We start from the raw sequence: 40,515 nt of genomic DNA on the forward strand, positions 1-40,515 counted from the left end.
GGGTACGGGAAGCGCGCGGCCCCGGGGGCGTCGCCCCGCACTCGGTCGCGCCGCGCGCTTCCCGTACCCTCGTGGTCGGTCGTACGCTGCCTTCCGGCCATGTCGGACGCGCGACACGCGCCAGGGCCAAATGCGCGACCAAACCCAAGATCTAGTGGTTGGATTGCTGCAGTCACCCAGAAGTTGTGGTCCCCGTCCATCGGGGGTGTGGTCATCGCCTATGCTTGAGACCGCTTCGAGGGCCCCTCACCGGGCCTGAAGAGGCTATTCAGTCGTGCTGTGAAGGAGGGTTGGGAGCCATGCACTGCCCCTTCTGCAGGCACCCCGACAGCCGGGTCGTCGACAGTCGCACCACCGACGACGGGACCTCGATCCGCAGGCGTCGCCAGTGCCCCGACTGCTCCCGCCGTTTCACGACGGTGGAGACGTGCTCGCTCATGGTGGTCAAGCGCAGCGGCGTCACCGAGCCCTTCAGTCGTACCAAGGTCATCTCCGGCGTGCGCAAGGCGTGCCAGGGGCGGCCGGTCACCGAGGACGCCCTCGCCAAACTCGGCCAGCGGGTCGAGGAGGCGGTGCGTGCCACCGGCAGCGCCGAGCTGACCACTCACGACGTGGGTCTGGCCATCCTCGGCCCCCTGCAGGAACTCGACCTCGTCGCGTACCTGCGGTTCGCGTCCGTCTACCGGGCGTTCGACAGCCTCGAAGACTTCGAGGCCGCCATCGTGGAACTCCGCGAGCGGCGGCCTCCCGTGCAAGGATGCGGGACCGGCGAGACCCTCGAGGTCCCCGTTCCCGCCGTCGCCGCCGACTGAGCGGCACCCGCCGGCGCCGCTGATCCGAGGATCGGCTGCGGCCCGGCACCTGGACCTGTTCCGGACGACGCATGACGTGCGCGGCGTCCGAAGCATCAGACACACACTGTGCCCGGGGAAGTTCTCGGCACTTCAGGGCGTTTTTGCCCACATATGGGAGGCGGCATGACAGAGACGGCGAGCGGCCCGGCACGAGGTTCCCGCACCAAGGGAGCCAAGTCGACTGCGACCAAGCAGGGCCTGCGTATCGAGCGCATCCACACCACTCCCGGCGTGCATCCGTACGACGAGGTGGCGTGGGAGCGCCGTGACGTCGTCATGACCAACTGGCGCGACGGCTCGATCAACTTCGAGCAGCGTGGCGTCGAGTTCCCCGACTTCTGGTCGGTGAACGCGGTCAACATCGTCACCAGCAAGTACTTCCGCGGGGCTGTCGGCACCCCCCAGCGCGAGACCGGTCTGCGACAGCTGATCGACCGGATCGTGAAGACGTACCGGAAGGCCGGCGAGGACTACAGCTACTTCGCCTCTCCCGCGGACGCCGAGATCTTCGAGCACGAGCTGGCGTACGCCCTCCTGCACCAGATCTTCAGCTTCAACTCGCCGGTCTGGTTCAACGTCGGCACACCCCAGCCGCAGCAGGTCTCCGCCTGCTTCATCCTGGCCGTCGACGACTCCATGGAGTCGATCCTCGACTGGTACAAGGAAGAGGGGATGATCTTCAAGGGCGGCTCCGGTGCCGGCCTGAACCTCTCCCGTATCCGCTCCTCCAAGGAGCTCCTCTCCTCGGGCGGCAACGCCTCCGGGCCGGTCTCCTTCATGCGCGGCGCCGACGCGTCCGCCGGAACGATCAAGTCCGGTGGCGCCACCCGCCGCGCGGCCAAGATGGTCATTCTCGACGTCGACCACCCCGACATCGAGAACTTCATCGAGACCAAGGTGAAGGAGGAGGAGAAGATCCGCGCCCTGCGTGACGCGGGCTTCGACATGGACCTGGGCGGCGACGACATCACGTCCGTCCAGTACCAGAACGCCAACAACTCGGTCCGCGTGAACGACGAGTTCATGAAGGCCGTCGAGTCCGGCGGGAAGTTCGGGCTGCGCGCCCGGATGACCGGCGACGTCATCGAAGAGGTCGAGGCCAAGTCCCTCTTCCGCAAGATGGCCGAGGCCGCCTGGGCCTGCGCCGACCCGGGCATCCAGTACGACGACACCATCAACGCCTGGCACACCTGCCCGGAGTCCGGCCGGATCAACGGCTCGAACCCGTGCAGCGAGTACATGCACCTGGACAACACCTCGTGCAACCTCGCCTCGCTGAACCTGATGAAGTTCCTCAAGGACGACGGCCTGGGCAACCAGTCCTTCGAGTCCGAGCGCTTCGCCAAGGTCGTCGAGCTGGTCATCACCGCGATGGACATCTCCATCTGCTTCGCGGACTTCCCCACCGAGAAGATCGGTGAGAACACCCGCGCCTTCCGCCAGCTGGGCATCGGCTACGCCAACCTCGGCGCGCTGCTGATGGCGACCGGCCACGCGTACGACAGCGACGGCGGCCGCGCGCTCGCCGGCGCCATCACCTCGCTGATGACCGGCACCTCGTACAAGCGCTCCGCCGAGCTGGCCGCGGTCGTCGGTCCGTACGACGGTTACGCCCGTAACGCCGAGCCGCACCAGCGCGTCATGAAGCAGCACGCCGACGCCAACGCCGTGGCCGTGCACGCCGACGACCTGGACAACCCGATCTGGGCCGCCGCGACGGAGGCCTGGCAGGACGTCATCCGTCTCGGCGCGAAGAACGGTTTCCGTAACGCGCAGGCGTCCGTCATCGCCCCCACCGGCACCATCGGTCTCGCGATGTCCTGCGACACCACCGGTCTCGAGCCCGACCTCGCCCTGGTCAAGTTCAAGAAGCTGGTCGGCGGCGGCTCGATGCAGATCGTCAACGGCACCGTCCCGCAGGCCCTGCGCCGCCTGGGTTACCAGGAGGAGCAGATCGAGGCGGTCGTCGCCCACATCGCCGAGAACGGCAACGTGATCGACGCCCCCGGCCTGAAGGCCGAGCACTACGAGGTCTTCGACTGCGCGATGGGCGAGCGTTCCATCTCCGCGATGGGCCACGTGCGCATGATGGCGGCCATCCAGCCGTGGATCTCCGGCGCACTCTCCAAGACGGTGAACCTGCCGGAGACGGCCACCGTCGAGGACGTCGAAGAGGTCTACTTCGAGGCGTGGAAGCTGGGCGTCAAGGCGCTCGCGATCTACCGCGACAACTGCAAGGTCGGCCAGCCCCTCTCCGCGAAGACCAAGGAGAAGGAGAAGGAGGCGGTCACCGCCAAGGCCGAGGACACGATCCGTACCGCGGTCGAGAAGGTCGTCGAGTACCGCCCGGTCCGCAAGCGTCTGCCCAAGGGCCGGCCCGGCATCACCACCTCCTTCACGGTGGGTGGCGCCGAGGGTTACATGACCGCCAACTCCTACCCGGACGACGGTCTCGGCGAGGTCTTCCTGAAGATGTCCAAGCAGGGTTCGACCCTCGCGGGCATGATGGACGCCTTCTCCATCGCCGTCTCGGTCGGTCTGCAGTACGGCGTTCCGCTGGAGACGTACGTCTCGAAGTTCACCAACATGCGCTTCGAGCCGGCCGGCATGACGGACGACCCGGACGTGCGGATGGCGCAGTCGATCGTCGACTACATCTTCCGCCGCCTGGCGCTGGACTTCCTGCCCTTCGAGACCCGCTCCGCCCTCGGCATCCACTCCGCCGAGGAGCGTCAGCGCCACCTGGACACCGGCTCCTACGAGCCGTCGTTCGAGGAGGAGCAGCTGGAGGCCGAGAACCTGGTCCGGTCAGCCCCGGCCGCCCGGCCGGAGCCGCTGAAGGCGGTAACCACCGTCGAGGAGGCCGGCACGCCGGCCCCGAAGACGGCGCACACCTCGGCGGAGCTCGTCGAGATGCAGCTCGGCATCAGCGCGGACGCCCCGCTCTGCTTCTCCTGCGGTACGAAGATGCAGCGCGCCGGTTCCTGCTACATCTGCGAGGGCTGCGGTTCGACCAGCGGCTGCAGCTGACCGAACCGGATGCCCCGGGAGGGGCTGCGGCACGTGCCGAAGGGGGCGGGCAGGACTCCGATCGTGGAGTTCCTGCCCGCCCCTTCGCTGTGCCACGCCCTGAACCCCCAGGTCAGGGCCCCGGTCGAACCACCAGGTCAGGCGCCGGCCGGACGGCTTCCCATCGCCGCAGCGAACGAGTCGGCGTCCCCGTCGAATCCTCGTACCGTGTCATGGAACAGCCAGACCCCCGAGGAGTCCCGCACGAACTCGGCGACGACGGCCGCCGTCGCCGTGGGGACCGTCGAGAAGTCGTCCTCGGCGAGGCTGGTGTACCCCTCACGGATCTGCACGGCGGTGTTCTCTATCGCCCCGAACGTCTTCCGGCCGTCGCGCTGCTGGATGGCGACACCGATGACGACCCGCGAGTACGCCTCCGAGAGCCGGTCCAGTTCCAGCGTCATGACCTCGTCGTACCCCAGGCCCTGACCGGTCCTGCTGTCGCGGTTCAGCGTGATCGTGCCGTCGGGCGCGCGGCTGTCGAAGTGCACGAGGTACGCGGGGTCGCCGTACGGCTCCTCGGCCGGATAGGTCGCGGCGATGATGTCGAGGTCGTTGGCGGGCTCGCCGTGGGGACTGGGATCCCACTTGACTCTGACCTCGACCTTCTCGATGTCCTTGTTGGGAGTACTCATCGGGCTTCGCTCCTTCACGCGGGGCCGTCGCTCGGGGCCGTAGCTCCGGTTCTATCACCCGATCATGTCCGTAACGGCCCCCGGAACCAACCGCCTTGGGGGCGAGGGGCGTAATCGGGCCACGGCGGGCGCACGGTGTCTCAATGCGGGATCTGCCGCGGTGGGCGTTGGAGCACCTCGTCCCGGAACGTCTCGATCGCGCTGCTGACCTGACGTATGAGGTGGGTGTGCTCGATACGGTCCAGATACAGGCAGTTGCGGGCGATCCCCTCCAGCTCGAAGGCGAAGTACAGCGACATCAGCGGATTGATGAACAGCTCGCTGTTGCCGGTGCGCGAGGTGAACCGGACGTCCCCGAACTCTCCCCGGACAGCCGCGGCGATGGATCCGTTGACGATGCTCGGATGATCGGGTGTGTGTTCCTGGGCATGGGCGACCGCGTCGACGAACAGCGCACCCTCGCGGGTCGTGCGGGGCACGGAGAACGCGCCCAGATACGCGCCGTCGCGGTCGAGCGCGGCGATGTTCTCCAGGACGAGACCGTGGCTCACACCGTGGTAGGCGTCGACGCCGAACCCGATGGAGACGACCAGGCGGTCCGGTCCTTCGATCGCGGCGAGCGCCGCGACGCTGGTCAGATCCTCCTCCGGAGTGCCCAGACCGGATTCGTCGCCCCGCATCAGGATGTCCGTACCGCCGTCGACGAGAACGACGGCGTCGATGTCGTACCGCTCGATCAGCGCGCGGTAGGCGTCGCGCAGCGGCTGGACGCCCGTACGGGACAGGGCGTGGACGCGGCCCGGGTAGCCGTGCAGGGCGAGCCACTGGGCGAGGGTCCGCTCCGGGAAGTACACCTGGTGGAGAGAGGTTTCGGGGGTGATGACGGCGAGGTCGGGGGCGAGCCAGGAGTCGAGGGGGAGCCCTTCGAGTGCGCTGAAGGACAGATTGGCCAACTGCACCCGCTTGTTCCGGTGGATCAGGGAGAGCGCGAGGGGAAGCCCGGCGTAGATGTCGAAGCCGCCGCCCGCACCGGCGACGAGGATCCGTTCCGCCGAATCGAGGCGGTCGAACAGTGGGTTGGTGTGCAGGGACGTCATGGCGATCATTGTGAGATCACCGGTGACCGGTTCTGATGTACTCCGTCGGAGCGTGACCCACGCCACGTCCATCACCCGTACGATGATGCGGTGCTGGTCAAGTGGATTCGCTGCAGTGTGGGAGACCGTCGCGGCTTTGAGCGGGGGCAGCGGAAGTGGGCGGGGCTGCTGGGTGAGCCGGGGTTCAGGGGGCAGGGCGGCGGCTGGAGCCGCAGCCGGCCGGAGGTGGCCCATGTCTTCGCGTTCTGGGAGAACAGGGTCTTCTACGACTCCTTCATGGCGCGCGGACACGACGCACTGGCCGCGGCGCAGGCCGGTACGTGCAACGACATCCAGGTCAAGCTGTTCGAGTACCGCTTCGACGTGAAGACCGGCTTCGAGCCCCACTTCGCGGACGCGGACGTGGTCAGGGTGGCGCACAGCAGGGTGCACGAGGACCGTGTCGAGCACTTCGCGCTGATGCAGCAGCGGGTGTGGAACCCGGCGATGGCCGGATCGCCCGGAATGCTGCGCGGCGTGTTCGGGGAGGCACCCGGGCACGAGTTCCTGGTCCTGTCGATGTGGCAGTCGAGCGCGGAGCGCGGCAAGTACCGGCCGGCGAGTGCCGAGCGGCTCTCGCAACGGGCACAGACCGAGGACGACGTGGTCTCGCTCGCCGGTGATGTCGTGCAGCTCGAAACGGCCTGGACCGTGTGACGGGTCGGTACGGCCACGGGTTCGTGCGCGACATGCACCGTCGGGTTCCGGACAATTGCTCGAACGGCCGTGACTCGATCTAGGGTCGGTACATGGCAAGACCGCAACGCATTGTCCTCGTCAGGCACGGCGAGTCCGAGGGCAACGCCGACGACACCGTGTACGAGCGCGAGCCCGACCACGCGCTGAGGCTCACCCCGACGGGACTGCGGCAGTCCCGCGAGACCGGGGTGCGGTTGCGCGAGCTCTTCGACGGGGAGCGGGTCAGCGTGTACGTCTCTCCCTACCGCCGGACGCACGAGACGTTCGGATCCCTTGGGCTGGATCCGGAAACGGTCCGGGTGCGCGAGGAACCCCGGCTGCGCGAGCAGGACTGGGGGAACTGGCAGGAGCGGGACGATGTGCGCCTCCAGAAGGCGTACCGGGACGCATACGGACACTTCTTCTACCGCTTCGCGCAGGGAGAGTCCGGCGCGGACGTGTACGACCGGGTGGGTGCCTTCCTGGAGAGCCTCTACCGGAGCTTCGAGGACCCCGACCACCCCCCGAACGTCCTGCTGGTCACGCACGGACTGACCATGCGGCTGTTCTGCATGCGCTGGTTCCACTGGTCCGTGGCCGAATTCGAATCGCTGTCCAATCCGGACAACGGGGAATCCCGGACGCTGGTACTCGGCAAGGACGGCCGCTACACGCTGGACAGGCCGTTCGAGCGCTGGCGCACCCCTGAGCCGTACGGCATCACCGGATAGAGTGGAAGCGATGACCGAATCCGCTTCCGACCCGCGCTTCGAACGCGCCCTTGCCAGCCTGCGTGGCCTCTCCGTGGGGGACGCCCTGGGCTCCCAGTTCTTCGTGCCCGCCAACTATCCACTCCTGAAGGACCGCGCCCTGCCCCCAGGGCCCTGGCAGTGGACCGATGACACGGAGATGGCCGCCTCGGTCCTGGCCGTGCTGCTGAAGCACGGCCGTATCGACCAGGACGCGCTCGCCCGCTCCTTCGCGGTGCATCACGACTTCGACCGGGGGTACGGCCCGGCCGTGAACCGCCTGCTCAGGCTTGTCCGGGAAGGCGGGGACTGGCGCGAACTGGCCTCCGCGCTCTTCCAGGGCCAGGGCTCGTGGGGCAACGGCTCGTCCATGCGCATCGCACCGCTCGGCGCCTGGTACGCGGACGACCCCGAGCAGGCCACGCACCAGGCCGAGATCTCCTCGTACACCACGCATCAGCACCGGGAAGCCGTGGTCGGCGCCATGGCGGTCGCGGCTGCCGCCTCGCTCGCGGCCTCGCCCAGCGGCCCGCCGACGCCCGCGGACCTCCTGGACGGCGTGATCGCGCTCGTGCCGCGCAGCGCGGTCGGCGCCGGGCTGCGCAGGGCCCGCGACATGCTGGACTACAAGGACGCGGGCACGGTCGCCGCGGTCCTCGGCAACGGGCGCCGCACGAGCGCGCACGACACGGTTCCCTTCGCTCTCTGGTCCGCGGCACGCAGTCTCGGCGATTTCGAGCAGGCGTTCTGGGTGACCGCCCAGGCCGGCGGAGACGTCGACACGACGTGCGCGATCGTCGGCGGAGTAGTGGCGTCGGGCGCGGCGGGTGCCCCACCGGCCGAGTGGACGGCCCGGACGGAAGAGCTGCCCGACTGGATGACGCGGTAGGCCGCTTTCCGCGGCGGGGTGGTTGGTGCGGTGGGTCGCTTTGCGCGGCGGGCTGGATGACGCGGTAGGCCGCTTTCCGCGGCGGGGTGGCTGATGTGGTTGGGCCGCTTCCCGCGGCGGACTGGATGGTGGGGCGGGCCGCCTTCCGCACCCGACCGGATGGCGCGGACAGGTTGCCTTTCGCGCCCGACTGTCACGGAACTGCCACAGCGTTGCCCCGTACGGCTGACGGCCGTCACGGGGGGTTACTCTTTCGGCCACGCCGCCCGCGGTGATCATCACGACGGGTGTGCACCGAATGAGACGCCGGGGGGCCGCGCTGCCCAGGGCTCGCGCGAGCGGATCCCGGTGGGGAGGGGGCCCGTGTCAGATCACACGCCAGAATCACCCCGGCCGGAGCCTGCGCCCCGGACACCGGAGGCAGCCGGGCCGGAGCCGGTACCTGCGGAGGCTCCGGCATCCGGGGAGGCCGGGCCGGCGGGTATACCGGCCGAGCCGGCCGGTGCCACCCGGTCCGAGAACGTCGCCGGGTCGCCTCCGGCCGGTACGTCCCCGTCCGAGAACGTCGCCGGGTCGCCGGCGGGAGGCGCGGCAGGCGGGCCCGCCGGAGACCCGCGGCCGCCCGCGGGAGCCGCGGTTCCGCAGCCCCGCGACACCGGACCGCAGCCTCCGAAGGTCCCGGCCTACGCGCAGCAGGCGCGGCCGCCGCAGCCCAACCCGTGGGGGCAGCCCAAGCAGGCGCCCTCGGAGCTCTCGCGGCTCCGCCCGGTCAAGCCGGGAGCCATCCCGGGCGCCACGCTCTTGGCCGTACTCGCCACCGGACTGCTCAGCGCCCTGCTGCTCGGCGAGGGCATCGGCCTGAATCTGCTCGTCGTGGCGGTCCCCGCAGCGCTCGCGGCGTACTTCGCCGCCCGGGCGGCGGCCCGCCGACTGCGCCCCTGGACCGCCGTCTGGGCGGTCGGCGGGCTGGCCCTGCTCGTCGTTCCGGCACTCCGCGACGCCGGCTGGCCGAGCTTCCTCGCCATCGTGTCCGCTTTCGCACTCGGTTCCCTCGCGCTGCACGGCAGCCGCAGCTGGCTCGGGATGTTCCTCGGATCGCTGGGGCTGCTCACATCCGTCGCCGAGTCGCTGGGCTGGGGCGCCCGCGGTGTCCGTGACCGGATGGCAGGCTCGCGGGGGCGCTGGGGTGTGGTCTTCCGGTCCACGGTCGTGGCGGTCGTCCTGCTCATCGTGTTCGGGGCGCTGTTCGCGAGTGCGGACGCGGCGTTCGCCGATGTACTCGGCAGCCTGATGCCCGATGTGTCCGTCGGTGACAGTCCGTGGCGGTTCTTCCTCGGCGTGCTCGGTCTCGTCGGCGCGCTCGCCGCCGCGTACACCGCAGCCGCCCCCGTGCGCTGGGACGGTCTGACGGTCCGCCCGGGCAAGGCGCGCGGGCGGCTGGAATGGGCTCTGCCGCTGGTGGTTCTGAACCTGCTCTTCGCCGCCTTCCTCGCCATTCAGCTCACGGTGCTGCTCGGCGGGTACGACAAGGTGATGGCCGAGACCGATCTCAGCTACGCGCAGTACGCCCGCGAGGGGTTCTGGCAGCTGCTCTGGGCCACGCTCCTCACCCTGCTGGTCATCGCGCTCGCGCTGCGCTGGGCGCCGCGCGGCGGAGCACGCGACCGTACGCTCGTCCGCGGAGTGCTCGGCACACTGTGCCTGCTCACGCTCGTCGTCGTGGCCTCCGCGCTGCGGCGCATGGACCTCTATGTCGACGCGTACGGGCTGACCAGGCTGCGGATCTCCGTGGCGGCGGTCGAGCTGTGGCTCGGTGTGGTCCTCGTGCTGATCATGGCGGCCGGGGCCTTCGGCGCGAAGATGCTGCCGCGGGCCGTCGCGGCCAGCGCGGCCGTCGGCGTCCTGGCGTTCGGGCTCATCTCGCCCGACGGCCTGATCGCGGAGCAGAACGTCGCGCGCTACGACCGCCATCACTCGATCGACGTCGAGTACCTCCGCGGCCTCTCGGCCGATGCCGTGCCGGCCCTCGACGCCCTTCCGGAGCCCCTGCGGTCCTGCGCGCTGGAGGAGATCCAGCGGTCGCTGCGGAGCTCGGACGAACCCTGGTACGCCACGAGCTGGGGCGAGGCGAGGGCCCGTGACATCCTCGGGGACTGGGACCCCGGCTACCGCACGAGGGACTGCAGCGGTCTCGGCTCGGGGGACAACGGGAGCGAACGCGGCGACGCGGACGATCAGTACGACCCCTACGACCCGTACTGATCGCCGTAACGCACCGCACCGGAAGCAGGCCGCCCCGTGGGGAGCGGTCCGCTTCCGGTCGTACGTACGGCTTCCAACGGCGCTGTTCCCGGGCACGCAGGGGCTCGTCCGCACCCGCGAGCCTCTGCGGGGCGGCCGTCCGCACGCTAGGCCGCCGGTCCTCCTGCCGCCGCCTTTCCGCTCAGCGCCTCCAGATCGCTCTTCCGCACCCGGATCACCACCAGCGCGGTCAGCAGCGCGAGTCCTGCCATGGCCACCGCGGCGAGGAACGCGGTCGAGATGCCCTGGGAGAGCACCGCGTGACCCCAGCTCCCGGGCAGCTCCTGCGTCTTGGCGAACTCCGCCTTCTGCTCCGGAGACGCCTGCGCCAGGAACTGCGGAACCTGCTTCTCCGCCTCGTTGCGGCTCGCCGTACCGAAGACCGTGACCAGAATGGAGAGCCCCAGAGAACCTCCCACCTGCTGACTCGCGTTGAGCAGGCTGGAGGCGGCCCCGGCCTCGTGCTGGGCGACTCCGGAGACCGCCGTCAGCGTGAGGGTCACGAAGTTCAGCCCCATGCCGAAGCCGAAGATGAGCATCGGGCCCAGGACGCCGGACAGGTAGCTGCTGTCGGGGGAGATGAACGTGAGCCAGAGCAGGCCCACGCCGGTGAACGCCGAGCCCGTGACCATGAACGGCTTGGGCCCGAGCACCGGAAGGAACCGTTGCGAGAGCCCCGCTCCCACGATGATCGCGACGGTCACCGGCAGGAACGCCAGGCCCGACTCGATGGGGCTGTACGCCAGCACGTTCTGCACGAACAGCACGATGAAGAAGAACATGCCGAACATGGCCGCAGCCAGACTGAGCATGATCACGTACGTGCCGGAACGGTTGCGGTCGGCGAACATCCGCAGCGGAGTGATCGGTTCCTTGGCGCGCATCTCGATGAGGACGAACGAGGCGAGCAGGATCACCGCGGCACCGAACGAAGCCAGGGTCACGGAGTCCCGCCAGCCCTCCTCGGAGGCCCGGATGAATCCGTACACGAGCGAGGCCATGCCGAGGGTCGAGGTCAGGGCCCCCGATATGTCGAAGCGGCCCGGATGCTTCTCGGACTCGTTGATGTACAGCGGCGCCAGGACGGCGATCAGTATGCCGATCGGCACGTTGACGAAGAAGACCCAGCGCCAGTCGAGCCATTCGGTGAGCAGCCCGCCCGCCAGCAGACCGATCGCCCCGCCACCTGCGGACACCGCGGCGAATACGCCGAACGCGCGGTTGCGCTCGGGCCCTTCCGGGAACGTGGTGGTGATCAGGGCCAGTGACGTCGGTGACGCGATCGCGCCACCGATGCCCTGAAGCGCACGCGCCGCGAGCAACTGCCAGGGTTCCTGCGCGAATCCGCCCAGCAGCGAGGCCAGCGTGAAGACCAGGATGCCCGTCATGAAGACGCGGCGGCGGCCGAGGATGTCCCCGGCCCGCCCGCCGAGCAGCAGCAGACCGCCGAAGGTGAGCGTGTAGGCGCTGAGGACCCAGGAGAGATCGGTGGTCGAGAAGCTGAGCGCATCCTGGATGTGCGGGAGGGCGATGTTGACGATCGTGGAATCGAGCACAACCATCAACTGGCAGGCGGCGATGACGGCCAGGGCGATCCCCGGGCGGCCCTGCCTTCGAGCCGCGCCCGGTGCGTTCTGTGCTTCTAACTGAGAGGTTGTCACTATGGGTCCCCCACAAGTGAATTAGTGAACGGATCCGTTCACTGTCGCGTCAACGTTAGTGAGTCCCCTTGAGTGAACGCAAGCGTTCACTGAATCCTTCGTTGGTGTGCCGTGTCCGCATCCGCTGTCCCGGCCGGGACCTGCTCAGTCCCGCGCCGATCCGTTGCGACGCCCGCTCCGCCACTGACCGCCCGGTCCAGAGCACCGGCCGGCCGGCGTGGGCGTACCGACCTGTTCCGATGGAGAGAAGCTCATGGTTACTTCGCGATCGGCAGCCGCCGCCCGGCAGCCGGTGGTGTCCCTGAGGCGCCGTGGACCCGTGCTGGAACGCGCGATCCTCGATGCCGCGCTGGAGCGGCTGAGTACGGTCGGCTGGAGCGGCCTGACGATGGAGGGCGTCGCGGCCGGCGCCCAGACCGGCAAGGCCGCGATCTACCGGCGATGGTCCTCCAAGGAGGACCTGGTCGCGGAAGCGCTGCGCAGCGCGCTCCCGGCGATCGGTGACGCGCCGGACTACGGGAACATCCGCGAGGACCTCTACCAGCTGTGCTGCGGACTCCGTGACGCCATGCTCTCCAAGTCGGGCTCCGCGCTGCGCGCCGTCCTTCACGAATGTGACGCGGACACGGCGGAACGGTTTCAGTCGGTGATCCTGAGCGGCGTGATCGGGCCGACGACCGCTCTCATAAGAGAAGTCGTGAGCAGGGGGGTGGACCGCGGTGAAGTGCGCGCCGATGCGCTGCGCGGGCTGGCCTTCGACGTCATTCCCGCCATGATGATGTATCGCAGCAAGGTGTGCGGAAGCGAATGGACCGACGGGGACATCGCCGACCTGATCGATCAGGTCGCGGTCCCGTTCTTCTGCGCCGGCCCCCGTTGAGCGTTCGCCGCCGAGCCCTGCGGCCGACCTCGTGCGGGCGCTTCCCGTCTCCGTCCGGCGGCCCGGAGCCGGACTGAGACGGCCCAGGTACGCCCCGGGGTGTTCTCGGCGCTCCCATCGGCGTACGCTGGCTGGCGCCATGCCGTACGAACCACCCACGCACACCGTCGAGCGCTCACTGCGCGCCACCACCGGTGCCAAGACCGTCGCCGGTGTCGACGAGGTCGGACGCGGAGCGTGGGCGGGACCGGTCACCGTGTGTGCCGCAGTCACCGGCCTCCGTAAGCCTCCCCCCGGACTCACCGACTCTAAGCTGATCAGCCCGAAGCGCCGCGCGGAGCTCGCGCCGCTGCTGGAGCGCTGGGTCACCGCGTACGCCCTCGGCGACGCCACCCCGCAGGAGATCGACGAGCTCGGAATGACCGCAGCGCTCCGGCTCGCCGCCGTGCGTGCCCTGGAAGCGCTGCCGGTGCGGCCCGACGCGGTGATCCTGGACGGCAAACACGACTACCTGGGCCTGCCCTGGCAGGTGCGCACGGTGATCAAGGGCGACCAGTCCTGCGTCGCGGTCGCCGCGGCCTCCGTGATCGCGAAGGTCCGCAGGGACGCCGTGATGGCCGAACTGGGCGCGGAATCCGGTGAGTACAAGGACTTCGCCTTCGACGCCAACGCCGGCTACCCGTCCCCTGTGCACAGGGCCGCGCTGGAGGAGCGGGGCCCCACGGCCCATCACCGCCTCTCGTGGTCCTACCTCGACGCGCTGCCCAGGTGGCAGCACCTCAAGAAGGTCCGCTTCTCCGCCGAGGCGGCCGCACTGGAAAGCGGGGGCCAGCTCGGCTTCGACTTCTGATCGCGCACATGTGCCCACCCGCCGATGCTTCGTGCGTCGGCGTTTGATAGACAACCACCCATGCCTCTCATCCCCGAGGAGCCTCAGATTCACGAGAGCGTCCAGGGTCCCCGCGCCACCACGGCCACCGGCCGTACCGCGTCGACCCCTCGTCCCGTACCCGGTCCGCGTTCCGCGGCCATGCCGCGCCCCGGTCGTCCGGGTCCCGGCCCCGCGAGGCCCGCGCCCCCGGCGCCGCGCCCGCACTCCACCTCCGGCCAGCCCCAGGCGGCCCGTCCGGAGAATCGTTCCGCACCCCAGCTCCAGGTGGTCCCCGCCGCAGCCGACGGTGCGCTGGATGCCGCCGACGAGGCGGTGGACCTGCTGCTCGACTCCGGTCGCGCACCTGGAGACATCCTGGTGCTCACCACCGGTGAGCAGCACCCGTGGGCGACGCACGAGCTTTCCTTCGGCGAGGCCGCCTACTGGGCCCAGCACGAAGCGGGCGAGGACGTGTTCTTCGCCGGTGCCGCAGCGGTGGACCGGCTGAAGCCGCGGCCGGTTGTGATCATCGCGGTCAACGGTGCCGCAGACGACACCGCCGAGCGTGCACTGACGACGGCACAGGGTCGTGCCGGAGCCCTGCTGATCGTCTGCGGAGATCCGCAGCGGATCAACGCCGTGCTCGGCGCGGGTGTCTGAGCCGGAGCGGATGTGACGTAGCACCGGGCACGAACGCCCGGGCCGCAACGGATCGATGATGTGACGCGCTTCGGCCCGGGCAGGTGCGATGCGGTTCGGTCTGGACGGGGGCGATGCACTCCGGTCCGGACGCCGGAGCCGCAGTGCTGCCGGCCCGTGGTGACCCGGCTGCCCGTGAGGGTGGCCGGGCCCGCGGCCCGGGTCAGCGAGCCGCGGTGCGGCGAGTCGCGTGCGGCCCGGGTCAGCGAGCCGTGGGTCAGCGAGTTGCGTGCGGCCCGGGTCAGCGAGCCGCGGTGCGGTGCAGCGCCTGGACCGCACCGCCGCCGGTGCGCACCGGGCCGGGATCCTGGTCCAGCGCGGCGTCGGCCAGGGAAGTCGGCTGCGACGTGGAGTTGGGGCGACGGCCGCCGCGGCCCTCCCCCAGCACCTGCCAGCCGCCGCGGGTCAGCGTGATGTACGCGCCGCACCGCAGCCCGTGCAGGGTGCAGGCATCCCGCAACCCCCACATCCAGGCCCCGTCCTCCTCCGTCCAACGCTCGTCCCCCTCACGGCAGTAGAGCAGTACCGCGGTCCGCACGGGGGTACGGCGGCGAAGATCGTGCGGAATCACCCGGCGCAGGTGTGCCAGCAGGGCGTTACGGAATTCCCAGCCGTCCGCCGTCACCGAACGACGTGCGAACGAGGCGCTGGCCGTCAGACGTTCCTCGTGATCGAGCACAGCGACGACCGCTGTCTGCGGGATCGGCCGATGCCTGGAGTGCAGGCCGCTGACCACCTCGCGCGGGCTGCGCAGCAGCGGTATGCCCGCTGCCGCCCACTCGGCCGGTTCGAGCATTCTGGCAAGGCGGTTGGCGGAGTCTGTGGCCGGCGACATCGAAGTGGCTGCGGACGGAGCGAATCCGAAGGTCACGGTCCTCCCTTCGCATACGCGCCCACGATGCGGGCAGAGTCGGGTGAGGGCGCGCCGCGGCACAGCCCTTCCGGGCCCGCGAAAAGACCGTGCGGGGAGCGAGTCCAATTCTCCCTGGCGTATCGGCAGGCGGCAACGAGCAATTGGCACAGCTGACGGTAATCAGTTGGAATGACACGGATATCCCTGCCCAGTCCGGCACCGGATGACGCCACCCGTCACGCCTGAACAGCGAGGACCAGCGGAAACACGGCGCCCGCCCCGGCCCGCCGCAGAAGCCGGGCCGCCACGGCGAGGGTCCAGCCGGTGTCCGAGCGATCGTCCACGAGCAGGACGGGGCCTTCCACCGCTGCCAGTGCCTCGGCAAGCTCGGGTCCCACGACGAGCCGCTCGTGCAGTGCCCGGACCCGCTGGGCGCTGTTGGTCTGCGAGATCCGGGCACCTTCGGCTCCCGGGGCATGGCCGACACTGCCCAGCAGAGGCATCCGTCCGACCTCGGCGATGCGGTTGCCGAGCGACTCGATGAGCCGGGGCCTGCTGTGGGAGGCGACGGTGACGACGCCGACCGGCCGGGGGACGGCGTTCACCGCGCCGGGTGCCCAGCCGCCCGGGCCCCGCGCCCAGTCGGCCAGCACGGTCACCACGGCTTCGGCCACGTCGTCCGGCACCGGAGCATCGGGCGACTGAGCGGCCAGCAGGGGGCGGAGCCTGTTGCCCCAGCCGATGTCGGAGAGGCGGCCCAGCGCCCGGCCGGTGCCGGACAACTCGCCGGCCGGGATCCGTCCCTTGAGGTCCACCCCCACCGCGGCGAGACCCGTCGGCCACATCTTGCGGGGCTCCACCTCGACGCCGGGCCGGCCGAGCTCACCCCGAGCGGTGTCCAGGGCGGTCGTGGAGACGGCCTCGTCGAAGCGGGCTCCGGCGCAGTTGTCACAACGTCCGCAGGCCGTGGCCTCCTCGTCGTCCAGCTGGCGGCGCAGGAACTCCATCCGGCAGCCGTCCGTCGTCGCGTAATCGCGCATCGCCTGCTGCTCGGCCGCCCGTTGGCGCGCCACCCAGGCATAGCGCTCGGCGTCGTAGACCCAGGGCTCGCCCGTGGCGATCCAGCCGCCCTTGACACGGCGGACCGCTCCGTCGACGTCGAGCACCTTGAGCATGGTCTCCAGGCGAGTGCGCCGCAGGTCGACCAGGGGTTCCAGAGCAGGCAGCGAGAGCGGGCGCCCAGCCTGGGCGAGCGCGTCGATCGTGCGCCGGACCTGCTCCTCCGGGGGGAAGGCGACCGACGCGAAGTACTGCCAGATCGCCTCGTCCTCCTTGCCCGGAAGCAACAGCACCTCGGCGTGTTCGACGCCGCGGCCCGCACGGCCGACCTGCTGGTAGTACGCGATGGGGGAGGAGGGCGAGCCCAGGTGGACGACGAAGCCCAGGTCGGGCTTGTCGAACCCCATGCCCAGCGCGGAGGTCGCCACCAGGGCCTTGACGCGGTTGGCCAGCAGATCGTCCTCGGCCTGCTGCCGGTCGGCGTTCTCGGTACGGCCGGTGTACGAGGCGACTGTGTGCCCGCACTGCCGGAGATACGCGGTGATCTCCTCGGCCGCCGCGACCGTCAGGGTGTAGATGATCCCCGAACCGGGGAGCTCCTTGAGGTGGTCGCCGAGCCATGCCAGCCGGTGCGCGGCATTGGGCAGTTGCAGCACACCGAGGCTCAGGCTCTCCCGGTCCAGCGGGCCGCGCAGGACGAGGGCGTCCGTCCCCGCGCCGGTGCCCAGCTGTTCCGCGACGTCCGCGGTCACACGGGCGTTCGCGGTGGCTGTGGTCGCGAGGACGGGCACGCCTGCGGGCAGATCGGCGAGCATGGTCCGAAGCCGCCGGTAGTCGGGACGGAAGTCGTGGCCCCAGTCGGAGATGCAGTGCGCCTCGTCGACCACGAGCAGTCCGGTCGCGGCGGCCAGCCTGGGCAGGACCTGATCCCGGAAGTCCGGATTGTTGAGCCGCTCGGGGCTGACGAGCAGCACATCCACTTCACCGGCGGCCACCTCGGCCTGCACGGTGTCCCACTCCTCGGTGTTGGACGAATTGATCGTCCGCGCGCTGATCCCGGCCCGGGCAGCGGCCGCCACCTGGTTGCGCATCAGCGCCAGCAACGGGGAGACGATCACGGTGGGCCCGCTGCCCTGCGCGCGCAGCAGCGAGGTCGCGACGAAGTACACGGCCGACTTGCCCCAGCCGGTCCGCTGGACGACCAGTGCTCTGCGCTTGTCGGCGACGAGCGCTTCGATGGCCCGCCACTGGTCCTCACGCAGCCGGGCAGTGCCGGAGGCGTCCCCGACGAGTCGTGCCAGTACGGAATCGGCCGAAGCCCTGAGCTCTGCACGGTCTGCGTTGGTCATACCCCCATGCAACCCGATGGGTACGACAAACCGCGAACGACCGCGCGGTCCCTGTGGATAAGTTATCCACAGGGGGTCGCGGAAATTGTCCGGCCGGGAGACGGTCATCCCATGAACAAGCACCACGAATCCACCGGACCGTCCAACGAGCAGCAGATCACCTTGCGTGGGCCCGCCGAGCTGGCCGACGCCCTCCCGTATCTCATGGGGTTCCATCCGAACGACAGCGTGGTCATGGTCGCGCTGCACGGCGGTCGTGGCCGTTTCGGCGGGCGTCTGAGGCTCGGGATCCCGCAGTCCGCGCACGAGTGGCCTTCGGTTGCCGAGCAGCTCGCCGAGTGCCTGATCAAGGGGAGCGAGCGGCGCGGAGGGCGACCCGACGCGATCGTGCTGTTCCTGTGCCAGGATCCGGCCGAAGGAGAAACGGGCAGTCAGACCATGGAGCGGCTCCGGCCCTTTGCCCAGCGGTTGCGAACCGCCTGCGGGGCGCTGGACGTGCCGGTGCTCGAAGCACTCTGCATCTCCGGCGACAGGTTCTGGTCCTATGTCTGCCCCGACGCCCGCTGCTGCCCGGCCGAGGGGAATCGCCTGGCCATGCAGGGCACCTCGGTGATGGCCGCGGCGGCGGCGTACGCCGGCATCCAGGTGCGGGGATCGCTGCGCGAGATGGAATCCAGGCTCGCGCCCCAGCCGGGTGGGGCAGGCAGGGAGCAGCAACGGGCGCTGGATTCGGCCGGGTCCGCTCTGGTGCCGAAACTCCTCGACGAGGAGAGCCGCAAGGAGGTCGGCGGCGCGACCCTGGACCTTGCCCGGCGGCTCATGGAGCGCCTCGGACAGGCCCCGGCATCGACGCCTTCGCTGTCCGACCTCAACGACGACCGGCTGATCAGCCATGAGGAGGCGGCGGCGGTCATCCTCGGGCTTCAGGACCGGGAGACCCGGGACAGGGCCGCGGAATGGATGGAAGGCCCGGAGGCGCAGTCCGCGTTGAGGCTGTGGCGGGCACTCGCGCGCCGGTGTGTCGCGCCGTACGAGGAGCACGCGGCGGCGCCGCTCACCCTGGCGGGCTGGGTCTCGTGGTCGACCGGTGACGAGCCGGCGGCGCGGGTGGCTCTGGGCCTCGCCCTGCGACTGGATCCCGGATACACCTTTGCCCAGCTGCTGCACGAGGCCTGCAACCAGGGCCTCGATCCGGAGACGCTGCGGCGCTGCCTGCGCGGTGAGCGCAGCACACGGACGGTGCGGCGCGGCCGAGGTACGGGACGGGTCGCGGGGGCCCGTTCCGTACGGGTCCAGGCTGCGGGCCGGCGCCGGACGAGGCCAGGCTCCGGCCGTCCGGATACGGCCTCCGGCCGGCGTCGGACCGGGCAGCTGCGCAGCCAGGGCCGGCGCGGGACCAGGACCGGACGATGAGAGCGGTGCGGTGCCGGAATCCGGCACCGCACCACCGGTCCGCCGGGCGCCGTGACCGACGAAGAGCGTCGCGAAGGGAGTGTTTATCGTCAGGCAGACGACTATGATCACGGCATGCCGCCCTACGACCCGTCGACCTTTCCGCCCTTCGCTGTCACCGTCGACCTGGTCGTGCTCACGGTGCGTCGTCACGCGCTCTGTGCCCTGGTGGTACGCCGAGGTGAGACGCCGTTCCAGGGCAGATGGGCGTTGCCCGGCGGATTCGTCAGGGCGGATGAGGACCTCGGCGCCGCAGCGGCGCGCGAGCTCGTCGAGGAGACCGGGCTGTGTGCGCACGACCCCGCGACCCCGGCGGTAGGCAATGGGGCCCACCTCGAACAGCTCGCCACGTACGGCGACCCCGCGCGCGATCCGCGTATGAGGGTCGTCAGCGTCGCGCATCTCGCGCTGGCCCCTGATCTGCCGGCTCCGCGGGCGGGCGGTGACGCGAACAGCGCGCGCTGGGCACCCGTCGAGGACCTGCTCCGGCCGGAGGGGGGCTACGGCCGGGACGGGGAAAGCCAGGCACCGCTGGCCTTCGATCACGCCCGCATCCTGGCCGACGGTGTGGAGCGGGCCCGCTCCAAGATCGAGTACTCCTCCCTGGCCACCGCGTTCTGCCCGCCCACGTTCACCGTCGGCGAGCTGCGACGGGTGTACGAAGCGGTGTGGGGCGTGGTGCTCGATCCGAGGAACTTCCATCGCAAGGTGACGGGCACGCCCGGATTCCTGGTGCCCGCCGGTGGGACGACCACCAGGCAGGGCGGCCGCCCCGCCCAGCTGTTCCGGTCGGGTTCCGCCACGGTGCTGAACCCGCCGATGCTGCGGCCCGAGGTCTGACCCCGACGGGTCGGCCTCGGCGCGGCTCAGCTCAGCTCGGCTCTACGTAGGACCTCGCGGTTCCCCGCAGGCACTGACGGCCCCGCAGGCCCCGTAGGTATGGGTTCGTCGGAACGTCGTGGGCCCAGCCTTGAGTGAAAAGTCCGATATGTCGGGTTACCGTGCTGCGGTACCTCTGCCGTCGAGCGGCCTCACCTCCTGCGAGAGAAGCGATGCTCCAGGCCATCGGACTCACCAGCACCCGCCACCGCGGACTTCCGCCCGCCGTGGACGACCTCACGTTCGAAGCGGGATCCGGCAGCGTGACCGCTCTGCTTGGCCCACCCGGATCAGGCAAGACCTCGACCCTGCGCCTGATGCTCGAACTCGAGCCCGGGCGTGGCGTCACGTACTTCCGGGGCAGACCGCTGCACCGTGTGGCTCATCCGGCCCGGGAGGTGGGCGTACTGCTCGGGGACGTGCCGGGGCACCCTGCCCGCACGGTCCGCGGGCAGCTCCGCATGCTCTGCGCCGCTGCGGGAGTGCCCGCGTCCAGGGCCGACGAGGTGCTGGACGCCGTCGGTCTCGTCGGGCTGGGGGATCAGCGCATCGGCACCCTCTCCCTGGGCATGGACCGGAGGCTGGCCCTCGCCTCGGCGCTGCTCGCCGACCCGCACACGCTGATCCTCGACGAACCCGCCGAAGGCCTGGTCGCGCGGGAGGCGGACTGGCTGCACGGAATGCTCAGATCCCATGCCGACCGGGGCGGAACGGTTCTGTACACCACGCGGGATCCCAAGGAAGCCGCGCGGTCGGCCGGTCATGTGGTGACCATCGACTCGGGACGTCTCCTCGCCGACCAGAAGGCCGCGGACTTCTCCCGTACCCGGCTGCGCCCCCGCGTCGCGGTCCGTTCCCCGCATGCTGCCCGTCTCGCCGCGATCGTCAGCCGAGAGGCCCGTGCCGCCCGGCGCTCCGTCGAAGTCGTCACCGAGGCGAGCAGCAGCCGGCTCTCCGTCTACGGCAGCAGCTGTGCGGAGATCGGGGACACGGCATTCCGCCACGGGCTTCCCGTTCACCAGCTCGCCGACGAGGTGGGCGACACCGGCCCCGCCTCCCGCCCTCGCGACAGCGGCGTCCTGGGCGACGGTCTCCGCGACAACGGCCTGCTCCGCGGCGGTGTGAGCGACTGCGACCCCCTCAGCGAAGGCGAAGGCGGCGACGGCGCTGCCGCTGCTGCCCGCCCCGCCACGGGCATCGGTGCGGTCGCCGCCGCCTCCCGGCGCGCCGCAGGCGGACCCGCCCCGGCGGTGGAATCGGCCGGGGCGCAGTTGCCGCCGCGGATCAGGCGGCGCCCGGCCCGTGGCCCGCTGCGCCCGGTGCGATATGAGCTGCGCCGCCTCTTCGGCGTCAGGAGCACGACCCTGATCGTCGCCGTCACCCTTGTCGCCTCGGCTGCGGTGTCCGTCGTACTTGCCCGTAACGGTCGCGCCCCGCTGCCGAACGTACTGGTCGCCTGGCCCTCGCTGTTGCCGCTGCCGCCCGCCGCGCTCGGCGCAGGGCTGCTCGGGGCCCTGTCCTTCGGTGACGAGTTCCGTTACCCCGCGCTCGCCGCCGGCCGCGGGACCGTTCCCCGCAGACTCGGGCTCCTGCTCGCCAAGCTGGCCGTTTCGGCGGGCGTCGCACTGTCGCTGGGGTTGCTCGTCGTGCTGGTTTCGGCCGAATCTCTCCGTCTCGTGTACGGGGGTGACTTGGTCCAGGTGCCTTCGAATGTGATGCCGCTGGCCGCGAGTTGGTCGGGCCTGACAGTCGGCTGTGCCTGGGCCGGGTTGCTGGCCGCCGGAATCTTCCGCGTGACGGCGGCGGGCGTCGCCGCGGTGCTTGCCGTTCCCGTGCTGATGGTTCCGCTCATCGAGGCGGTGCCGAAGGCGCCGACCGCCCGTTCGATGAGCGGACTTCCGGGCCGGCTCAGGGAACTGACCTGGCTGCAGTGGCCGCAGGAGGCGGACCGGTGGGTGCTGGCCCTGGTGCGGATCGTGGCGCACCCGGTGGGGACCGCGCTGACCCTGTCGTTGTCGGTCCTTGTCTGCGCGTATCTGTTCACGAGCCTTCGCGGCAGAGTGCGTTGGTGATCGGCGAAGAAGATCTGAACCAGCCGAGAGCCACAACTCCAATGGAAGTGCCCGTTTTATACCATTAAGGCGTCAATTGGGAGGCGAGTGCCGATCACCCTTTCGTGTGCTTTTCACCAAAGACCTCAAGGGGCGGCTGAGCCGCGCCGACAAAGGATGCGTGAGTACCCTTGCGCACACCATGATGACCGCCGCCCGCACCGCCGACACCGGCCTCGCCGGCCCGGGCGAACTCGACCGATATACCCACGCGGATGCGCCGGCCGGCGAGCGTGCCGCCGCCCGGTCCTGGGGGGACCCCGATACCGAACTGGGCCGTGTGGGCCGGCGAGGATCGGCCAGCCGGGGCCGAGGCCTGCACGGCCAACTTGTTCAGCAGTTGGGTCAGATGATCGTTTCCGGTGACCTCGGCGCGGACCGGCCCCTGGTGCCGGAGGAGATCGGCCAGCGATTCGAGGTCTCCCGCACCGTTGTCCGGGAATCCCTGCGCGTGCTGGAGGCGAAGGGCCTGGTCAGTGCCCGGCCCAACGTGGGCACCAGGGTCCGGCCGGTCAGTGACTGGAATCTGCTCGACCCCGACATCATCGAATGGCGCGCGTTCGGCCCGCAGCGTGACGACCAGCGTCGCGAACTGGGGGAGCTCCGGTGGACGATCGAACCCCTCGCCGCCCGGCTGGCCGCCGGTCACAAGCGTGATGATCTTCAGCAGAGGCTCGGGGACATGGTCGAGATCATGGGGCACGCACTCGGGCAGGGAGACGTGATCACCTGCGCCCGCGCCGATGCGGAGTTCCACTCCTTGCTCATCCAGGCCGCGGGCAACCGCATGCTGGAACACCTCTCCGGCATCGTGTCGGCCGCGCTGCAGGTCTCGGGCGGCCCGGTCACGGGCTGTGACCGGCCCAACGAGGCGTCGCTCGGCCATCACGCCCGCATCGTCGACGCCCTGGCGAGCGGTGACGCGGCAGGCGCCGAAACGGCGATGCGCCAGCTTCTTGTCGTCCAGGTGGAGCGAGTGGTGCCGGCGCCGCGCGAGCGCGAGCACTGACAGCGGCGCGGTCAGGGTGTACGGGCCAAGTGTCGTCGGACCTCCACGGTCCGGCGGCACAATTGTGGAGAGATGTCTCCTCTGGTCTTGTTCGTCGTGAATGAGGTGTGACTCGGGCCACGCGGATTGGGCGTAACACTCCTCGAAACAGCGCGATGACTTAAGAGGTGACCGCCGCGGAAGGAATACAGCAGCCGTTCAGTGCGCTGTGCAGTTCTGAGGCCTAGCCCGCGCCGTCGGTACATTCCCAGCCCGACGGTCGTCGGTACCAGCCCTCTCAGGGCAGGGCCGGAAGCCGTTTCCATCGTTCCGAGAGGTTGTTCGTGTCGGCCAGCACATCCCGTACGCTCCCGCCGGAGATCGCCGAGTCCGAATCTGTCATGGCGCTCATCGAGCGGGGAAAGGCTGATGGGCAGATCGCCGGCGATGACGTGCGTCGGGCCTTCGAGGCTGACCAGATTCCGCCAACCCAGTGGAAGAACGTTCTGCGCAGCCTCAACCAGATCCTCGAGGAAGAGGGTGTGACGCTGATGGTCAGTGCCGCGGAGCCGTCGAAGCGCGCCCGCAAGAGCAGCGTCGCAGCGAAGAGCCCGGTCAAGCGCACCGCCACCAAGACCGTCGCGGCCAAGACGACCGTGACGCGGACCGTCGCGGCCACCGCCGCCGCGTCGGCCGAGACCGTGGACGCGGTGGCTGACGACGCCGTTGCGGCCGCACCCGCGAAGAAGGCGGCAGCCAAGAAGACGGCTGCCAAGAAGACCGCCGTGAAGAAGACGGCGGCGAAGAAGACCGCGTCCAAGAAGGCCGGCAAGCAGGACGACGAGATCCTCGACGGCGACGACGCCGCCGAGGAAGTCAAGGCCGGCAAGGGTGAGGAAGAGGAGGGCGAGGGCGAGAACAAGGGCTTCGTCCTCTCCGACGACGACGAGGACGACGCACCTGCGCAGCAGGTCGCCGTCGCCGGCGCCACGGCCGACCCGGTCAAGGACTACCTGAAGCAGATCGGCAAGGTCCCGCTCCTCAACGCCGAGCAGGAGGTCGAGCTCGCCAAGCGCATCGAGGCGGGCCTGTTCGCCGAGGACAAGCTGGCGAACTCCGACAAGCTCGCTCCCAAGCTCAAGCGCGAGCTGGAGATCATCGCCGAGGACGGCCGCCGCGCCAAGAACCACCTGCTGGAGGCCAACCTCCGTCTCGTGGTCTCGCTGGCGAAGCGTTACACCGGCCGCGGCATGCTCTTCCTGGACCTGATCCAGGAGGGCAACCTGGGTCTGATCCGTGCCGTCGAGAAGTTCGACTACACCAAGGGCTACAAGTTCTCCACGTACGCCACCTGGTGGATCCGTCAGGCGATCACCCGAGCCATGGCCGACCAGGCCCGCACCATCCGTATCCCGGTGCACATGGTCGAGGTCATCAACAAGCTCGCGCGCGTGCAGCGTCAGATGCTCCAGGATCTGGGCCGTGAGCCCACCCCGGAGGAGCTGGCCAAGGAACTCGACATGACCCCCGAAAAGGTCATCGAGGTCCAGAAGTACGGCCGCGAGCCGATCTCCCTCCACACCCCGCTGGGTGAGGACGGGGACAGCGAGTTCGGCGACCTGATCGAGGACTCCGAGGCGGTCGTTCCGGCCGACGCGGTGAGCTTCACGCTCCTCCAGGAGCAGCTGCACTCGGTGCTCGACACGCTGTCCGAGCGTGAGGCGGGCGTGGTCTCCATGCGCTTCGGTCTCACCGACGGGCAGCCGAAGACGCTGGACGAGATCGGCAAGGTCTACGGCGTGACGCGTGAGCGCATCCGTCAGATCGAGTCCAAGACGATGTCCAAGCTGCGCCACCCGTCGCGTTCTCAGGTCCTGCGCGACTATCTCGACTAGGTCGCTCAGTCACGCGGTAGGCCGAGGGCCCGGATCCCCCAGGGGATCCGGGCCCTCGGTCCTGTGCGGGTGCGGGCTGCGGCCGGTGGAATGACTCTGGGTAGGCATGGTCCATCACAGAGTCAGGAGTACGCATGTCCCGTACCGTCGTCCGCACCATGACCCGGGCGCTTGCCCTCACTGCCGCAACGGCTGTGATACCGCTCGTCTCGCCTGCCCCGGCAGTCGCCGACAGCATCGTCATCGGCGGCCAGCCCGCTCACGTCAAGGACAGTCCGTGGGTGGTGGCGCTCTCCAGCCGTGACCGGTTCGGTGGTACCCGCGCCGGCCAGTTCTGCGGGGCCGTCGTGGTCGGGCCGAAGAAGGCGCTGACGGCCGCGCACTGCCTGAGCCGGGAGGCGCTGGGTGTCGATGTCGGCCAGGTGCGGGATCTGCGGATCATCTCGGGCCGGGACGAGCTCAACGGCACCGGCGGCAAGGAGATCGCGGTGAGCGGGACCTGGGTCAACCCCGGTTTCGACGCCGCCACCAACAGCGGGGACGTCGCGGTACTCACCCTCGCCGAGGCGTTGCCCGAACAGAGCGTGATCCCCATGGCCGGGGCCGGTGACTCCGCGTACGACCCGGATACTGCCGCAGTCGTCTACGGCTGGGGCGATACGACCGGTAGCGGTGACTACGCGTCGTCGCTCCGGTCGGCGAAGGTGACCGTGCTCCCGGACAGTTCGTGCGAGCAGGCCTATCCCGGAGGCCGTGACGGCACCTACGACGCCTCCGCGATGCTCTGCGCGGGCGAACCCCAGGGCGGCTACGACGCCTGCCAGGGGGACAGCGGAGGGCCTCTGGTGGCCCAGGGGAAACTGGTCGGCCTCGTGTCCTGGGGGAACGGCTGCGGGCTCCCGGGCAGCCCGGGCGTCTACACGCGGATCTCCGCCGCCATCGAGTGGATGGAGGGCGCCGCCTGACCGGCGCGGCCTGAGCGGGTGCGAGAACGGGCGGCTCCCCGGCTGGGGAGCCGCCCGTCGGCCGGTGCGGGACCGGCCCCTGGCTCGTCGTGGATGCGAGGTGTCAGTGTTGTTCCTCTTCGGCGGCTTGGGCCTGCACGGCCGTCAGTCGGTCCGTCTCATCCTGTATTTCCGCGGCGATCTTCTTGAGTTCCGGCTCGAACTTGCGACCGTGGTGGGCGCAGAAGAGCAGTTCACCGCCGCTGATCAGGACGACGCGCAGGTATGCCTGGGCGCCGCAACGGTCACAGCGGTCTGCTGCGGTCAGCGGGCTCGCGGGGGTCAGAACAGTAGTCACGTCGCCTCTTCTCTAGCTCGACGAGCTGTCGTACCAGGGTCAACATCCAACCAGGCCGAAAACGTTCCCGCTCGTGGCATTTCTTCGAAACTTCTTCTCAGGATGGCTGTCTGTTGCCGGTTCGCGGCGAATGTGCCGTATTGCGTGGCGCTACGGTTTCGCGTTGCTTGTCTCGGTCGGTCCCACCGGCCGGCTTGCCGGTTTGTTCATGAGGACGTGCCCGGAGCCTAAATGGTTCATGCCTGGAAGGGAACGTGATGTGCACGTCACTCCAAGGAGGGATCGAACGTGCATGCGAGGCTGGACTAGTGTGAGCGTTCTCCGAGGGTGGCGTTACACCCGCTCTACCAGGCCTCGGTACCCTCTCAGCGGCGACCGAAGCCGAGCCCGTTACCCACTGGGCCCCAAATGAAATTCAGCGAGGAGCGAACCGCGTGACCGCCGATACGTCCGTGCCGTCCACTGCGCTGCTGACCGGAGCAGACCGAGACGGTTCCAACTACACCGCGCGGCACCTGCTCGTACTCGAGGGGCTCGAAGCGGTTCGCAAGCGCCCCGGCATGTACATCGGGTCCACCGACAGCCGCGGCCTCATGCACTGTCTGTGGGAGATCATCGACAACTCCGTCGACGAGGCCCTGGGCGGTTACGGTGACCACATCGAGGTGATCCTGCACGAGGACGCCTCCGTCGAGGTCCGTGACAACGGCCGCGGCATCCCGGTCGACGTGGAGCCCAAGACGGGGCTCTCCGGCGTCGAGGTCGTGATGACGAAGCTGCACGCGGGCGGGAAGTTCGGCGGTGGCTCCTACGCCGCCTCGGGCGGCCTGCACGGCGTGGGCGCCTCCGTCGTCAACGCGCTCTCCGCGCGCCTGGACGTCGAGGTCGACCGCAACGGCTCGACCCACTCGATCAGCTTCCGCCGTGGCGTTCCCGGCATCTTCACGGAGCAGGGGGCGGAGAGCCCGTTCGATCCCGCCAACGGGCTCCGCAAGACCAAGCGGATCCCGAAGACCCGTACCGGCACCCGCACGAGGTACTGGGCCGACCGGCAGATCTTCCTGAAGGAAGCCAAGCTCAACCTGGACACGCTGTACCAGCGCGCACGTCAGACGGCGTTCCTGGTGCCCGGTCTCACCCTCGTCGTCCGCGACGAGCGGGGGATCGACGGCGCACCCGTCAGCGTGGAGACCTTCCACTACGACGGTGGCATCAGCGAATTCTGTGAGTACCTGGCCCAGGACAAGGCGGTCTGCGACGTCCAGCGACTGACGGGACAGGGCAGCTTCAAGGAGACCGTGCCGGTCCTGGACGAGCGGGGCCACATGATCCCGACGGAGGTCACCCGCGAACTCGGAGTGGACATCGCGCTGCGCTGGGGCACCGGCTACGACACCGTCGTCAAGTCCTTCGTCAACATCATCGCCACCCCCAAGGGCGGCACCCATGTGTCCGGTTTCGAGCGCTCGGTGACCAAGACGGTCAACGAGGTGCTCCGGTCCGCGAAGATGCTGCGTGTCGCCGAGGACGACATCGTCAAGGACGACGCACTGGAGGGCCTCACCGCCGTCGTGACCGTACGGCTGGCGGAACCGCAGTTCGAGGGCCAGACCAAGGAGGTGCTGGGCACCTCCGCGGCCAACCGGATCGTCGCCAACGTCGTGGCCAAGGAGCTCAAGACGTTCCTGACCTCCACCAAGCGGGACGCGAAGGCCCAGGCCAGGGCGGTTCTGGAGAAGGCGGTGGCAGCCGCACGCACCCGGATCGCCGCCCGCCAGCACAAGGACGCGCAGCGTCGCAAGACGGCCCTGGAGTCCTCCTCGCTGCCGGCGAAGCTCGCCGACTGCCGCAGTGACGACGTGGAGCGCAGCGAGCTGTTCATCGTGGAGGGCGACTCCGCGCTCGGCACCGCCAAGCTGGCGCGGAACAGCGAGTTCCAGGCGCTGCTGCCGATCCGCGGCAAGATCCTCAACGTTCAGAAGGCATCCGTCTCGGACATGCTGAAGAACGCCGAGTGCGGGGCGATCATCCAGGTCATAGGAGCGGGGTCCGGTCGGACCTTCGACATCGACGCAGCCCGCTACGGCAAGATCGTGCTGCTGGTCGACGCAGATGTGGACGGGGCCCATATCCGCATCCTGCTGCTGACGCTGTTCCAGCGGTACATGCGTCCCATGGTCGAGGCGGGGCGGGTCTTCGCGGCGGTGCCCCCGCTGCACCGGATCGAGCTGGTCCAGCCGAAGAAGGGCCAGGACAAGTACATCTACACGTACTCGGACAACGAGCTGCGCCAGCGGCTGCTGGAGCTCCAGCGGAAGAACGTCCGGTACAAGGACTCGATCCAGCGCTACAAGGGTCTGGGTGAGATGGACGCCGACCAGCTGGCGGAGACGACGATGGACCCGCGCCACCGCACGCTGCGGCGGATCAACATCGGCGACCTGGAATCGTCGGAGAAGGTCTTCGACCTGCTGATGGGCAACGAAGTGGCGCCCCGCAAGGAGTTCATCACCAGTTCGGCAGCCACGCTGGACCGTTCGCGCATCGACGTCTGAGACCGCGTTCTCCCCGGCATGGCGCCGGTTCGAGCCGTTGTCTCCACCCACGGGTGGAGACAACGGCTCCACCCGTGATCCACCCCTCGGCCGATCTGCCGAGCGGTCCGTTTCCGTAGCGTCGGATTGTCAGCACTTTCCGCAACTCGGAGGCGCCCATGCCCGGGCTCGTCAACGTCCTGGTGATCGTCGCGGTCATCGCTCTCGTCGTGGTGCGCCAGTGTTCGGAGCAGCAGATCTCCGGTGACCGCCGCTGGTGGGTCCTGCCGGGAGTACTGCTGGTCATGGCCCTGCGCGAGCCCGGCCTCGTGGATCCGCACCATGAAGCGCTGTCCGTCGTAGTCCTGGGCGCCGAGCTGGCCGTGGGCCTGGTCACCGGCGCGGGCTGGGCATGGACCACCCGGCTCCGGCGAGCCGAGGACGGGAGCCTCTGGGGCAAGGGCACCAGGGCGACCGCTTACGTCTGGTGCGCGGGCCTGGCGCTGCGAGCGGGCTTGTACGGGCTTGCCACGGCCCTGGGTATACATCAGGGCGCGCCCGCCCTGATGACGGCTCTAGCGGTCACCTTGCTGGTGCGCGGCGGCATCCTGGCGCGCCGGGCCGCGGAGATACCGGAGTCCTGCCGTGGATCTGCCGAGGGCATGAGCTTCCGGCCGACGTGGAAGGACCGTGTGTGACAGCCGCTGCCTGGACGAGCTGGCCGTCGAAGGAGGCACTCGCGCGGGAGACCCGTCCTCGGTCGCGGACCGTCATCAGCCGGTTGGTGCGGACGGTCGGGCTGATCACCCTGATGCTCTGGGGGACTTTCACGGATGGACCGTTCGGCCCGTGGGAGATCGTGGCCGGCGTCGTCGGAGTGGCAGGATGCGCCGCGGTCGCCGTGGCCTTCTTCCGGGCCAGCCTGAAGAACCGCCTGTGGCCCTCGCTCGGCCTGCTGTTCCTGCTGATGCTTGCGGCGTTCGGGGCGCAGCAGGCGGGGGCCGAGGTGCCCGCGACGGTGCTCTGGTGCGGCTGCGCCGTGACCGCTCTGGAGCGGCTTCCACTCCGCGCAGGTGTCCCGTCCACGGCGGTGGCACTCATCGCGTACGCCGCGGTGAACACCGATGACTGGCTGACCACGGCTGTGACCACGGCCGGGCTCTGCCTCGCGGGGTACGTGCTGCGTCTGGACGCCGAGGCCCGTGGAAGCGCGCAGCGCCTTCTGGCGCAGGAACGGGCGGCACGGGCGGCGGAGGCCGAGACGGCGGCGCTGGACGAGCGGTCCAGAATCGCCCGGGAGATCCATGACGTGCTCGCACACAGCCTTTCCGCCCAGCTGGTGCATCTGGAGGCGGCGCGGCTGCTCATCGAGAGGGAGCCGGCCGGGGAGTTCCGGGACGAGGTCCTGCAGCGGGTGGTCGCGTCCCGTTCCATGGCCCGTGAGGGGCTTGCGGAGACCCGCCAGGCCCTCTCCGCCCTGCGAGGGGAGGTGGCGCCCGTGGAGGAGTTCCTGCGGCAGCTGGTGGCGGCCGGGCCGGTCGAGGTCAGGGTGGAGGGTGAGCGGCGGACGCTGACGGCCGAGGCCTCGCAGACGGTCCGGCGCGTGGCGCAGGAGGCGCTCACCAATGTGCGCAAGCACGCACCGGGGGCCAGCGTGCTGATCAGGCTGGAGTATCAGCCGGACGCCATTGCCCTGGACGTCAGTGATTCGGGTGGGGACGGCCCCGGGGGAGAGTTGGCTGTCAGCGGCTCCGGCTACGGTCTGCTGGGGATGAGGGAGCGCGCCGAACTGCTGGGCGGCAGTCTGGAGGCCGGTCCCGGCGAGGAGGGGTTCGTGGTGAGTCTGCGAGTGCCCGCGTGAGCGCGCGGGTGGTGGTCGCCGATGATCAGTCGGTGGTGCGCGAGGGGATCGTCATGCTGCTGGGGCTGTTGCCCGGGATCGAGGTGGTCGGATCGGCGAAGGACGGGGAGGAGGCCGTCGCTCTTGTGGCCGAGCACGCCCCGGACGTAGTCCTGATGGATCTGCGGATGCCCCGCTGCGACGGGGTGGAGGCGACGCGCCGCATCCGCACGGAGTTCCCCGGCACACAGGTCGTGGTGCTCACGACCTTCGACGACGACGGCTCGCTCTTCCCGGCCCTCCGCGCGGGGGCCCGTGGATACCTGACGAAGGACGCGGGAGGTGACGAGATCGTGCGGGCCGTCCAGGCCGTGCTCTCCGGAGAGGCGGGGCTCTCGCCCGCCATTCAGCGCCGTCTGCTGGAGCAGGTCACCGAGGGGCCACTGCCGCGGGCGGTGAGCGATGCGCCGGAGCTGCCCGACGGGATGACTCCCCGTGAGGCCGAGGTGCTCGTCCTGATCGCCGACGGGATGTCCAACGCGGAGATCGCCCGGAGCCTCCACATTTCGCAGGCCACCGTGAAGAGCCACATCAACAACCTGTTCGCCAAGGCCGGGCTCCGCGACCGGGCTCAGGCGGTTCGCTATGCGTACGTTCGAGGGATCGCACATCCGCCCGGGGCAACCTTCACCTGAAGAGGTGAAGTCCGGGGAATGATGTGCCCGGGATCTTCCCGATCTGCCCATTCTTGGATACGCGGCCGAAGTGGTCCGTGGACAAGGGGAGTTGTTCGGTGGAGAAGGAAGCAGGGCGCGAGGCCGCAGGGATGCGGCTCGAGGACCCGTGGTACGACGCACTGGCCTCCGGATGGGGGGAACTGGACGGCACGGGAAGTTTTGCGCCCGCCGAGGTGCCCGCCCCCGCCACACCCGGGCGCGGTCCCAGCGCGGCGGAGATCTACCTGGAGGTGCAGCGCAGCGAGGCCTTCCAGGAAGTGCGCCGCCGGTACCGGCGATTCGTCGTCCCCGCCACCCTCGCCTTCCTCGTCTGGTACCTCGCCTACGTCGTCACGGCGGTCACCGCGCCCGGCCTGATGGCCCGTCCGGTGGTGGGCGCGGTCAACGTCGCCATGGTCGCGGGACTCGGGCAGTTCCTGACCACGTTCCTGCTCACCGGGGCGTACGCACGACATGCGCGGCTGCGCAGGGACCGGGCCGCGCTCGATCTGCGCTGGGACACCCAGGAGATGACGCGGGGGATCGGACGTTGAGCGGGAACCATCAGACCCTGGCGCTCCTGCTGTTCAGCGCCTTCATCGCCGTCACCCTCGGCATCACGACCTGGGTCAGCCGCAACCGCCAGGGATCGGCCGAGGAGTTCTACGCGGGCGGCCGGCTGTTCTCCCCCATGGAGAACGGTTTCGCCATCGCCGGCGACTACATGTCCGCCGCCTCATTCCTCGGCATCTCCGGGGTGATCGCCCTCTACGGCTACGACGGCATGCTCTACTCGGTCGGCTTCCTGGTCGCCTGGCTCGTCGTGCTGCTGCTCGTCGCGGAACTCGTCCGCAACTGCGGCCGGTTCACCCTCGCCGACGTGGTGGCGGCCCGCATGGCGGAGCGTCCGGTCCGGATCGCGGCGGGCACGTCGTCCGTGACCGTCTCCGTGCTCTACCTGGTGGCCCAGATGGTGGGGGCGGGCAGCCTTGTCGCACTGCTCCTCGGCGGGACGAGCGGCGCCGCACGGTCCTGGACGGTCATCGGTGTCGGGGCGCTCATGGTGGTTTACGTGTCGCTCGGCGGGATGCGCGCCACCACGTGGATCCAGATCGTCAAGGCCGTACTGCTGATGGCGGGCACCGTGGTCCTCACCGCGCTGGTCCTGGTCCACTTCCACGGAAACTTCAACGAGTTGCTCAACTCAGCCGCCGACCGCAGCGGGAACGGCAGGGAGTTCCTCTCGCCCGGGCTGCGTTACGGCGGAAGCTGGACGGCGCGCGTCGACTTCATCAGCCTGGGGCTGGCCCTGGTGCTCGGTACGGCGGGCCTTCCGCACATCCTGTCCCGCTTCTACACCGTGCCCACGGCCCGTGCGGCCCGGCGGTCCGTCGTCTGGTCCATCGGCCTCATCGGCGGCTTCTACCTGATGACGATCGTGCTCGGGTTCGGAGCGGCGGCCCTGGTCGGCTCCGCAGAGGTACGGGAGTCGAATCCGGCCGGCAACACGGCCGTTCCGCTGCTGGCCCTGGTCCTCGGCGGCGGTGAGGGCTCGACGGGGGGAACGATTCTGTTCGCGGTGGTCGCCGCCGTCGCCTTCGCGACCATCCTCGCCGTCGTCGCCGGTATCACCCTCGCCTCGTCCGCTTCCGTCGCCCACGACCTCTACGCCTCCCTCAGGCGACCGGGGTCCCGGCAGTACAGCGAGGTCGCCGTGGCCCGCGTCGCAGCGGCCGGGATCGGGCTGGCCGCCATCGGGCTGGGGCTGCTCGCCCAGGACCTCAACGTGGCCTTCCTGGTGGGCCTGGCCTTCGCGGTCGCCGCATCGGCGAACCTGCCGGTACTGCTCTTCTCGCTGTTCTGGCGGAAGTTCACCACGCGCGGGGCGGTCTGGTCGGTCTACGGCGGTCTGCTTCCCGCCGTCGCGCTCGTCCTGATCTCCCCGGTCGTCTCGGGCAGCCCCACCTCTCTGTTTCCTGGAGTGGACTTCCAGCTGTTCCCGCTGGAGAACCCCGGGCTCGTCTCCATCCCGCTGGGTTTCCTGGCAGGCTGGATCGGCACGGTCACCTCGACCGAGCCGCCCGACGAGGCCAAGCACGCGGAGACCGAGGTACGTGCGCTGACGGGAGCGGGCGCGGTGTGACCGGGCGGGGCTGGACCGTGCTGGTCCCGGACCGGGGGGACCGGACCGGGACTGGACCGGGCTGGGCACCGGACCGGACCGGGCGGGGCTGGACCGGGGCTCAGGCCTCCGGCATCACCAGGTCGTCGCGAGCCACACCGCCCCTGCGGCCAGCGCGATCAGGGCGGCGTTGAGACCGGTCTCCTTGGCCTCGCCCCGGGACAGGTGCAGGGCGCCCGCCAGTACCTGGAGCACGAGCAGGCCGAGTGCCGCCATCAAAGCGAGGACGGGCGCGATGCCCGTGAGCGGCGGCAGCACCAGACCGGCCGCACCAAGAATCTCGACGGTTCCGATGACCCGGACCAGCCCCATCGGAACCGTGTCCACCCAGCCCATCATGGGCGCCAGCTGCTCCTGGCTTTGGACGGCCTTCTTGCCACCCGCGTACAGATAGAAGGCCGCCAGGACACCTGCGACGATCCAGTAGGCGATTTCCATGCTCGTCCTCCGTCATGGTTACGATGCGTAAGTAAGCACATGATCGGTGACTATCGGAACGCTTACAAAAGGCACACGGGTGTGCCTTGCGAACAGGGGACGACGATGTCGAAGTACCGCCACAGCTGCCTCATCCGTGGCGACGGAGGCCGGGCGATCCGCGGCATCCTGGACCGCATCGGCGACAAATGGACCCTGCTGGTGGTGGCCACCCTCGACGGTGAACGCATGCGCTTCACCGAGCTCCAGCAGCGCATTCCCGGCATCTCGCAGCGCATGCTCACCCGCACCGTCCGGCACCTGGAGCGCGACGGCCTCGTGTCCCGCACGGTGTTCCCCGAGGTCCCGCCGCGAGTCGAGTACGAACTCACCGCGAGGGGGCGCACCCTGATCGAGCCCGCTGTGAAACTGGCCGAGTGGGCCGTCGACAACAACCCCGGCATCGAGCTGAGCCAGACGACCTACGACTCGGAGCACCCCAAGGCATAGCGCCCGGGCGCCACGGTCACCGGCCGCCGCCGGCGACCCACGCGTAGCGGTGTTCGGGGCGCCCGGTCTCCCCGTACCGCAGGGTCAGCCGGACGCGGCCCGACCGTTCCAGGAGTTTCAGATAGCGCTGGGCCGTCTGCCGGCTCATCCCGGCGCTCTCCGCGATCTCCTGGGCGGAGAGCGGGCCGTCGGCGCCGCGCAGTGCCTGGCGGACGAGCTCGGCCGTCGTGGCCGAGTGCCCCTTGGGCAGATCGGGCTCGCCCGCCGTCCACAGGGCGCCGAAGAGCCGGTCCACCTCGCCCTGCTCGGCCTCGCCGCCGCTGTCCAGGGAGCGGCGCAGCGCGGCGTAGGCCTCCAGCTTCGTCCGCAGCCCCGCATACGTGAACGGCTTCACCAGATACTGCAGGGCGCCCTGGCGCATGGCTTCCTGCACGGTGGCGACATCGCGAGCCGCGGTCACCATGATCACGTCGGTGCGGTGACCGAGGCTGCGCAGTTCCCGCACCACGGCCAGGCCGGTCCGGTCGGGCATGTAGTGGTCCAGCAGGATCAGATCGACCGGGCGCTCCTCGACCGCGGCAAGGGCGTCGGCGGCGGTGTGCGCCTGGGCTGCCACCCGGAAGCCGGGCACCTTCGAGACGTAGGCCGCATTGATCCGCGCGACACGGACGTCGTCGTCCACGACCAGGACCTCGATCACTGCGCCGCTCCCGCCTTGTCGGATTCCGTTTCGGTCATGGCCTCGGGAAGGACGACGGCGAATACGGCGCCGCCTTCGTCCGCCGCGTCCACCGCCACGCTGCCGCCCTGCCGCTCGGCCAGCCGCCGCACCAGGGCGAGTCCGAGGCCGCGCTTGCCGTGCGCCGGAATCTCCTTGGTCGACCAGCCCTCGGTGAAGATCGTTTCGCGCTGATCCGGCGGGACGCCTGGGCCGCTGTCGCGGACCCACAGCATCACCGTACGGCCCTCGGCGTGCAGGCCCACCTCGATCAGGGCACCGGCCGTTCCTGCGGCCGCGTCCAGAGCGTTGTCGACCAGGTTGCCGACGATGGTCACCAGCCCGCGCGGGTCGACGAGCCGGTCCGGAAGCAGGCTGTCCGGTGCCGTGCGCAGGGCCACGCCGCGCTCGGCGGCGACCGTGGCCTTGCCCACCAGCAGCGCGGCGAGGAGCGGGTCGCGGACCTTCTCGGTGATCTGTTCCGCGGTGGCCCGGTGGACGCCGACCACCTCGGTGACGAACTCCCTCGCGTCCTCGTGCAGCTCGAGCTCCAGCAGGCCGAGGAGCGTGTGCAGGCGGTTGGCGTGCTCGTGGTCCTGGGCGCGCAGGGCGTCGATCAGCCCGCGGGTGGAGTCGAGCTCGCGGCCGAGGTGTTCGAGCTCGGTGCGGTCGCGGAGGGTGACGACGGCTCCTCCGTCGGCTGTCGGCATCCGGTTGGCGAGCAGCACCCTGCTGCCGCGCACGGTCAGCAGATCCTCGCCGGACACGTCGCCGGCCAGCACATCGGCGGTCCGCCCGGTGCCGAACACCTCGGCCAGCGGACGGCCCGACGCCTCTGGCCCGACCCCGAGCAGCCGCTGCGCCTCGTCGTTCAGCAGCCGGACACGGCCGCCGCGGTCGAGCGCGACCACTCCTTCCCGGATGCCGTGCAGCATGGCCTCGCGCTCCGTCAGCAGCGCGGCGATATCGGAGAAGGCGAGGTCATGGGTCTGCCGTTGCAGGCGCCTGGAGATCAGGTAGGCGGCGAGAGCACCCACGGCCAGAGCCCCGCCCGCGTAGGCGAACAAGCCGGGAATCGCCGCGAGGAGCCGGGCCCGGACGCTGTCGTACGCGATCCCCACGGAGACCGCACCCGCGATGTGCCCGGACCGGTCGCGCAGCGGAACCTTCCCCCGGGCCGAGCGTCCGAGCGTGCCGCTGTCGATCTCCATCACGTCCTGGCCCGCGAGCGCCTGGCCGGGGTCGGTGGAGACGGTCCGCCCGATCCGGGACCGGTCTGGATGCGACCAGCGCACCCCGCGGCGGTCCATCACGACGACGTACTCGGCGTCCGTGGCACGCCTGATCCGCTCCGCCGCGGTCTGGACGGCACCGCCCGGCGCCGGGGCCGTGGTGAGCAGCGCCTCGGCGATCTGCGGCTGGGCGGCCGTGCTCTGCGCGATGGACAGGGCCCGGCGCATCGCCTGATCGTCGAGTTGTGCGCTGAGGGGTGCCAGAAAGAGACCGGTGGCGAGTACGGTGACGCCGGTGGCGATGGCCAGCTGCATCATCAGCACCTGCGAGAAGACCCGCTGGGGCCAGCCGAGCCGGCGCGGCCTTCTGGCCGTGGGCGGTGGGGCGCTCATCGTATGAACGGTAGAGGGCATTCCGGTGCTTTCCGAAATTCGTCTCGTTTCCCGATCCACGCAATCGGCTTGCGCTTCTTGCGCTAATCTTGCGCACATGACGCGACGACTTGCTCAGGTGGCACAGAAGGTTGGAGTCAGCGAGGCCACGGTCAGCCGGGTGCTCAACGGCAAGCCGGGCGTTTCCGACGCCACGCGGCAGGCTGTCCTGTCCGCCCTGGACGTCCTCGGCTACGAGCGCCCGACCCAGCTGCGCGGCGAACGGGCCCGCCTGGTGGGGCTGGTCCTGCCCGAGCTGCAGAACCCGATCTTCCCGGCCTTCGCCGAGGTGGTGGGCGGTGCCCTCGCCCAGCAGGGCCTGACCCCGGTGCTGTGCACCCAGACCAAGGGCGGGGTCTCCGAGGCGGACTACGTGGAGCTGCTTCTCCAGCAGCAGGTCTCGGGCGTGGTCTTCGCCGGTGGCCTCTATGCCCAGGCCGACGCCCCGCACGACCACTACAAGGTGCTGGCCGACCGCAAGATCCCCGTCGTACTGATCAACGCGGCCATCGCCCATCTCGGCTTCCCCTGCGTCTCCTGCGACGACTCCGTGGCCGTCGAGCAGGCCTGGCGTCATCTGGTCTCGCTGGGTCACGAGCGCATCGGTCTGGTGCTCGGCCCCTCGGACCACATGCCCTCGCAGCGCAAGCTGACCGCCGCCCGGGCGCTTGCCGAGGCCTCCGGCGCGGCCATCCCGGACGAGTGGGTGGCCAGGGCGATGTTCTCGCTGGAGGGCGGCCAGGCGGCCGCCATGCGGCTGCTGGATCAGGGCGTCACCGGGTTCATCTGCGCCAGCGACCCGCTCGCCCTGGGCGCGGTCCGGGCGGCCCGCCGCCGGGGCCTCTCGGTGCCCGAGGACGTCTCCGTCGTGGGCTACGACGACTCGGCGTTCATGAACTGCACCGAGCCGCCGCTCACCACCGTGCGTCAGCCGATCGAGGCCATGGGGCGGGCCGCCGTCGAACTGCTCTCGGTGCAGATCGGAGGCCGTACGGTGCCGTCCGACGAGCTGCTCTTCGAGCCGGAACTGGTGGTGCGGGGCTCGACGGCCCAGCCCCCGCGCAGCGCTTCCCGCTGAGCGTCGAGAATTTACACCGTGGACATCGTCTATTGCGAACCGGGCGCATGGCCGCTGGGAAGCGGCTGGGGCGGCCGGGGGCCGGTGTACTGACCGCTGGGGCGCATCCGCAGCGGACGCTCCCCGTACTCCTCCAGGGCGTGCGCGATCCAGCCCGCCGTGCGGGAGATCGCGAACACCGTCTCGCCCGCCTCCACAGCCATGCCCGAGGAGACGGACAGGACGGCGAGCGCCAGATCGACATTGGCGTGCAGGGGCGTGTGCCGGGTGGTCGTGGCGACGACGTCACGGGCGGCAGCCAGGGCGGGCGCGGCCCGCGGGACCTCGGCGAGCAGTGCGAACAAGGTGCGGGCCCGGGGGTCCTCGCCGGCGTAGAGCCGGTGGCCGAGTCCTGGGACCCGGCGTCCGCTGCGCAGATGGTCCGCGACCACCGGAGCCGCCCCGCCCCGCTCCAGGACCTCGGTCAGCATGCGGTGTGCCAGCCCGCTCGCGGCGCCGTGCAGAGGACCCTCCAGCACCCCGAGCCCCGCCGAGACCACGGCGTACGGATGCGCACGGGCGGAGGCGGCGACCCGCGCTGCCAGGGTGGAGGCGGCCAGATCGTGGTCGATCAGCAGCCCCAGAGCGGTGTCCAGCACCGCCAGTGACGCCTCGTCGGCCGGGCGGCCGGTGAGTTTCGGCCAGAGTTGACGTGCGAGACCGGGGCGCGCGGCAGCTTCCGACGCCTCCCCGGCAACCGTCGGCAGCGCGGCGGCCAGGGTCGGGATCAGGCTTCGGGCGCCGCCGAGCACCGCCTCGCGCGACAGGTCGAAACGGAGCGGGTCGGCCGCCGCCGCCGCGACGACCGCCACCCGCAGCCGGTCGGTCGCGCCGCAGTGCGCGGGCAGCGCGCCGACTGCCCGGCGGGCCGCGGCGAGTGTCTCGGCCGGCGCCGTGAAACGCATGCCGGGTCGCAGTTCCCCGGTCCAGAGCCACTCCGCGACCTCCTCGTACGTGTGCCGCCGGGCCAGCTCCGTGGCGTCCACGCCCCGGAAGAAGTACTGGTCGCTCCCGATGAGTGTGATGCCGGTGGGGAAGGACAGCGCGCCGGCCGCCGCGGTGGGTTCCCTGCGGCCCGTACGGCGGGCCAGGGCGTCGACCTCCGCCGCGTCGAACGTGCTGCCACGCCCGCCCGGGGCGCGGTTGCTGGTGAGCTGCCCCCGGCTCACGTACGCGTACACCGTCTCGGGCTTCACGCCCAGGCGCTCGGCCGTCTCCCGCGTGGTGAGCCGCTGTGCCGAGGGCTCGGTGAAGCCGGCCGCACCTGCTTGATCCGTCATGGTGTCCACCGTATCCATATTGATTCAATCAACATTGACAGATCTTCAGTCAAGCATGGACAGTCGAATCAATGTCAGCCGCAAACCGGAATGTCCATGGAGGAAGCAATGACGACCACCACCGCCACACCGCTCGACGTCCCCAGGGGCCTCGCCGGTGTCGTCGTCACGGATACCGCGCTCGGTGACGTCCGGGGCCGAGAGGGCTTCTACCACTACCGGCAGTACTCGGCGATCGAGCTGGCGCGGACCCGCAGCTTCGAGGACGTCTGGTACCTGATGACCGAGGGCGAGCTGCCCGGCCTGGCGGCCCGCGCCGAGTTCGCCGCCCGTACCGCCGGGTTGCGCAGGCTGCCCGCCGAGGTCCGCGACGCCCTGCCCGCCATAGCCCGAGCGGGCGCGGCGGCCGGTCCCCTCGCCGGGCTGCGTACGGCGCTCTCCCTGCTCGGCGCCTCGGCAGGCTTCCGGCCCGTGTACGACATCGACGCGGAGCGTCGCCGCAGCGACGCACTGACCGCCTGTGCCGCCGTCCCCACCGTGCTGACCGCTCTCCACCGGCTCGGCCAGGGTCTCGAACCGGTGGAACCCCGCGACGACCTGCCCTACGCGGCCAACTACCTCTACATGCTGACCGGTTCCGTGCCGGACGCCGACCGGGTCAGCGCGGTGGAGCAGTATCTGATCTCCACCGTCGACCACGGCTTCAACGCCTCCACCTTCACCGGCCGTGTCGTGGCCTCCACCGGAGCGGACATCGCGGCTTGCCTGGTGGCCGCCGTCGGCGCACTGTCCGGGCCGCTGCACGGAGGTGCGCCCAGCCGCGCCCTCGACACCCTGGACGCCATCGGCACCCCCGACCGCATCGACGGCTGGATCCGCGAGCGGGTGCTCGCCGGCGACCGGATCATGGGCTTCGGTCACCCGGTCTACCGCACCGAGGACCCGCGGTCACGCATGCTGAGGTCCATCGCCCAGAGTTTCGGCGGCCCGCTCGTGGACTTCGCCGTAGAGGTGGAACGGCAGGTCGAGGCGATCCTCGCCGAGCTCAAACCGGGGCGCGAACTGCACACCAACGTGGAGTTCTACGCCGGAGTGGTCATGGAACTGTGCGGGCTGCCGCGCGAGATGTTCACCCCGACCTTCTGCTCGGCGCGGGTCGTCGGCTGGAGCGCCAATATCCTGGAGCAGGCGGAGGATCTTCGAGTCCTCCGCCTGCTCCAGGATATT

At 70.1% G+C, this 40,515-nt stretch carries 34 protein-coding genes; 24 read left to right on the top strand and 10 right to left on the bottom strand.

From position 1 onward, the window contains the following. Positions 1 to 299: 299 nt before the first annotated feature. Together nrdR and JGS39_RS08230 are read left to right on the top strand one after the other, a co-directional pair. Positions 300 to 812 (top strand): transcriptional regulator NrdR, encoded by a 513-nt coding sequence (gene nrdR, locus JGS39_RS08225; RefSeq protein ID WP_148021323.1) that lies wholly within the window; start codon positions 300 to 302, stop codon positions 810 to 812. Between the two features lie 165 nt (positions 813 to 977). Next, complete coding sequence (locus JGS39_RS08230) at positions 978 to 3,884, top strand: vitamin B12-dependent ribonucleotide reductase (protein ID WP_219568094.1); 2,907 nt, start codon at positions 978 to 980, stop codon at positions 3,882 to 3,884. Positions 3,885 to 4,021: 137 nt separating this feature from the next. Here the strand turns inward: JGS39_RS08230 and JGS39_RS08235 are convergent, their stop codons facing one another. Continuing rightward, the gene (locus tag JGS39_RS08235) at positions 4,022 to 4,558 is read right to left on the bottom strand and encodes a TerD family protein (RefSeq protein WP_219568095.1); all 537 of its coding nucleotides are present in this window, start codon (positions 4,556 to 4,558) and stop codon (positions 4,022 to 4,024) included. Positions 4,559 to 4,698: 140 nt separating this feature from the next. Beyond that, positions 4,699 to 5,655: a DUF1152 domain-containing protein gene (locus JGS39_RS08240; RefSeq protein WP_219568096.1), complete on the bottom strand. Its 957-nt coding sequence runs from the start codon at positions 5,653 to 5,655 to the stop codon at positions 4,699 to 4,701. Between the two features lie 90 nt (positions 5,656 to 5,745). Between JGS39_RS08240 and JGS39_RS08245 the strand changes: the two genes are divergently transcribed. The 4 genes from JGS39_RS08245 (at position 5,746) to JGS39_RS08260 (ending at position 10,272) form a co-directional block, all read left to right on the top strand. Further along, positions 5,746 to 6,351 carry a YdbC family protein gene (locus JGS39_RS08245; protein WP_219568097.1) on the top strand — a complete coding sequence of 202 codons (606 nt, stop codon included), beginning with the start codon at positions 5,746 to 5,748 and terminating at the stop codon, positions 6,349 to 6,351. Between the two features lie 92 nt (positions 6,352 to 6,443). After that, a complete protein-coding gene (locus JGS39_RS08250; RefSeq protein WP_219568098.1) occupies positions 6,444 to 7,103 on the top strand; it encodes a histidine phosphatase family protein in 660 nt (219 codons plus the stop codon). A 10-nt stretch (positions 7,104 to 7,113) separates the two neighbouring features. Continuing rightward, positions 7,114 to 8,010 (top strand): ADP-ribosylglycohydrolase family protein, encoded by an 897-nt coding sequence (locus JGS39_RS08255; RefSeq protein ID WP_219568099.1) that lies wholly within the window; start codon positions 7,114 to 7,116, stop codon positions 8,008 to 8,010. 801 nt (positions 8,011 to 8,811) lie between these two features. Then, on the top strand, positions 8,812 to 10,272 hold the full coding sequence (locus tag JGS39_RS08260; RefSeq protein WP_236063246.1) for a DUF4153 domain-containing protein: 1,461 nt from the start codon (positions 8,812 to 8,814) through the stop codon (positions 10,270 to 10,272). A 146-nt stretch (positions 10,273 to 10,418) separates the two neighbouring features. Here JGS39_RS08260 and JGS39_RS08265 read toward each other — a convergent pair whose 3' ends face one another. Continuing rightward, the gene (locus tag JGS39_RS08265; protein ID WP_219568100.1) at positions 10,419 to 11,972 is read right to left on the bottom strand and encodes an MFS transporter; all 1,554 of its coding nucleotides are present in this window, start codon (positions 11,970 to 11,972) and stop codon (positions 10,419 to 10,421) included. A gap of 253 nt (positions 11,973 to 12,225) precedes the next feature. Between JGS39_RS08265 and JGS39_RS08270 the strand changes: the two genes are divergently transcribed. The 3 genes from JGS39_RS08270 to JGS39_RS08280 all read left to right on the top strand — a co-directional run bounded on the left by JGS39_RS08270 (position 12,226) and on the right by JGS39_RS08280 (position 14,383). Continuing rightward, complete coding sequence (locus tag JGS39_RS08270) at positions 12,226 to 12,852, top strand: TetR/AcrR family transcriptional regulator (RefSeq protein ID WP_219568101.1); 627 nt, start codon at positions 12,226 to 12,228, stop codon at positions 12,850 to 12,852. Between the two features lie 139 nt (positions 12,853 to 12,991). Further along, positions 12,992 to 13,702: a ribonuclease HII gene (rnhB, locus tag JGS39_RS08275; RefSeq protein WP_219568102.1), complete on the top strand. Its 711-nt coding sequence runs from the start codon at positions 12,992 to 12,994 to the stop codon at positions 13,700 to 13,702. 60 nt (positions 13,703 to 13,762) lie between these two features. After that, a complete protein-coding gene (locus tag JGS39_RS08280) occupies positions 13,763 to 14,383 on the top strand; it encodes a hypothetical protein (RefSeq protein ID WP_219568103.1) in 621 nt (206 codons plus the stop codon). A 280-nt stretch (positions 14,384 to 14,663) separates the two neighbouring features. On the opposite strand, the gene JGS39_RS08285 is transcribed toward JGS39_RS08280, so the two are convergent. Further along, complete coding sequence (locus tag JGS39_RS08285) at positions 14,664 to 15,293, bottom strand: hypothetical protein (RefSeq protein ID WP_219568104.1); 630 nt, start codon at positions 15,291 to 15,293, stop codon at positions 14,664 to 14,666. Between the two features lie 218 nt (positions 15,294 to 15,511). Then, complete coding sequence (locus tag JGS39_RS08290) at positions 15,512 to 17,683, bottom strand: RecQ family ATP-dependent DNA helicase (protein WP_219568105.1); 2,172 nt, start codon at positions 17,681 to 17,683, stop codon at positions 15,512 to 15,514. Positions 17,684 to 17,794: 111 nt separating this feature from the next. On the opposite strand from JGS39_RS08290, the gene JGS39_RS08295 reads away from it, so the two are divergent. The 6 genes from JGS39_RS08295 (at position 17,795) to JGS39_RS08320 (ending at position 25,973) form a co-directional block, all read left to right on the top strand. Beyond that, positions 17,795 to 19,096 (top strand): DUF4192 domain-containing protein, encoded by a 1,302-nt coding sequence (locus tag JGS39_RS08295; RefSeq protein ID WP_219568106.1) that lies wholly within the window; start codon positions 17,795 to 17,797, stop codon positions 19,094 to 19,096. Between the two features lie 114 nt (positions 19,097 to 19,210). Then, positions 19,211 to 19,975, top strand: a complete 765-nt coding sequence (locus JGS39_RS08300; protein WP_219568107.1) for an NUDIX hydrolase — start codon at positions 19,211 to 19,213, stop codon at positions 19,973 to 19,975. Between the two features lie 212 nt (positions 19,976 to 20,187). After that, the gene (locus JGS39_RS08305) at positions 20,188 to 22,086 is read left to right on the top strand and encodes an ATP-binding cassette domain-containing protein (RefSeq protein ID WP_219568108.1); all 1,899 of its coding nucleotides are present in this window, start codon (positions 20,188 to 20,190) and stop codon (positions 22,084 to 22,086) included. A 181-nt stretch (positions 22,087 to 22,267) separates the two neighbouring features. Beyond that, a complete protein-coding gene (locus JGS39_RS08310) occupies positions 22,268 to 23,134 on the top strand; it encodes a FadR/GntR family transcriptional regulator (protein ID WP_236063250.1) in 867 nt (288 codons plus the stop codon). A gap of 323 nt (positions 23,135 to 23,457) precedes the next feature. Further along, positions 23,458 to 25,008, top strand: coding sequence for an RNA polymerase sigma factor (locus JGS39_RS08315; protein ID WP_219568109.1), 1,551 nt, complete (start codon positions 23,458 to 23,460; stop codon positions 25,006 to 25,008). 134 nt (positions 25,009 to 25,142) lie between these two features. Next, positions 25,143 to 25,973, top strand: a complete 831-nt coding sequence (locus JGS39_RS08320) for a S1 family peptidase (protein WP_219568110.1) — start codon at positions 25,143 to 25,145, stop codon at positions 25,971 to 25,973. Between the two features lie 103 nt (positions 25,974 to 26,076). Here JGS39_RS08320 and JGS39_RS08325 read toward each other — a convergent pair whose 3' ends face one another. Then, on the bottom strand, positions 26,077 to 26,310 hold the full coding sequence (locus JGS39_RS08325; RefSeq protein ID WP_024489001.1) for a DUF7455 domain-containing protein: 234 nt from the start codon (positions 26,308 to 26,310) through the stop codon (positions 26,077 to 26,079). 434 nt (positions 26,311 to 26,744) lie between these two features. On the opposite strand from JGS39_RS08325, the gene JGS39_RS08330 reads away from it, so the two are divergent. The 6 genes from JGS39_RS08330 to JGS39_RS08355 all read left to right on the top strand — a co-directional run bounded on the left by JGS39_RS08330 (position 26,745) and on the right by JGS39_RS08355 (position 33,543). Beyond that, positions 26,745 to 28,865, top strand: a complete 2,121-nt coding sequence (locus tag JGS39_RS08330) for a DNA gyrase/topoisomerase IV subunit B (RefSeq protein WP_219568111.1) — start codon at positions 26,745 to 26,747, stop codon at positions 28,863 to 28,865. Between the two features lie 158 nt (positions 28,866 to 29,023). Then, positions 29,024 to 29,542 carry a DUF1453 domain-containing protein gene (locus tag JGS39_RS08335; RefSeq protein ID WP_219568112.1) on the top strand — a complete coding sequence of 173 codons (519 nt, stop codon included), beginning with the start codon at positions 29,024 to 29,026 and terminating at the stop codon, positions 29,540 to 29,542. Further along, entirely contained in the window at positions 29,539 to 30,705 is a 1,167-nt protein-coding gene (locus tag JGS39_RS08340) for a sensor histidine kinase (RefSeq protein WP_219568113.1), read from the top strand. Before JGS39_RS08335 ends, JGS39_RS08340 begins: the two co-directional genes overlap by 4 nt. Further along, positions 30,702 to 31,379, top strand: coding sequence for a response regulator transcription factor (locus JGS39_RS08345; RefSeq protein ID WP_219568114.1), 678 nt, complete (start codon positions 30,702 to 30,704; stop codon positions 31,377 to 31,379). Before JGS39_RS08340 ends, JGS39_RS08345 begins: the two co-directional genes overlap by 4 nt. 131 nt (positions 31,380 to 31,510) lie before the next feature. After that, positions 31,511 to 31,954 (top strand): DUF485 domain-containing protein, encoded by a 444-nt coding sequence (locus tag JGS39_RS08350; RefSeq protein ID WP_219568125.1) that lies wholly within the window; start codon positions 31,511 to 31,513, stop codon positions 31,952 to 31,954. Then, positions 31,951 to 33,543, top strand: a complete 1,593-nt coding sequence (locus tag JGS39_RS08355; protein ID WP_219568115.1) for a monocarboxylic acid transporter — start codon at positions 31,951 to 31,953, stop codon at positions 33,541 to 33,543. The genes JGS39_RS08350 and JGS39_RS08355 overlap by 4 nt, the downstream gene beginning before the upstream one ends. Before the next feature lie 114 nt (positions 33,544 to 33,657). Here the strand turns inward: JGS39_RS08355 and JGS39_RS08360 are convergent, their stop codons facing one another. Beyond that, positions 33,658 to 34,020 carry a DoxX family protein gene (locus JGS39_RS08360; protein WP_219568116.1) on the bottom strand — a complete coding sequence of 121 codons (363 nt, stop codon included), beginning with the start codon at positions 34,018 to 34,020 and terminating at the stop codon, positions 33,658 to 33,660. A gap of 105 nt (positions 34,021 to 34,125) precedes the next feature. Between JGS39_RS08360 and JGS39_RS08365 the strand changes: the two genes are divergently transcribed. Continuing rightward, complete coding sequence (locus tag JGS39_RS08365; RefSeq protein ID WP_219568117.1) at positions 34,126 to 34,509, top strand: winged helix-turn-helix transcriptional regulator; 384 nt, start codon at positions 34,126 to 34,128, stop codon at positions 34,507 to 34,509. Between the two features lie 16 nt (positions 34,510 to 34,525). Here JGS39_RS08365 and JGS39_RS08370 read toward each other — a convergent pair whose 3' ends face one another. Next, a complete protein-coding gene (locus JGS39_RS08370) occupies positions 34,526 to 35,209 on the bottom strand; it encodes a response regulator (RefSeq protein WP_219568118.1) in 684 nt (227 codons plus the stop codon). Next, on the bottom strand, positions 35,206 to 36,852 hold the full coding sequence (locus JGS39_RS08375) for a sensor histidine kinase (protein ID WP_219568119.1): 1,647 nt from the start codon (positions 36,850 to 36,852) through the stop codon (positions 35,206 to 35,208). Before JGS39_RS08375 ends, JGS39_RS08370 begins: the two co-directional genes overlap by 4 nt. 97 nt (positions 36,853 to 36,949) lie before the next feature. Between JGS39_RS08375 and JGS39_RS08380 the strand changes: the two genes are divergently transcribed. Continuing rightward, positions 36,950 to 37,969: a LacI family DNA-binding transcriptional regulator gene (locus JGS39_RS08380; RefSeq protein ID WP_219568120.1), complete on the top strand. Its 1,020-nt coding sequence runs from the start codon at positions 36,950 to 36,952 to the stop codon at positions 37,967 to 37,969. A gap of 29 nt (positions 37,970 to 37,998) precedes the next feature. Here JGS39_RS08380 and JGS39_RS08385 read toward each other — a convergent pair whose 3' ends face one another. Further along, a complete protein-coding gene (locus JGS39_RS08385; protein WP_219568121.1) occupies positions 37,999 to 39,288 on the bottom strand; it encodes a citrate synthase in 1,290 nt (429 codons plus the stop codon). Between the two features lie 108 nt (positions 39,289 to 39,396). Between JGS39_RS08385 and JGS39_RS08390 the strand changes: the two genes are divergently transcribed. Next, the coding region (locus tag JGS39_RS08390; RefSeq protein ID WP_219568122.1) for a citrate/2-methylcitrate synthase at positions 39,397 to 40,515 on the top strand (1,119 nt) is incomplete at its 3' end.

Origin of the sequence: Streptomyces poriferorum (assembly GCF_019399235.1) — a bacterium.
Lineage (GTDB): Bacteria > Actinomycetota > Actinomycetes > Streptomycetales > Streptomycetaceae > Streptomyces > Streptomyces poriferorum.

Excerpts from the sequence above, each read along its gene's own strand:
- JGS39_RS08375 (WP_219568119.1), bottom strand. The coding sequence starts at position 36,852 with ATGAGCGCCCCACCGCCCACGGCCAGAAGGCCGCGCCGGCTCGGCTGG.
- JGS39_RS08320 (WP_219568110.1), top strand. The coding sequence starts at position 25,143 with ATGTCCCGTACCGTCGTCCGCACCATGACCCGGGCGCTTGCCCTCACT.
- JGS39_RS08385 (WP_219568121.1), bottom strand. The coding sequence starts at position 39,288 with ATGACGGATCAAGCAGGTGCGGCCGGCTTCACCGAGCCCTCGGCACAG.
- JGS39_RS08365 (WP_219568117.1), top strand. The coding sequence starts at position 34,126 with ATGTCGAAGTACCGCCACAGCTGCCTCATCCGTGGCGACGGAGGCCGG.
- JGS39_RS08310 (WP_236063250.1), top strand. The coding sequence starts at position 22,268 with ATGATGACCGCCGCCCGCACCGCCGACACCGGCCTCGCCGGCCCGGGC.
- JGS39_RS08380 (WP_219568120.1), top strand. The coding sequence starts at position 36,950 with ATGACGCGACGACTTGCTCAGGTGGCACAGAAGGTTGGAGTCAGCGAG.
- JGS39_RS08295 (WP_219568106.1), top strand. The coding sequence starts at position 17,795 with ATGAACAAGCACCACGAATCCACCGGACCGTCCAACGAGCAGCAGATC.
- JGS39_RS08290 (WP_219568105.1), bottom strand. The coding sequence starts at position 17,683 with ATGACCAACGCAGACCGTGCAGAGCTCAGGGCTTCGGCCGATTCCGTA.
- JGS39_RS08305 (WP_219568108.1), top strand. The coding sequence starts at position 20,188 with ATGCTCCAGGCCATCGGACTCACCAGCACCCGCCACCGCGGACTTCCG.
- JGS39_RS08240 (WP_219568096.1), bottom strand. The coding sequence starts at position 5,655 with ATGACGTCCCTGCACACCAACCCACTGTTCGACCGCCTCGATTCGGCG.
- JGS39_RS08360 (WP_219568116.1), bottom strand. The coding sequence starts at position 34,020 with ATGGAAATCGCCTACTGGATCGTCGCAGGTGTCCTGGCGGCCTTCTAT.
- JGS39_RS08255 (WP_219568099.1), top strand. The coding sequence starts at position 7,114 with ATGACCGAATCCGCTTCCGACCCGCGCTTCGAACGCGCCCTTGCCAGC.
- JGS39_RS08280 (WP_219568103.1), top strand. The coding sequence starts at position 13,763 with ATGCCTCTCATCCCCGAGGAGCCTCAGATTCACGAGAGCGTCCAGGGT.
- JGS39_RS08230 (WP_219568094.1), top strand. The coding sequence starts at position 978 with ATGACAGAGACGGCGAGCGGCCCGGCACGAGGTTCCCGCACCAAGGGA.
- JGS39_RS08350 (WP_219568125.1), top strand. The coding sequence starts at position 31,511 with ATGCGGCTCGAGGACCCGTGGTACGACGCACTGGCCTCCGGATGGGGG.
- nrdR (WP_148021323.1), top strand. The coding sequence starts at position 300 with ATGCACTGCCCCTTCTGCAGGCACCCCGACAGCCGGGTCGTCGACAGT.
- rnhB (WP_219568102.1), top strand. The coding sequence starts at position 12,992 with ATGCCGTACGAACCACCCACGCACACCGTCGAGCGCTCACTGCGCGCC.
- JGS39_RS08270 (WP_219568101.1), top strand. The coding sequence starts at position 12,226 with ATGGTTACTTCGCGATCGGCAGCCGCCGCCCGGCAGCCGGTGGTGTCC.
- JGS39_RS08235 (WP_219568095.1), bottom strand. The coding sequence starts at position 4,558 with ATGAGTACTCCCAACAAGGACATCGAGAAGGTCGAGGTCAGAGTCAAG.
- JGS39_RS08335 (WP_219568112.1), top strand. The coding sequence starts at position 29,024 with ATGCCCGGGCTCGTCAACGTCCTGGTGATCGTCGCGGTCATCGCTCTC.
- JGS39_RS08300 (WP_219568107.1), top strand. The coding sequence starts at position 19,211 with ATGCCGCCCTACGACCCGTCGACCTTTCCGCCCTTCGCTGTCACCGTC.
- JGS39_RS08250 (WP_219568098.1), top strand. The coding sequence starts at position 6,444 with ATGGCAAGACCGCAACGCATTGTCCTCGTCAGGCACGGCGAGTCCGAG.